This is a genomic window from Faecalibacterium sp. OF04-11AC, from assembly GCF_003460645.1.
GTDB lineage: Bacteria > Bacillota > Clostridia > Oscillospirales > Ruminococcaceae > Faecalibacterium > Faecalibacterium prausnitzii_I.
Genome location: NZ_QTVP01000007.1, coordinates 57,349 through 111,600, shown reverse-complemented (window position 1 = coordinate 111,600; position 54,252 = coordinate 57,349). Strand labels below are relative to the sequence as shown.

The 54,252-nt window shown below is 53.7% G+C and carries 63 protein-coding genes, 4 tRNA genes and 3 pseudogenes (2 of these 70 cut by a window edge); 40 read left to right on the top strand and 30 right to left on the bottom strand.

The features are described 5' to 3' along the window. Both DXA70_RS05555 and DXA70_RS05550 read left to right on the top strand, forming a co-directional pair. A protein-coding gene (locus DXA70_RS05555) for a serine hydrolase (RefSeq protein ID WP_128117837.1) crosses the window boundary here: on the top strand, positions 1–670 show its 3' portion. Its footprint begins 182 nt before the window's first position; only the last 670 of its 852 coding nucleotides appear in the window; the start codon falls outside the window, past its left edge; it ends in the stop codon at positions 668–670. Positions 671–778: 108 nt separating this feature from the next. Beyond that, positions 779–1,552 carry a TSUP family transporter gene (locus DXA70_RS05550; protein WP_112115774.1) on the top strand — a complete coding sequence of 258 codons (774 nt, stop codon included), beginning with the start codon at positions 779–781 and terminating at the stop codon, positions 1,550–1,552. 65 nt (positions 1,553–1,617) lie between these two features. Here the strand turns inward: DXA70_RS05550 and DXA70_RS05545 are convergent, their stop codons facing one another. Then, on the bottom strand, positions 1,618–2,475 hold the full coding sequence (locus DXA70_RS05545) for a DegV family protein (RefSeq protein ID WP_128117836.1): 858 nt from the start codon (positions 2,473–2,475) through the stop codon (positions 1,618–1,620). A 192-nt stretch (positions 2,476–2,667) separates the two neighbouring features. On the opposite strand from DXA70_RS05545, the gene DXA70_RS05540 reads away from it, so the two are divergent. From DXA70_RS05540 to DXA70_RS05480, 13 genes and pseudogenes are all read left to right on the top strand, one after another. Continuing rightward, entirely contained in the window at positions 2,668–3,102 is a 435-nt protein-coding gene (locus DXA70_RS05540; RefSeq protein WP_112115776.1) for a CPBP family intramembrane glutamic endopeptidase, read from the top strand. After that, positions 3,099–3,602, top strand: coding sequence for a nucleoside deaminase (locus DXA70_RS05535; RefSeq protein WP_022256124.1), 504 nt, complete (start codon positions 3,099–3,101; stop codon positions 3,600–3,602). Before DXA70_RS05540 ends, DXA70_RS05535 begins: the two co-directional genes overlap by 4 nt. Before the next feature lie 244 nt (positions 3,603–3,846). Further along, complete coding sequence (fabG, locus tag DXA70_RS05530; protein ID WP_347475414.1) at positions 3,847–4,893, top strand: 3-oxoacyl-ACP reductase FabG; 1,047 nt, start codon at positions 3,847–3,849, stop codon at positions 4,891–4,893. 73 nt (positions 4,894–4,966) lie between these two features. Next, a complete protein-coding gene (locus tag DXA70_RS05525; RefSeq protein ID WP_128117835.1) occupies positions 4,967–6,349 on the top strand; it encodes a sigma-70 family RNA polymerase sigma factor in 1,383 nt (460 codons plus the stop codon). Between the two features lie 135 nt (positions 6,350–6,484). Beyond that, a tRNA-Thr gene (locus DXA70_RS05520) sits at positions 6,485–6,560 on the top strand. 3 nt (positions 6,561–6,563) lie between these two features. Beyond that, positions 6,564–6,639 (top strand) — tRNA-Trp (locus DXA70_RS05515). A 292-nt stretch (positions 6,640–6,931) separates the two neighbouring features. Beyond that, positions 6,932–7,008: transfer RNA gene (locus DXA70_RS05510), tRNA-Asp, on the top strand. Between the two features lie 3 nt (positions 7,009–7,011). Beyond that, positions 7,012–7,087: transfer RNA gene (locus tag DXA70_RS05505), tRNA-Thr, on the top strand. Positions 7,088–7,230: 143 nt separating this feature from the next. Further along, positions 7,231–8,889, top strand: coding sequence for a glutamine--tRNA ligase/YqeY domain fusion protein (locus tag DXA70_RS05500; RefSeq protein ID WP_128117834.1), 1,659 nt, complete (start codon positions 7,231–7,233; stop codon positions 8,887–8,889). A 48-nt stretch (positions 8,890–8,937) separates the two neighbouring features. After that, the gene (locus tag DXA70_RS05495; RefSeq protein WP_128117833.1) at positions 8,938–9,333 is read left to right on the top strand and encodes an FMN-binding protein; all 396 of its coding nucleotides are present in this window, start codon (positions 8,938–8,940) and stop codon (positions 9,331–9,333) included. 65 nt (positions 9,334–9,398) lie between these two features. Next, positions 9,399–10,496 (top strand): leucine-rich repeat protein, encoded by a 1,098-nt coding sequence (locus tag DXA70_RS05490; RefSeq protein ID WP_128117832.1) that lies wholly within the window; start codon positions 9,399–9,401, stop codon positions 10,494–10,496. After that, entirely contained in the window at positions 10,486–11,922 is a 1,437-nt protein-coding gene (locus tag DXA70_RS05485) for a VWA-like domain-containing protein (protein ID WP_243001124.1), read from the top strand. The genes DXA70_RS05490 and DXA70_RS05485 overlap by 11 nt, the downstream gene beginning before the upstream one ends. Positions 11,923–11,946: 24 nt before the next feature. Then, positions 11,947–13,483, top strand: a pseudogene (locus tag DXA70_RS05480) (AAA family ATPase). Between the two features lie 106 nt (positions 13,484–13,589). Here the strand turns inward: DXA70_RS05480 and DXA70_RS05475 are convergent. The 3 genes from DXA70_RS05475 to DXA70_RS13750 all read right to left on the bottom strand — a co-directional run bounded on the left by DXA70_RS05475 (position 13,590) and on the right by DXA70_RS13750 (position 14,229). Then, positions 13,590–13,754 (bottom strand): hypothetical protein, encoded by a 165-nt coding sequence (locus tag DXA70_RS05475; RefSeq protein ID WP_158565136.1) that lies wholly within the window; start codon positions 13,752–13,754, stop codon positions 13,590–13,592. Positions 13,755–13,905: 151 nt separating this feature from the next. Then, positions 13,906–14,022 carry an integrase DNA-binding domain-containing protein gene (locus DXA70_RS05470; RefSeq protein WP_243001122.1) on the bottom strand — a complete coding sequence of 39 codons (117 nt, stop codon included), beginning with the start codon at positions 14,020–14,022 and terminating at the stop codon, positions 13,906–13,908. Positions 14,023–14,058: 36 nt separating this feature from the next. Next, positions 14,059–14,229, bottom strand: a complete 171-nt coding sequence (locus DXA70_RS13750) for a hypothetical protein (protein WP_165852560.1) — start codon at positions 14,227–14,229, stop codon at positions 14,059–14,061. A 221-nt stretch (positions 14,230–14,450) separates the two neighbouring features. Here DXA70_RS13750 and DXA70_RS05465 point away from each other — a divergent pair, with 221 nt between their 5' ends. After that, positions 14,451–15,332 (top strand): Abi family protein, encoded by an 882-nt coding sequence (locus tag DXA70_RS05465; protein ID WP_128117831.1) that lies wholly within the window; start codon positions 14,451–14,453, stop codon positions 15,330–15,332. Positions 15,333–15,427: 95 nt separating this feature from the next. Here the strand turns inward: DXA70_RS05465 and DXA70_RS05460 are convergent, their stop codons facing one another. Further along, complete coding sequence (locus tag DXA70_RS05460) at positions 15,428–15,637, bottom strand: DUF6462 family protein (RefSeq protein WP_128117830.1); 210 nt, start codon at positions 15,635–15,637, stop codon at positions 15,428–15,430. A gap of 20 nt (positions 15,638–15,657) precedes the next feature. On the opposite strand from DXA70_RS05460, the gene DXA70_RS05455 reads away from it, so the two are divergent. Further along, positions 15,658–16,023 (top strand): YjdF family protein, encoded by a 366-nt coding sequence (locus DXA70_RS05455; protein WP_128117829.1) that lies wholly within the window; start codon positions 15,658–15,660, stop codon positions 16,021–16,023. 297 nt (positions 16,024–16,320) lie between these two features. Here the strand turns inward: DXA70_RS05455 and DXA70_RS05450 are convergent, their stop codons facing one another. Both DXA70_RS05450 and DXA70_RS05445 read right to left on the bottom strand, forming a co-directional pair. Then, complete coding sequence (locus DXA70_RS05450; protein WP_128117828.1) at positions 16,321–18,423, bottom strand: hypothetical protein; 2,103 nt, start codon at positions 18,421–18,423, stop codon at positions 16,321–16,323. Continuing rightward, positions 18,420–18,842: a response regulator gene (locus DXA70_RS05445; protein ID WP_128117827.1), complete on the bottom strand. Its 423-nt coding sequence runs from the start codon at positions 18,840–18,842 to the stop codon at positions 18,420–18,422. Before DXA70_RS05445 ends, DXA70_RS05450 begins: the two co-directional genes overlap by 4 nt. A 177-nt stretch (positions 18,843–19,019) precedes the next feature. Between DXA70_RS05445 and DXA70_RS05440 the strand changes: the two genes are divergently transcribed. Together DXA70_RS05440 and DXA70_RS05435 are read left to right on the top strand one after the other, a co-directional pair. After that, the gene (locus DXA70_RS05440; protein WP_347553497.1) at positions 19,020–19,775 is read left to right on the top strand and encodes a LytTR family DNA-binding domain-containing protein; all 756 of its coding nucleotides are present in this window, start codon (positions 19,020–19,022) and stop codon (positions 19,773–19,775) included. Then, positions 19,772–21,091 carry a sensor histidine kinase gene (locus DXA70_RS05435; RefSeq protein ID WP_128117826.1) on the top strand — a complete coding sequence of 440 codons (1,320 nt, stop codon included), beginning with the start codon at positions 19,772–19,774 and terminating at the stop codon, positions 21,089–21,091. The genes DXA70_RS05440 and DXA70_RS05435 overlap by 4 nt, the downstream gene beginning before the upstream one ends. Here the strand turns inward: DXA70_RS05435 and DXA70_RS05430 are convergent, their stop codons facing one another. Then, positions 21,092–21,436 carry a hypothetical protein gene (locus DXA70_RS05430; RefSeq protein ID WP_243001121.1) on the bottom strand — a complete coding sequence of 115 codons (345 nt, stop codon included), beginning with the start codon at positions 21,434–21,436 and terminating at the stop codon, positions 21,092–21,094. A 147-nt stretch (positions 21,437–21,583) separates the two neighbouring features. Between DXA70_RS05430 and DXA70_RS05425 the strand changes: the two are divergent. Then, a pseudogene (locus tag DXA70_RS05425) lies at positions 21,584–21,736 on the top strand (DNA cytosine methyltransferase); the annotation flags it as partial. A gap of 319 nt (positions 21,737–22,055) precedes the next feature. Here DXA70_RS05425 and DXA70_RS05420 read toward each other — a convergent pair. Together DXA70_RS05420 and DXA70_RS05415 are read right to left on the bottom strand one after the other, a co-directional pair. Next, the gene (locus DXA70_RS05420; protein WP_128117825.1) at positions 22,056–23,183 is read right to left on the bottom strand and encodes a hypothetical protein; all 1,128 of its coding nucleotides are present in this window, start codon (positions 23,181–23,183) and stop codon (positions 22,056–22,058) included. 29 nt (positions 23,184–23,212) lie between these two features. Next, positions 23,213–24,433, bottom strand: a complete 1,221-nt coding sequence (locus tag DXA70_RS05415; protein ID WP_128117824.1) for a mandelate racemase/muconate lactonizing enzyme family protein — start codon at positions 24,431–24,433, stop codon at positions 23,213–23,215. Between the two features lie 341 nt (positions 24,434–24,774). On the opposite strand from DXA70_RS05415, the gene DXA70_RS05410 reads away from it, so the two are divergent. Beyond that, positions 24,775–25,524 carry a GntR family transcriptional regulator gene (locus tag DXA70_RS05410; RefSeq protein ID WP_128117823.1) on the top strand — a complete coding sequence of 250 codons (750 nt, stop codon included), beginning with the start codon at positions 24,775–24,777 and terminating at the stop codon, positions 25,522–25,524. A gap of 23 nt (positions 25,525–25,547) precedes the next feature. On the opposite strand, the gene DXA70_RS13585 is transcribed toward DXA70_RS05410, so the two are convergent. The 4 genes from DXA70_RS13585 to DXA70_RS15340 all read right to left on the bottom strand — a co-directional run bounded on the left by DXA70_RS13585 (position 25,548) and on the right by DXA70_RS15340 (position 28,529). Beyond that, positions 25,548–25,814 carry a hypothetical protein gene (locus tag DXA70_RS13585; protein ID WP_158565135.1) on the bottom strand — a complete coding sequence of 89 codons (267 nt, stop codon included), beginning with the start codon at positions 25,812–25,814 and terminating at the stop codon, positions 25,548–25,550. Positions 25,815–26,360: 546 nt separating this feature from the next. Continuing rightward, entirely contained in the window at positions 26,361–26,753 is a 393-nt protein-coding gene (locus DXA70_RS05400; protein WP_243001119.1) for a hypothetical protein, read from the bottom strand. A gap of 512 nt (positions 26,754–27,265) precedes the next feature. After that, positions 27,266–28,183: a Sir2 silent information regulator family NAD-dependent deacetylase gene (locus DXA70_RS05395; RefSeq protein ID WP_128117822.1), complete on the bottom strand. Its 918-nt coding sequence runs from the start codon at positions 28,181–28,183 to the stop codon at positions 27,266–27,268. Continuing rightward, positions 28,128–28,529, bottom strand: a complete 402-nt coding sequence (locus tag DXA70_RS15340; protein WP_347553496.1) for a macro domain-containing protein — start codon at positions 28,527–28,529, stop codon at positions 28,128–28,130. The genes DXA70_RS05395 and DXA70_RS15340 overlap by 56 nt, the downstream gene beginning before the upstream one ends. A 35-nt stretch (positions 28,530–28,564) precedes the next feature. Between DXA70_RS15340 and DXA70_RS15335 the strand changes: the two genes are divergently transcribed. Then, entirely contained in the window at positions 28,565–28,999 is a 435-nt protein-coding gene (locus tag DXA70_RS15335) for a hypothetical protein (protein WP_347553495.1), read from the top strand. On the opposite strand, the gene DXA70_RS05385 is transcribed toward DXA70_RS15335, so the two are convergent. Together DXA70_RS05385 and DXA70_RS05380 are read right to left on the bottom strand one after the other, a co-directional pair. After that, positions 28,987–29,382: a pyridoxamine 5'-phosphate oxidase family protein gene (locus tag DXA70_RS05385; protein WP_128117821.1), complete on the bottom strand. Its 396-nt coding sequence runs from the start codon at positions 29,380–29,382 to the stop codon at positions 28,987–28,989. The genes DXA70_RS15335 and DXA70_RS05385 overlap by 13 nt on opposite strands. Positions 29,383–29,489: 107 nt before the next feature. After that, positions 29,490–30,404 carry a nuclear transport factor 2 family protein gene (locus tag DXA70_RS05380; RefSeq protein ID WP_128117820.1) on the bottom strand — a complete coding sequence of 305 codons (915 nt, stop codon included), beginning with the start codon at positions 30,402–30,404 and terminating at the stop codon, positions 29,490–29,492. 249 nt (positions 30,405–30,653) lie between these two features. Between DXA70_RS05380 and DXA70_RS05375 the strand changes: the two genes are divergently transcribed. Continuing rightward, positions 30,654–30,998 carry a helix-turn-helix domain-containing protein gene (locus tag DXA70_RS05375; protein WP_128117819.1) on the top strand — a complete coding sequence of 115 codons (345 nt, stop codon included), beginning with the start codon at positions 30,654–30,656 and terminating at the stop codon, positions 30,996–30,998. A gap of 98 nt (positions 30,999–31,096) precedes the next feature. Here the strand turns inward: DXA70_RS05375 and DXA70_RS05370 are convergent, their stop codons facing one another. The 9 genes from DXA70_RS05370 to DXA70_RS05330 all read right to left on the bottom strand — a co-directional run bounded on the left by DXA70_RS05370 (position 31,097) and on the right by DXA70_RS05330 (position 37,542). Beyond that, a complete protein-coding gene (locus DXA70_RS05370; protein WP_128117818.1) occupies positions 31,097–31,345 on the bottom strand; it encodes a DUF6061 family protein in 249 nt (82 codons plus the stop codon). 586 nt (positions 31,346–31,931) lie between these two features. Then, the gene (locus tag DXA70_RS05365; protein ID WP_128117817.1) at positions 31,932–33,158 is read right to left on the bottom strand and encodes a tyrosine-type recombinase/integrase; all 1,227 of its coding nucleotides are present in this window, start codon (positions 33,156–33,158) and stop codon (positions 31,932–31,934) included. A 186-nt stretch (positions 33,159–33,344) separates the two neighbouring features. Continuing rightward, positions 33,345–33,563 (bottom strand): DUF6462 family protein, encoded by a 219-nt coding sequence (locus DXA70_RS05360; RefSeq protein ID WP_117949737.1) that lies wholly within the window; start codon positions 33,561–33,563, stop codon positions 33,345–33,347. 65 nt (positions 33,564–33,628) lie between these two features. After that, positions 33,629–33,988 carry a type II toxin-antitoxin system PemK/MazF family toxin gene (locus tag DXA70_RS05355; RefSeq protein ID WP_055190238.1) on the bottom strand — a complete coding sequence of 120 codons (360 nt, stop codon included), beginning with the start codon at positions 33,986–33,988 and terminating at the stop codon, positions 33,629–33,631. A gap of 103 nt (positions 33,989–34,091) precedes the next feature. After that, a complete protein-coding gene (locus DXA70_RS05350; protein WP_055190039.1) occupies positions 34,092–34,862 on the bottom strand; it encodes a DUF6551 family protein in 771 nt (256 codons plus the stop codon). Continuing rightward, a complete protein-coding gene (locus DXA70_RS05345) occupies positions 34,855–35,883 on the bottom strand; it encodes a hypothetical protein (protein WP_128117816.1) in 1,029 nt (342 codons plus the stop codon). Before DXA70_RS05345 ends, DXA70_RS05350 begins: the two co-directional genes overlap by 8 nt. Further along, positions 35,861–36,106, bottom strand: coding sequence for a hypothetical protein (locus tag DXA70_RS05340; RefSeq protein ID WP_117949741.1), 246 nt, complete (start codon positions 36,104–36,106; stop codon positions 35,861–35,863). Before DXA70_RS05340 ends, DXA70_RS05345 begins: the two co-directional genes overlap by 23 nt. A 551-nt stretch (positions 36,107–36,657) precedes the next feature. Next, entirely contained in the window at positions 36,658–36,963 is a 306-nt protein-coding gene (locus DXA70_RS05335) for a helix-turn-helix transcriptional regulator (RefSeq protein ID WP_117949743.1), read from the bottom strand. A gap of 258 nt (positions 36,964–37,221) precedes the next feature. Next, positions 37,222–37,542: a helix-turn-helix transcriptional regulator gene (locus DXA70_RS05330; RefSeq protein WP_158565134.1), complete on the bottom strand. Its 321-nt coding sequence runs from the start codon at positions 37,540–37,542 to the stop codon at positions 37,222–37,224. A gap of 272 nt (positions 37,543–37,814) precedes the next feature. Between DXA70_RS05330 and DXA70_RS05325 the strand changes: the two genes are divergently transcribed. Together DXA70_RS05325 and DXA70_RS05320 are read left to right on the top strand one after the other, a co-directional pair. After that, a complete protein-coding gene (locus DXA70_RS05325; RefSeq protein WP_117949747.1) occupies positions 37,815–38,150 on the top strand; it encodes a hypothetical protein in 336 nt (111 codons plus the stop codon). Positions 38,151–38,198: 48 nt separating this feature from the next. Then, positions 38,199–38,357 carry a hypothetical protein gene (locus DXA70_RS05320; RefSeq protein WP_243001117.1) on the top strand — a complete coding sequence of 53 codons (159 nt, stop codon included), beginning with the start codon at positions 38,199–38,201 and terminating at the stop codon, positions 38,355–38,357. A 40-nt stretch (positions 38,358–38,397) separates the two neighbouring features. Here the strand turns inward: DXA70_RS05320 and DXA70_RS05315 are convergent, their stop codons facing one another. The 5 genes from DXA70_RS05315 to DXA70_RS05290 all read right to left on the bottom strand — a co-directional run bounded on the left by DXA70_RS05315 (position 38,398) and on the right by DXA70_RS05290 (position 41,365). Further along, entirely contained in the window at positions 38,398–38,895 is a 498-nt protein-coding gene (locus tag DXA70_RS05315) for a YolD-like family protein (RefSeq protein ID WP_117949751.1), read from the bottom strand. Further along, positions 38,873–40,381: a DNA methylase gene (locus tag DXA70_RS05310; protein WP_117949753.1), complete on the bottom strand. Its 1,509-nt coding sequence runs from the start codon at positions 40,379–40,381 to the stop codon at positions 38,873–38,875. Before DXA70_RS05310 ends, DXA70_RS05315 begins: the two co-directional genes overlap by 23 nt. A 13-nt stretch (positions 40,382–40,394) precedes the next feature. After that, a complete protein-coding gene (locus DXA70_RS05305; protein WP_117949755.1) occupies positions 40,395–40,682 on the bottom strand; it encodes a hypothetical protein in 288 nt (95 codons plus the stop codon). Between the two features lie 163 nt (positions 40,683–40,845). Then, complete coding sequence (locus DXA70_RS14195; protein ID WP_243001115.1) at positions 40,846–40,959, bottom strand: type I restriction enzyme endonuclease domain-containing protein; 114 nt, start codon at positions 40,957–40,959, stop codon at positions 40,846–40,848. 199 nt (positions 40,960–41,158) lie between these two features. Beyond that, positions 41,159–41,365 (bottom strand): DUF6219 family protein, encoded by a 207-nt coding sequence (locus DXA70_RS05290; RefSeq protein WP_117949757.1) that lies wholly within the window; start codon positions 41,363–41,365, stop codon positions 41,159–41,161. A 177-nt stretch (positions 41,366–41,542) separates the two neighbouring features. Between DXA70_RS05290 and DXA70_RS15330 the strand changes: the two genes are divergently transcribed. The 15 genes and pseudogenes from DXA70_RS15330 to DXA70_RS05220 all read left to right on the top strand — a co-directional run. Further along, positions 41,543–41,935 (top strand): DUF134 domain-containing protein, encoded by a 393-nt coding sequence (locus DXA70_RS15330; RefSeq protein WP_347553494.1) that lies wholly within the window; start codon positions 41,543–41,545, stop codon positions 41,933–41,935. An 84-nt stretch (positions 41,936–42,019) separates the two neighbouring features. Next, a complete protein-coding gene (locus DXA70_RS15325; protein ID WP_347553493.1) occupies positions 42,020–42,421 on the top strand; it encodes a NifB/NifX family molybdenum-iron cluster-binding protein in 402 nt (133 codons plus the stop codon). After that, positions 42,351–43,079, top strand: a complete 729-nt coding sequence (locus tag DXA70_RS05280) for a Crp/Fnr family transcriptional regulator (RefSeq protein ID WP_227622987.1) — start codon at positions 42,351–42,353, stop codon at positions 43,077–43,079. The genes DXA70_RS15325 and DXA70_RS05280 overlap by 71 nt, the downstream gene beginning before the upstream one ends. Positions 43,080–43,158: 79 nt before the next feature. Further along, positions 43,159–43,701: a rubrerythrin gene (rbr, locus tag DXA70_RS05275; protein ID WP_112146309.1), complete on the top strand. Its 543-nt coding sequence runs from the start codon at positions 43,159–43,161 to the stop codon at positions 43,699–43,701. A gap of 21 nt (positions 43,702–43,722) precedes the next feature. Beyond that, positions 43,723–44,097 carry a desulfoferrodoxin family protein gene (locus DXA70_RS05270; RefSeq protein ID WP_128117814.1) on the top strand — a complete coding sequence of 125 codons (375 nt, stop codon included), beginning with the start codon at positions 43,723–43,725 and terminating at the stop codon, positions 44,095–44,097. 81 nt (positions 44,098–44,178) lie between these two features. After that, on the top strand, positions 44,179–44,418 hold the full coding sequence (locus DXA70_RS05265) for a ferredoxin-thioredoxin reductase catalytic domain-containing protein (RefSeq protein WP_347553500.1): 240 nt from the start codon (positions 44,179–44,181) through the stop codon (positions 44,416–44,418). A gap of 18 nt (positions 44,419–44,436) precedes the next feature. Continuing rightward, positions 44,437–44,640: a 4Fe-4S binding protein gene (locus tag DXA70_RS05260; RefSeq protein WP_128117812.1), complete on the top strand. Its 204-nt coding sequence runs from the start codon at positions 44,437–44,439 to the stop codon at positions 44,638–44,640. Beyond that, positions 44,637–45,212, top strand: coding sequence for a 4Fe-4S binding protein (locus DXA70_RS05255; protein WP_128117811.1), 576 nt, complete (start codon positions 44,637–44,639; stop codon positions 45,210–45,212). The genes DXA70_RS05260 and DXA70_RS05255 overlap by 4 nt, the downstream gene beginning before the upstream one ends. A 28-nt stretch (positions 45,213–45,240) precedes the next feature. Next, a complete protein-coding gene (gene trxA, locus DXA70_RS05250; RefSeq protein WP_097771463.1) occupies positions 45,241–45,561 on the top strand; it encodes a thioredoxin in 321 nt (106 codons plus the stop codon). Then, positions 45,558–47,252 carry an FAD-dependent oxidoreductase gene (locus DXA70_RS05245; RefSeq protein WP_128117810.1) on the top strand — a complete coding sequence of 565 codons (1,695 nt, stop codon included), beginning with the start codon at positions 45,558–45,560 and terminating at the stop codon, positions 47,250–47,252. Before trxA ends, DXA70_RS05245 begins: the two co-directional genes overlap by 4 nt. Next, positions 47,249–47,920: a GTP pyrophosphokinase family protein gene (locus tag DXA70_RS05240; RefSeq protein ID WP_097782393.1), complete on the top strand. Its 672-nt coding sequence runs from the start codon at positions 47,249–47,251 to the stop codon at positions 47,918–47,920. Before DXA70_RS05245 ends, DXA70_RS05240 begins: the two co-directional genes overlap by 4 nt. Before the next feature lie 342 nt (positions 47,921–48,262). Beyond that, the gene (locus DXA70_RS05235; RefSeq protein WP_128117809.1) at positions 48,263–48,694 is read left to right on the top strand and encodes an Rrf2 family transcriptional regulator; all 432 of its coding nucleotides are present in this window, start codon (positions 48,263–48,265) and stop codon (positions 48,692–48,694) included. A 22-nt stretch (positions 48,695–48,716) separates the two neighbouring features. Further along, positions 48,717–50,651 (top strand): acyl-CoA dehydrogenase family protein, encoded by a 1,935-nt coding sequence (locus DXA70_RS05230; RefSeq protein ID WP_128117808.1) that lies wholly within the window; start codon positions 48,717–48,719, stop codon positions 50,649–50,651. Between the two features lies 1 nt (position 50,652). Then, positions 50,653–51,864 (top strand): FprA family A-type flavoprotein, encoded by a 1,212-nt coding sequence (locus DXA70_RS05225; RefSeq protein ID WP_005946385.1) that lies wholly within the window; start codon positions 50,653–50,655, stop codon positions 51,862–51,864. A gap of 165 nt (positions 51,865–52,029) precedes the next feature. Beyond that, positions 52,030–54,252: pseudogene (locus DXA70_RS05220) on the top strand (ribonucleoside-diphosphate reductase subunit alpha) (it continues 293 nt past the right edge of the window).

The following is a 54,252-nucleotide window of genomic DNA, read 5'->3' as shown; positions in this document are numbered from 1 at the left end:
CCGGGGCAAGGCCAGCCTGACCGAGGAGATCGAGTATCGACCGGAGCACTTTGTGGACGGCTCCGGAATGCTGCGGGCTCTGGGCGTGGGAGCAAAGCTCAAGGTGAAAGACACGGCCACCATGATGATCATTTGCTCGGATAACATCGCCACCAACATGGTCATTGATTATCTGGGGCTGGAGACCATCAACGCCTGCATCAAAGAGCTGGGCTTTGCCCACACCGTGCTCCACAACCCCCTCCACTTTGACCGCTATGAGAAGCTGGGCACCACCACGCCCCGGGATTACGCCTCCCTGTTTGCGCAGGTGGCCAAGGGCACCCTCGTCAGCGCCGAGGCCAGCGCCGAGATGCTGGCCATCTTCCGCCAGCAGCACTACAACACCATGCTCACCCACGATTTCCCCCAGTTCTACCTGGACTGCGAGGAGACCGGCGAGCCGGAGCGGATCTGGGTGGCCAGCAAGAGCGGCAGCATGAACGCCTGCCGCAACGACGGCGGCATCATCCATACCCCCTACGGCGAATACGTCATCGTGCTGATGAACAAAGACTTCCATGATATCATCGAGTACGACGGCCACCCGGCCATGGTATATGGTGCAAGGGTCTCCCGGATGATCTTTGACCAGATCCTGGCCTGTGAGGGCAAGCTGTATCGGAATTGAAAAGAAAACCTCTCACCGCTCCAACCCGCTGACAGCGGGGACGTCGCGGAGCTCCCCTATCAGGGGAGTTGGATAGAGAATATTGGATAATAAAAAGGAATTATAACAATGGGTATTACAATTTCCCCGGTCATGATGGTGTTTCTTGTCTTTATGACCGGATTTGCAGGGTTTGTGGATTCCGCGGCGGGCGGCGGCGGGCTCATCAGCCTGCCGGCCTATCTGTTTGCAGGGCTGCCGCCGCACTACACCTATGCCACCAATAAGTTCAGTGCTGCCTGCGGCACCACCTTTGCCACGGCCAGCTTCTTCAAAAATGGTGCCATGAACGTCAAGGTGGGCATTCTGGCGGCCATCGGCAGCTTTGCGGGCAGCGCGCTGGGGGCGCACATCGTCCTGCTGCTCAGCGATGAGGTGTTGAAGACCACCATGTTCATCATCCTGCCCATTGCGGCGGTCATCATCCTGTGGCAGCGCAACCTCCCGGACGAAAACCGGGATGACGGTACCATGAACCTGAAAAAAGCGGCGCTGGCGCTGGGCATCGGGCTTGGCATCGGTCTGTACGATGGTCTGGTGGGGCCCGGCACGGGCACCTTTGCCATCATCGCCTTTTCCAGCCTGATGAAGTTTGATCTGCGCACCGCCAACGGCAACGGCAAGGTGCTCAACCTGGCCAGCAACTATGCCAGCCTCTTTACTTACCTCATGAGCGGGCTGGTGGTCTTTTCCATCGGCATCCCCTGTGCCATCAGCGGCATCGCGGGCAACCTGCTGGGCTCCCACTTCGCCCTCCGCAAGGGGGCAAAGTTCATCCGCCCCATGATGCTGGTGGTGCTGGTGCTCCTGCTGGGCAAGCTCATTTCGGATGCGGTGTTGTAAAACAAGAAGTGTAGACGCAAAAAAGCGAGGAGTCAGGCTCCTCGCTTTTTTCATGGATCCTATTTTTATTCGATGACCAGTGCTTCATCAAAGAACGCCAGGCCGAACGCGCCGGGGCCGGCGTGGGTGCCAATGACGCAGCCGATCTGGCGGGTCAGGGCCTCGGGACGGTGCAGATTATCCTGCAGGTAGGCCTGGATGGGGGCCACCTCACGGGGGGCGACGGTGTAGCCTGCCAGCGCGGGCAGCGTGGGGTGGATGCCGCCCAGCTCTTCGATCTTTTTGAAGAGGGCAACATAGGCGCCGGGCAGGCCCCGGGCCTTGCCAGCCAGAGCCACTTTGCCCTCTTTGATGGTGATGAGGGGCTTGATGCCCAGCATCCCGCCTGCTACGGCAGCAGCGGCGGGCAGACGCCCGCCCTTGCGCAGATATTTCAGGTCGTCGATGGCGGCCACCAGATGCAGGTGCTCCTTGGCGTGCTCCAGCGAGGCTGCGATCTGCACGGCCGTCTTGCCAGCGTCCCGCAGCTGGACGGCCAGCCGCACCAGCAGGCCCTCGCCCAGGCAGACATTGGTGCTGTCCACAAACAGTACGTTGTCCACGTTGGCCAGGTCTGCCGCAAGCTTAGCGCACTGGCAAGTGCCGGAAAGCTCATGGGAAAGAAAGATGCCAATGACCTCATCGCCTGCGGCCGCTGCCTCGGCGAAGAAGCACTCAAACAGCTCCGGGCTGGGCTGGCTGGTGGTGGGTAGCTTCTTGCAGGCGGCCAGCTGTGCATAATATTCAGAGGGGGTCTTGTCAAGGCCGTCCCGGAAGACGGTGCCGTCCTCCAGCGTGACGTTGAGGGGGATGACTGTCACGCCCAGCTGCGCGGCCTCTGCGGGCAGGATATCGGACGCGGAATCGGTGAGAATGCGGATCATAAAATACCTCCATGGGCGGAAGCCGCCCGGAACGGTTGTAAAACAACAGAAATAAGTAAAAAGTCGGTAAAATTATAGCAGAACACCAACCGGAAAGTCAATCTTTTGAAGCAAATTTCTTCGTGCAGGCGCAAAACTGCTTGCACCCAAGGGGCGGGTGTGGTACAATGTCCGCCGACAGGAGGCAGCGCCATGAACAAGATCGAAAAAGGCCCGGCGTTCTGGAAAGCGTTCGGGCAGGCGGCGGCCCTCTGGGCTGCGGTGGCCGTGGCCGGCAGTCTGCTGCTGCCCGGCGGAAGCATGACTCTGCCGGAGGAGCCGGAGAAGATGGGCTGGACGGTTCTGCGGGTCTGTGCCGTGCTGCCGCTGGGAGAGGAATTGATTTTCCGGGGCGGGGTACAGCGGCTGCTCCGCCCGCTGGGGCCCGGCGTGGCGCTGGCGGGGCAGGCGGTGCTGTTTGCCGCTGCTCATGGCAGCGCGGAGGCGAAAATTTACGCTTTTGCCATGGGGCTGGTGTTTGGCTGGGCCGTGGAGCACACCGGGCGGCTCTGGCCCGGCATGGGGCTCCACTGCCTCAACAACTGCATCGTGCTGGCCGGATGTCTGGCAGAGAGGGGACTGGGATGACCGATTACGAACTGATGGGTGCAGCCCTGGCCGAAGCCGAAAAGGCCGCGGCGCTGGGCGAGGTGCCGGTGGGAGCCGTCATCGCAAAGGACGGCGAGATCATTGCCGCCGCCCACAACACCCGGGAGACCGAGAAAAACGCCCTCCACCACGCGGAGCTGCTGGCCATTGACGCGGCCTGCAAAAAGCTGGGTGGCTGGCGGCTGTGGCAGTGTGAGCTGTTCGTCACGCTGGAGCCCTGCCCCATGTGCAGCGGGGCCATCCTCAACAGCCGGGTCAAACGGGTGGTGTACGGCGCGGCCGACACCAAGGCGGGCTGCTGCGGCTCGGTGACAGACCTGTTTGCCCTGCCGTTCAACCACCACCCGGTGGTGGAGCGGGGCCTCCGGGCCGAGGAAGCGCAGGCTCTTTTGCAGGCGTTTTTCCTCCGTCTGCGGGAGCAGCGGGCTGCAAGGCCGAAGTGGAAACCGCCGGTACAGGGACAAAACAAGTCCAAATGATGAAAAAAGTGGGAACTGCGTGAAAAAGCACGGGTTCCCACTTTCTTTTTTCGGCAATTTGTGCTATATTATTCAATGGTAACTTGTCGAAACCACGCGCAGGAGCCAGCGGGCGCACCGCAGGACCGGACATGACCGGAAGAAGAAAGCAGAGTGCAGCTCCGCTGGGCGCAGGGCCGACCACCACCCCCTGCAAGGCTGGAAAATGCCTTACAGAGAAACAAGCGACAGGAGGGTTTGACTCTTGTACGACGACGAATTTGAACTGACATTTGACATGGCGGAGGACAACGCCGAGACGGTGAAACTGCCCGGCAAGCCTCTGCAGCCTGCCCCGGAAGCCCCTGAGGCCCCGGAACCGGCTGGAAAGGCGAAAGAGCCGGAAGTCCCGGATTTCCCGGACGACGAACCCACCATCGTCATCCCGGCCCGGAAGCCGCGGGAGATGCCCAAACAGGAGCGGGAACCTGTGCGGGCAGAGCCTGTGCCGGAGCTGGCCCCGGCGGAAGTGAAAGCGCCGGAGGAGCCTGCGGCGGCCCCGGAAGCACCTGTGCCGGCTATCCGGACAAACGGGCGGACGGTGCTGATCTCCGGCGGAGACCGGGGCATCGGTGCGGCCACCGCCAAAGCCTTTTATGAGGCAGGCTACCGGGTGGCGGTGTTCTACCACAAAAATGCGGAGGCCGCTGCGGCGCTGGAAAAAGCCCTGCCGGGCTGCACCATCGTTCAGTGCGATGTGGCCAGCCGGGCCAGCTGTGAGCTGGCGTTCCATGCGGTGGAGCAGGCGCTGGGCCGGGTGGATGTGCTGGTGAGCAACGCGGGCATTGCCCAGCAGAAGCTTTTTACCGACATCACGCCGGAAGAGTGGCAGCACATGCTGGATGTCAACCTGACCGGCGCGTTCAACCTGTGCCAGCTGGTGCTCCCCGGGATGATCCGCCGCAAGGCGGGCCGCATCCTGACGGTGAGCAGCATGTGGGGCCAGACGGGCGGCAGCTGCGAGGTACATTACTCAGCCGCCAAAGCGGGCCTCATCGGCCTGACCAAGGCACTGGCCAAGGAAGAGGGCCCCAGCGGCATCACCGTCAACTGTGTGGCCCCGGGTGTCATCGACACCGATATGATGGCGGCATTTACCGCCGAAGATAAGGCCGCTCTGGCTGAGGAGACCCCTGTGGGCCGCCTGGGCAGCGCGGACGAAGTGGCAAAACTGCTGCTCTACCTTGCCGGAGAGGACGCCGGATACATCACCGGACAAGTGTTTGGTGTCAACGGCGGGCTGGTGATCTGATGCAGTTTTGTCCGCGGATTTTAAGAGCAACACCCCGGACGGGGTTTCCCCAAAGCGAAAAGGAGAGAGCGAAATGGGCATGACTTTAAAGGAACTGTTGACCAAAGGTGAGGGCACCCTGTCGGCACAGGAGGCCAAAGATTTGGCTGCACAGTGCAGAATGGACGTGGAAACGCTCTACACCCTCCTGGAGGAGCGCGGCATCAAGATCCTGGACAACGAGGTCGAGGCGGATACCAGCCTGGACGTGGACAGCATCATTGCCGAGGTGGAAAACGCCGAGAACAACAGCGATGACATGGGCATCAGCGAGGAAGAGGAGGAGAGCGCGGAGGAGAACCCGGCTGACCTCAAAGCTGCCATGGATGAGCTGCTGGACGACCCTGTGAAGAACTACCTCAAGCAGATCGGCCAGATCCCGCTGCTGAGCGCGGAACAGGAAGTGGAACTGAGCCGCCGCATCCATTCCGGTGCCGAGGCTGCCCACATCCTGCAGGCTGACCGCCAGAAGTACGGCGCGCCGGAATACATCAAGAAGAACAGTGCCCGCTTCTCCTTTGAGGAGGACGAGAACAGCCGCAGCTACACCGAGGACCTGGACGAAGAGGGCAACGAGAAATCCAGCGAGGACGCTGAGGAAAAGGCCGCTGAAGAAGAGGCCATGGAGGCGGTGGAGAACGGCCCCCTGACCGAGGAAAAGCGTCAGGAGCTGCTCAAGACCCGCCGCGACGGTTTGAACGCCCGCCGCAGCCTGAGCGAGGCCAACCTCCGTCTGGTGGTCTCCATTGCCAAAAAGCATGTCGGCCATAACCTGGCGTTCCTGGACCTGATCCAGGAGGGCAACATCGGCCTCATCAAGGCCGCTGAGAAGTTTGACTGCGACCGCGGTTTCCGCTTCTCCACCTACGCCACCTGGTGGATCCGTCAGGCCATCACCCGCGCCATTGCGGACCAGGCCCGCACCATCCGCATCCCGGTGCACATGGTCGAGACCATCAACCGGATGCGTCAGGCCACCAACCAGCTGGTCTACCAGAATGGCCACGAGCCCACCCCGGAAGAGCTGGCAAAGGCCATGGACATGAGCGTGGAGCGCGTGCGCGAGATCCAGCGGATGGCTCAGGAGCCCGCCAGCCTGGAGAGCCCTGTGGGTGAGGAAGAGGATTCCTCCCTGGGCGATTTCGTCGCTGACGAGAACGCCGAGGCTCCCGGCAAGGCAGCTGACCGTGCGATGGTGGCCCAGCAGATCAACCAGGCCCTCAAGAGCCTGACCCCCCGTGAGGAGAAAGTCATCCGCCTGCGCTTCGGCCTGGACGATGGCCGTCCCCGCACGCTGGAAGAGGTTGGCCGCGACTTTGGTGTCACCCGTGAGCGTGTCCGCCAGATCGAGGCAAAGGCCATCCGCAAGCTGCACAGCCGCAAGTGCCTGGCCCTGCTGAACGGCCTCATTGAGTAAGAATCCCGAGCAAACCCATCCAAAGGAGCTGCCGCGGCACTGCGGCGGCTCCTTTTTTGCAAAAAACAAAACTTTTTTGCCAAAACCTCTTGCAATTCACGGCGCCTTATGTTAAAATAATCGAGCTGTGAGTGTGCTGCTATAGCTCAGTTGGTAGAGCGCATCCTTGGTAAGGATGAGGTCTCCAGTTCGAATCTGGATAGCAGCTCCACATAGGGGTATAGCTCAGCTGGTAGAGCAGCGGTCTCCAAAACCGCGTGCCGTGAGTTCGAAACTTACTACCCCTGCCATAACGCCTGGAACTCTTTTGGGAGCTCCGGGCGTTTTGTTTTGCAGGAGGGCGCTCGGGGAGCTTTGCCACGCAAGTGAGGGGCATTCCATCCCCCTCCCAACTGCCTGCGGCAGTCGGGCCCCGCCCTCCGGACACTTGCTTTGGCAAACTCCCGCTCGTGCCAGCCGGAAGAGAACGACTCTGGCAAAATAATTTGTCTTTTTCTGAAAATACTGCTTGACAACGCACGGCTTCTCCGGTATAATAGTCAACGTTCCCGCGGTCAAAACGCCGCGAACTTGAGCGATCATGGCCCGGTAGCTCAGTTGGTTAGAGCACCAGCCTGTCACGCTGGGGGTCGTCGGTTCGAGCCCGATCCGGGTCGCCATTTGCTGCTATAGCTCAGTTGGTAGAGCGCATCCTTGGTAAGGATGAGGTCTCCAGTTCGAATCTGGATAGCAGCTCCAGAGCAAAACCACCTGAATCCGTTGAGATTTGGGTGGTTTTTTTGTTTTTGCCTTGAAGCAGAGCCCAAAATGGTGTATCATAATGGGTATTAGAAAAAGTGTAACATTCGGGCAGCTATGCCCTGATAAGGGGGAAGGCCACCATGGCAGATAAAAACTTTTTGACGGATATCATCGACGCGGACCTTGCGGAGGGCAAGGTCAAGGAGATCCACACCCGTTTCCCGCCGGAGCCCAACGGCTACCTGCACATCGGCAGCGCCAAGGCCATCTACATCAACTGGTCCATCGCCAACCAGTACGGCGGTAAATTCAACCTCCGCCTGGACGATACCAACCCCGCCCGTGAGGGAGAGGAGTATGTCAACAGCATCATCGAGGATCTGCACTGGCTGGGTGCCGACCCCAACGGCGGCATCTTCTACGGCAGCGACTACTTTGACAAATGCTACGAGTACGCCGAGAAGCTCATCAAAGAGGGCAAGGCCTATGTGGACGACCTGAGCCGTGATGAGATGCGTGAGTACCGCGGCTCCGATGCCGGCAAGCCCTCCCGCCCCTCTCCGTGGCGGGACCGCGCCCCGGAAGAAAACCTGGACCTGTTCCGCCGGATGCGTGCAGGCGAGTTCAAAGAGGGCGAGAAGACCCTGCGTGCCAAGATCGACCTGGCCAGCCCCAACATGAACATGCGTGACCCGGCCATCTACCGCATCAAGTACGCCGAGCATCACCGCCAGGGCAGCAAGTGGTGCATCTACCCGATGTACGATTTCGCCCACCCCATCCAGGACGCCATCGAGGGCATCACCCACAGCATGTGCAGCCTGGAGTTTGAGAACCACCGCCCGCTGTACAACTGGGTCATCGAAAATATTTTTGGCACCGAATTCCCCAAGCAGCGTGAATTTGCCCGCCTGAATATGACCAATACGGTTATGAGCAAGCGCTACCTGCGTGAGCTGGTGGAGATGGGCATTGTGGACGGCTGGGATGACCCCCGGATGCCCACCCTGTGCGGCCTGCGCCGCCGCGGCTACACCGCAAGCTCCATCTTTACGTTCGTGCGGGAGGCCGGTATCTCCAAGTCCGATAACCTCATCGACATGCGCCAGCTGGAGGCCTGCATCCGCAGCGAGCTGGACCTGACCGCGCAGCGCCGCATTGCCGTGCTGGAGCCCGTCAAGCTCATCGTGGACAACTACCCCGCCGACAAGACCGAGTATTTCGATGTGGCCAACAACCCCAACCGTGAGGCCAACGATACCACCACCCGCAAGGTGGCCTTTACCAAGGAGCTGTGGATCGAGAACGAGGACTTCGCCGAGGTACCGCCTCCGAAGTTCAAGCGCCTGACCGTGGGTGGTGAGGTCCGCCTGATGGGTGCCTATCTCGTCAAGTGCACCGGCGTGGACAAGAATGCTGACGGCAGCATTGCCGCCATCCACTGCACCGCCGATCTCGAGACGGGCAACGGAAACCCTGCCGATGGCCGCAAGGTCAAGGGCACCATCCACTGGGTGAGCGCGGCCCACTGCGTGGAGGCCGAGGTACGCCTGTACGATAAGCTCTTCACCGAGGCCAACATGAACGCCATCCCCGAGGGCAGCGATTACAAGGACTACCTCAACCCCGAGAGCGTGGTGGCACGCAAGGGCTGCAAGCTGGAAGAGGCTCTGGCCGGCGCAAAGCCGGGCGAGAAGTTCCAGTTCGTCCGCACCGGCTTCTTCACCCCGGACAGCAAGAACCCCGGCGTCTACAACCGTGTTGTCACCCTGCGTGACAGCTTCAAACCTGCCAAGTAAGCAGCGCGGCCGGACGCAAAATTTCTCCAAAGGAGCAATTTCGATACGATGAAAAAGCATATGACCCGGAACGTGATCCTTATGGCGATCCTGGATGTGGCCCTTGGCATCGTCCTGTCGCTGTATATCGCCAGTACGGGCACTGTTCCCGCAGCCGACAACGCGGATACCTATGCCGATGGTGCCTACAGCGCCTCCGCACAGGGCTACAAAAGCGAAGTAACCGTGATGATCAACATTACGGGCGGCAAAGTGACCAACGTGCAGATCGACGCGGGCGACGAGACACCCGAAGTGGGCGGCAAGGCGGCGGAAAGCCTTGCCCGCAGCCTGCTGGATGCCGGCGGCACGGCAGGTGTGGACACGGTCTCGGGTGCTACCATGACCAGCAACGCGGTGCTGGCCGCTATGGATGCCTGCCTTGCACAGGCCGTGCAGGAATAACGCTTTGATTTGGACTGCTGCACGGCGAGACTGTGCGGCAGTTTTTTGTTGTGAGAGAGTTTTTTATGTTTCTGGATGTTCTGCCTTTCAAAAACGATACGGCCCGCCTCGTCCGCGTGTATGGGGATGAGCCCTGCATCACCCTGCCGGAGGCTCTGCCCGCCCCGGAGGGGGGCACGCTGACCATCACTGAGCTGGGGGATTACTGCTTCTCCGAGAAGCCCCGCGGTCTGCCTGCGCCGGAAGAGCTCTGCCGCTATGCGGTGGAGCCGGACGGCACCGCGCGTCTCCTGCGGGCCTTTGGACGCGATCTGACGGGCGCTTCTCATGCCCGGTATGATCTGGACTTCGGGGACGGAGAAGCCTCTACTGCCGCCCGGAGCGGGGAAGAAGCCCTCCATCCCCTTTGCGGCAGCTTTCTGGAGGAGCTGGTCCTGCCCGGGAGCCTGCGGGTCATCGGGAGCTGTGCCTTTTACAACTGCCGCCGCCTGCGCCGCCTTTCGGCCGGGGCGGGGGAGCTGACCATGGGCAGCGATGTCTTCCTCAACTGCTTTGCACTGGAAACGCTGGTCATCCGGGCCCGGCCGGAGCAGGACACCGGCCTGTTTGCGCTGGTGGCCTGCATTACCGAGGCGGTGCAGGCGCTATTCTGGCCAGAGGGAGAGGTCCGGCCCCTCGCGGGCCTGTGGTACCCCGCCTACTGGGAAGACATTGAGGAGACTCCCGCGCACATTCTGCTCCACACGTTTTCGGGGCAGGGGTATCATTACAGACAGTGCTTTTTGGATGGGAAATTCCTCCCGGTCGAATACGACGCCATCTTCCCGCAGGGGCACGACGCGGATGACGCCAACATTATGGCCATGCTCTGCTTTGACCGTCTGCGCTGGCCCTGGAGCCTGAGCAGTGCCGCTGCCGAGCATTACCGGGCTTTTCTGGCGGCCAACACGGGCCGGGTGCTTGCCCGGCTACTGAAAGCGCAGGACATGGACGGCCTGCGGGCCCTGCTGGCGCTGGGTGTGTTTGATAAAGACGCCTTTGCCGCGGGTGCGGCGTTGGCGGCCAAGGCCGACAACGCTTCTGCTGCCGCTCTGCTGGCCGACGCCGAGCACAAAAAGTTTGCGGCCCGGCCCAACAAAAAGAGGTACGATTTTGATTTCTGAAAAGGAAAAATTCTTCGACCCGCGTAAGCCGTTCGAGTCCAAACGGCCCGAGACCCATGAGGAGTGGCAGGCGCGGATGGGCGGCGAGGTGCTGGCCGTGGTGCGCAGCGGGCTGTATCTGGACTTCCGATTTCTGGATATGGCCCTCTCGGCCCTGAGCCCAACCCCGGACGAGCGGTGCGGGGTGCTGGCCACCGATGGCCGCATCCTCTGCTATCAGCCCAGCGCCCTGCTGCGGCTGTACAAGGAAAACCCGAAATACCTCAACCGCCTGTACTTACACACGGTGTTCCACTGCATCTTCCGCCACCTGTGGACCAAAGGGCGGCGGGACAAGCGCCTGTGGCACCTGGCCTGTGACATCGCGGTGGAAAATGTCATCGACGGGCTGGGCCGCAAAAGCGTCCGGCGCCCGCTAAGCTATGTCCGTCAGCACGCCTATGAGGAGATCAAAGCCGGGCAGAAAGTGGTGGCGGCTGCCCCCACCTACCGCTGGCTGCTGGGCCAGACGCCTGGCGTGCTCCGCCAGCTGGAGCGGGAGTTCTACACCGACGACCACCGCCTCTGGCCCAAGGACGCCCCGGAGCAGCCCCAGCAGATGCCCACGCCCCTGCCCCAGAAGACCTGGCAGAAGATCGGGGAGCGGATGCAGACCGAGCTGGAGCTGCGGGATAAAGAGGCGGGCGAGGGGGCCGACGCGCTCAAGGAGCAGGTCAAGGCCGCCAACCGCAGCCGCCGCAGCTACAAAGATTTCCTGCGCCGGTTCTGCATCACCCGGGAGGAAGTGCACCTTGACCCGGATGAATTTGATCTGAACTTTTATACCTACGGCCTTTCGGTCTACGGCAACATGCCTCTCATTGAGCCGCTGGAGACCCGGGAAAGTAAGAAAATCGAGGAGCTGGCCCTCGTCATTGACACCAGCTATTCCACCTCCGGCGAGCTGGTGCGGGCGTTCCTGGCCGAGACCTACACCCTGCTGAAAGGGCGGGAAAATTTCTTCCACCGGATGAACCTGCACCTGATCCAGGCGGACAACACCGTCCAGCAGGACCTGCTCATCCGCAATGAAGACGAGCTCATCCATGCCATGAACCATTTCCAGCTGCGGGGCGGCGGCGGAACGGATTTTCGCCCGGCGTTCGAGTATGTTGATCGCCTGTGTGCCGAAAAGCAGTTCACCAACCTGCGGGGCCTGCTCTACTTTACGGACGGAATGGGCACCTACCCGGCCCGCCGCCCGCCGTATGAAGCCGCGTTCCTTTTTCTGGGGGAGCGGTTCGACGATGCCAATGTACCGCCCTGGGCCATGAAAGTGGTGCTGGACGAGGAAGAGTTTGCGGGCCCGGCGGCCCGGTCGGCTTCGGCGCTGGCCGAGGCCATGAGCGAGGAGGACGACCTCTACCGCGACCTCAATAATTCGTGAATCACAATGCGTGAGGAGTTTGCTATGAACATCAAACGTGCCAAAGAAGAAATTGAGCATACCGTCAAGGCATACCTGGCCAAGGATGCTCTGGGCGAGTACGCCATCCCGGCCATCCGCCAGCGGCCCATCCTGCTGATGGGCCTCCGGGTATTGGCAAAACGCAGGTCATGGAGCAGGTGGCCCGGGAGTGCGGTGTGGCGCTGGTGGCCTACACCATCACCCACCACACCCGCCAGAGCGCCGTGGGCCTGCCCTTTATCCGCCAGCGCCATTATGGCGACAAGGATGTCTCGGTGACGGAATACACCATGAGCGAGATCATCGCCAGCGTGTACGCCAAGATGGAGGCCACCGGCCTTTCTGAGGGCATCCTCTTCATTGATGAGATCAACTGTGTGTCCGAGACGCTGGCCCCCACCATGCTGCAGTTCTTGCAGTGCAAGACTTTTGGCAACCAGGCGGTGCCGGCAGGCTGGGTCATCGTGGCGGCAGGCAACCCGCCGGAGTACAACAAATCCGTCCGGGATTTCGATATCGTCACCCTGGACCGTGTCCGCCGGATGGACATTCAGCCCGACCTCTCGGTCTGGAAAGATTACGCCCGCGGGGCCCGCATCCACAGCGCCATCCTGAGCTATCTGGAGCTGCACCCGCAGAACTTCTACCAAATCAACGCCGATGTGGACGGCACCCAGTTTGTCACCGCCCGCGGCTGGGAGGACCTTTCCAACCTGCTGGACACCTACGAGACGCTGGGCCTGAAAGCAGACGAAGACCTCATCCGGGAGTACATCCAGCACCAGAAGATCGCCGAGGACTTCTCGGCCTACCTTGACCTCTACTACAAGTACCGCGACGATTACGGTGTGGAAGACATTCTGGCCGGGCAGGTCAAGCCTGCTGTCTACGCGCGGCTCCTCAACGCGCCCTTTGATGAGCGTCTGAGTCTGGTCAGCCTGATCCTGGCGGGCCTTGATACCCGCTTTACGGCCTCCCGCCAGCAGGACGCCGTGGCAGATGCCTGCTATGCGTTCCTGCGGCAGGCCAAGCAGGGCTTTGCCACGGTGCCGGAGGATATCCCGGACGGCCCGGCGGTCTATTTCAGCCAGATGGTGGCCGATTACGACGCCGAGACCCAGAAGCAGCGGGCCGCCGGCCTGCTGAGCCGGGACGCGCTGAACACCCGCCTGCGGGTGTATGCCGTTCTCCGTGCCTGGGAGCGGAGCTCCGCCGTGCCAAGGCCGTGAGCACGCAGCCCGCGTTTGACCTGCTCCGCACCCAGTTCCAGAGCCTTGCCGAGGAGCGGGAGAATGCCCAGAACACGGCTTCCGCCGCGCTGGAAGCCGCCTTTGATTTCATGGAGCAGGCCTTTGCCGAGAGCCAGGAGATGGTGGTGTTCGTCACCGAGCTGACCCTCTCGCCCGCGGCCCATGCGTTCATTACCGAGAACGGCTGTGAGAGGTACTTCCAGTACAACAAGGACCTGCTGCTGGACCACCGCAAAGCGGCCCTCCAGCAGGAGCTGGCGGCGGAAGAGCGGCGCCACGGCGGCATCTGAGCCGTTTCAAAATGTAAGAGAAAACGCCAAAAGGCGGCATCCTCCCGTGCAGAGGATGCCGCCTTTTTTGGAGAAGAAGATTGAAAATGTCGCTTGAAAAAAGAACTCAGACCAGCCCGGTGACCTGGGGCAGGACCATGGACACTGCCGGGATGTAGGTGACCAGCAGCAGGCCCAAGATGATGGCTGCATAGTACATGAGCATGTAGGGCATCACCTTGGCCAGCGTGGTGCGGCCAACCTTGATGCCCACGAACAGGGCGTTGCCCACCGGGGGCGTTTTGTTTCATCAAAAGAAAAAGCCTGAATCTTCTTGGTTCATCAAGAAGTTTCAAGCTTTGTTGTGCTTTGCCCCAACGTATTCGCGCATTATCTCGAAGATCTCACAGCGCAGGGGGGCTGAACGAATATGTAAAAATATGTTATTTGCGCCGCCCCAGCGGGTCTGTGTAGGAATACACATACCGCTTATCGGAGCTGCGCTGCATCTCGCCTTTTCGCAGGGTACGCCCCCGCAGGTCTTTTCGTGTCGTTGCCATATCAATTCTCCTTCCCGAAAGAAGAAGGGCTTGATACTATTTAAGGTCGGACAAAACTTTGTCCAGCCCCTGCAAGACAACTTCTGTTACAGTCAGTTGATGTTGTTCGGCATAATTGCAGATACGTTCATACAGGGCATCCTCCACCCGAATGCTCAAGGTTTTCTTTTTTGCATTTTCGGATTTTGGTCGTCCCATCTTTGCCATAGCTGCTCTCATACCTCCACAGCACCAGTATACTTTCCGTGTGACAGGAAGTCAAGCTGCAAAAAGCCTTTCTTGAAAATTTTTACGAAAAATCGAAAGTTCACACTCTGCTCATTGACATTTCGTCCTTGATTTGCTATTATAATGGTAACAACTCCCCCAGGCCTCTGCGCATAGCGTATGCACACTTGGGGGCGTTTTGCTTATAAAGGAGATTTTTCATGGCAGACAAGGACTTCAAAACGATAGACGAACAAATCGAGATTCTTCGTTCACGAGGCCTTACCATCGAGGATGAATCCGAAGCAAAGGATTTTCTGCTGCGGAACAATTATTACCGTGTCAGCGGCTATTCTCTGACGCTCCGCAAGAACGATGTTTTTGCGAAGTCTGCCACGTTCCAAAATATCGAGGACATTTACAATTTCGACCACGAGTTCCGTCATATCATCCTGCACCATATCGAAACCATTGAGGTACAGATAAAGTCCATCTATGCCTATGAATTTACAAAAGTGTATGGGCCGTTGGGCTATCTGGATACCGCAAATTTCTCCAATCAGGCAAAACATGAAGAAATCATCGACAAAGCCAACCAGCAGAAGCGTCAGCGGCTGGCTCACGAAGCCTACTTAAAGCACTTCATCAACGACCTGCACCAAGAGATTCCGCTCTGGGCCTACGTTGATTTGCTGACGATCTCCGACATTTCTTTCCTGTATTCCATTTCCGAACGTCCGCTCAAAGAAACAATTGCCCATCGGTTCGGGCTTACTATGAATCGCGGCCCAGAAATTCTGGGGCAGTATATGCACAGCATGACGATTATCCGCAATCTTTGCGCACACGGGAGCCGCATTTACAATCGTCTCTTTGAACAAAAGCCTTCCCTCAACAAAAAAGAACAGGCGTTGCTGATCCGCCGGGAAGATGGCACAATGGATAATGCCCATTTCTTCGGGTTCTTCCTCATCATGAGAAGGCTTCTGCCTGCTGAGAACTTTGCGGAAATGAAGGAAGCCGTCATTGCATTGACGGAAAAATATCCGTTTGTGCGAATGGATTATTACGGCTTCCGGGATGACTGGAAAGAAAAGCTCTAATTTTGCATAGAATAAAGGTGACTTCTCCCACGAGCTGCTATGCAGCGCAACACTGTGGGCGGTCTGGAGCCGGGGGATTTTCCTCCGGCCTATTTTTATGCAATGCGGAAGGTTTCCAGATACCGCTCGAAAATCTCGCAGTTGACCAACGCCACCTTGTCGATTTTATAAACGGCTTTAGCTTCCTTCGCTAACTCCTGAAATTTTGTCAGACCAAGACTGTATTTTTCAGCCCCTTCCTGATAGCGGACAAACTTTTTCGCGTTCATTTTTGTTCTTTCAACGTCCTTTCGGGCGTGACCCATAAGCAAAACCTCCATTCTGGATCGGAGTATTTGAACGTGTTGAGAGAAGAAAGCTTTCAGTGTGTAAAGTCGTGTTTGGTGCAGAACCAAAGGACTATGAAGTCTGGGAGTATCTGCTCAAGAATTACAGTCGGCTGCGCTTCAGTCCATCTGTTGAGACAGTTGTAAAGAAAGAGTTTGTGAACCCAAAGCGATTGCAACGGCAAATCCGAAAGGAAACAGTTGCCACAGGAATCGGTACAAAGTCACAGCAGGCGTTGCAAATGCAGCGAGAAGAAAATAAGCTGGTGCGAAAAGCACTTAGCCGTAAACAACGCGAAGCAGAAAAGCAGCGTCAGTTTGACCTGAAACAGCAGAAGCGAAAGGAAAAGCATCGGGGCAGATAATGCCCCTTTGCTTTGGCTTAACAGTGATAAGAAACTAATTCAAACTTATTGCTGTTAGCCGATGGATTCAGGTGTGCCAAAGCATTGCAGGGCTGGAAGTATTCAGCTTCGGCAAAAGATATGTAAAACAGAGAAGCACCCGTATCAGCATTTATGCTGGCACGGGCGCAAATTATTTAAGGCATGCTTTACACCCCTGTTTCTTTCATTATATCAGAAACGGGGAGGTGACTTTGTGTTTTTTTGACAGGCTGAAGAAAGCTCCGGCGCTTTTGGCACCGGAGCCTTCCTTGAGTCTTACTTCGCTAGTACAACGGAAATTTTGATCTCCTTTTCCGTCTCGCTCAGGTCAAGAGCGCCGCCATCGGCGACGGTCACGTGCAGCTCATAGAGCGTACCGGCGGTAAGTTCCGTTACAGCCTTGCCGTCCTCGTCTGTGATCGACCACAGTGCAGGATCGACCTTTGCCAGCTTGCCGTCCACGCCATAGGCGTAGAGGGTCAGACCGGAGGTGCTTCCGGACAGGTCGTTCATGCGGAAGGCGATGGTGGTGTTGGGGTGGACGTTGCGGACGGTCACAGTGTTGCGCCAGCTTGCAACGGTGCCTTCGCCGCCGTCCTGCGCAAACTGTTCCTGCGAGAGGACATTTCTTGCTGCCTGATCAAGATCGACCTTGCGGTAGGGCATTTCGGGCAGATAAACGAAACGGTCCTGCAAACGAAGCAGTTCCAGATAGCCTGTCGGGCAGTAGAGCGCATTGCCGCTGTTGCCGGCATACATTCCAATGGCCATGTTGTTATAGCCGTACTTGTTGGAAACATCCATCGTGAAAACAGTCTCGCCGGTTTCAAAATCCAGAATGATGTACTGCCACATCCCGGTGGTCACATCCTGCACATAGCCGTAGATATAGCCCGTTGCGGTGGAGAGCTTGAAAATCGAGGTGTCGCTCAAGTCATTGCGGCACCAGACGCTTTTCATCTCATAGCCGGAATCGGTTTTGATGGTATCGACACGTTCGACGCCGGGCGCGATCATGCAGTTGCCCTTCGTCAGCCAGTTCATGTCATAGATGTTGGCGTAGCTCTGGATGGAGGAGTCGTTGTTGGGGTCCGCCAGACCTGCGTTGCCCGCGCCAAACCAGTTGCAGACGATGGTGCTGACGGTGCCATTGCCGTCGTCATAGACGATGGCAGAGTTCTCAACGGCTACCTGATAGCCCTCGGGCAGGTCATCCAGCACCGGGGCGCTTGCCACGACCTCGCCGGTCTTCATATCGAGCGCAAGAAGGTTCACGGGGTCCTGATTGTCGGTGAACAGCACAAGGTTCGGCGTCAGGGTGGGAGAGCAGCCGCCGCCCCAGGCAAGACCGCCGCCGGTGGTCTTATCGCCTTCGCCGCTCACCTTTGCACCCGCGCTCTCATAGGGCGTGCACCACACAACGTCTACGCCTTCTTCTGCACGCAGAAGATAGCAGTTCTGGTTGGTGAGGATCACCGCACCGTCCTTGGAGGCGGCGATGCCGTTCTCGGCACCCTCGCCGGGGGTCAGCTCGTAGACAAAGACAGCCTTTGAAAGGTCTGTCTGCTCGCCATTCAGGATCGCATCAATGGCAGAACGGGCAATATAGCCGATGACGCCTTGCTGCTGGCGCTGCGGATAAATGCGGAAGCCGCCCGTTGCAAACCAGAGGTTTCCGTCATAATCAAAGACCACGGACAAAAGATTCTGGGTCAGCTCCTTGCCAAGTGCAGCCTCGGCGGCAGCCTTGATGTCGATGTCCAGCACCTTTTCAAATTCGGGCAGCACGTTGCCGCTTTCGTCTGTTGCGCGGAGCATCAGCACATGATTGTTGCTCGTGGGGCAGACGATGCGGTTGGACGCGTCCATGAAAGTATAGGAGCTCTGGATAACGTAACCGCCGCCGTCATGCTTCTTTGGCGAGAAATAGCCGAGCGTTTTTGTTTCTTCGGCGTTCAGGTCGCGGATGGCGATGCCGCCCAGCAGCGGCACAACGGCATGGCCGTAGCTGTCAAAATAGATAGCGGGAGAAGCATTTGCATTCGTTGTCTCATAGGAAACGTTGATCTCAGGATAGATCGCAAGCGGCAGGATCTCATCCGTTGAATCTGTGTTGTAGCCGTCGTGATGAATGTTTGCATCGCTCTTGGCCATGTAGGGGTTTTCCTCCACCTGCTTGGGGTTCAAGGCCTTCACAGGCAGTGCCGCAGAGGTCGTCTCCGCAGCAGAGGGCTGCACCACGGCGGACGGTGCAGAGGGCTGAGAAGCGGCGACACTGTCTGCGGGCGTCTGCGTACCGCCGCAGGCGGCCATGGAAAGGCACAATGCTGCGGTCAGCGACAAGCTCAACGCAGAGTGGATGATCTTTCTCTTTTTCATAAGTCGTTCTCCTTGTTGTGTTCGTTGCGGTCAGGTCGGCGCTGCTCTGCCGGATTTTTTTGATCCAGCCAGATGCAAAAACCCTGCCGCAAAGCGGCTTCGGTCACTGGCTCCAGCAGAAAGTAGTCTGCGCGCAGCCGGAAGGCGTGGAGCGAAAAATTCAGGTCACTGCACCAGATAACGCGTGTTTGGGGACAAAGCGCGCGCAGATGCTCTACTGCATTCAATCCATCCACCCCCGGCAGGGCGATCAAGGCATTGGTCAGCGGCTCGTTGTGTGCGGCTTCAAAAAAGCTTTCCTGATCGTGGTAACAGTCCATTTGGGGAAATAAACAATGCTCGGCGCAGAACTGCAAGATCTGCTCTGCCCAAAAAGCTTCCTGCGCCCTGCTGTTTGTCAGCACGGCGATTCGATACACAGCGACCCTCCTTCCTTCTGCCGTTGTTGAGGTTCTCTGTCTCTAGTATACGGGCGGATACGGCTGTTTCAAGCTGTTTGGCACGAAAGCCCGGTTTCCGTCACGAAATCCCGTTTTCTGCTGCGACAGAACCGGGCAACTGTGCTATAATCAGGATGAAAGAGTTTATAAAGGAGGTTGGAAGCTATAACAATAGCTTCTTGGTACAGCATGAGATTTGCGATCGTCGATGACCTCGATGCGGAGCGCGCGCAACTGAAGGAGCGCCTGGTGCGGCAGCTGCGCGCGCGCGGCACAGAGGCGGAGCTTCTGGAATTTGACAGCGGAGAGGCTTTTCTGGCGGCAGAAAACGAGCAGCGTTTTACCGCCGCATTTTTGGATATTTATATGGATGGTTTAAGCGGCATGGACGCGGCAAAGGAACTTCGGAAAACAGACGCAGACTGTCTTCTGGTTTTTACCACCACCTCGACAGACCATGCACTCGAGGGGTTTCAGGTACGGGCATTTCATTATTTGGTCAAGCCCTTTTCAGAGGCCGAGTTGTCCGGTCTGTTGGATGAAATGCTCGCAAAACTCCCCCGCCCGGAGCCGGTTTTGACGGTGAAGGTGGATGGCAGCGACATCCATTTGTGCTATCGTGATATCATATCCGCCGAGCATTTCGCCCACATCATCAATATCCGCACCACTGCCGGCAAAACGCTTGCCATGCGCCAGAGTTTCAAGGCGTTCACAGAGCCGCTCAAAAAGGACCCGCGCTTTTTTGTTTGTGGCCGCGGTACGATCATCAATATGGAGAATGCTGCCGATTTTCAGGATGCCGCCTTCTGTATGACGGACGGCAGCCAGGTCTATGTCAGTCACGAGCTTTTGAAAGCCGCCCGACAGGCGTTTATGGAATTTCTGCTGCAAAGGGGGCGTGTGGGTTGAAGGATGTTCTGCGCCCGATCCTGGAGCTTACCGTTGTGTTTCCCGGCCTGCTGCTCGCGTATTTTCCGGTTCGCTCCTATCTGAAGCAGTCTTCCGCAAAGCTTGCGGTATGGGAGGTGCCGCTGCTGTTCGGGCTTTGCCTTGGCGGCGGGTTGTTTTGCTATCATTTCGGTCTCTCGACCGCGTTCCCCTTGCTGCTCATAACGATTGTGACAATTTTCCTGTATCTCAAAACGCTGCGGCTCTCTCTCTGGAAATCCGGGACCATCGCGCTGGCGGTCTGCGCGGTATTTGCGTGCCTGAATAGCTTGTCCCGCGCCGTTGGTACGGTAATCACGATCCGGCTGCAGCTGCCGCCGGACAAGCCGTGGTTCTGTTTTAGCGCCTGCATTTTTTATAACGTGATCTGCTGGCTGACCGCTGCCGCCGCCTATTATCCTTCTACCCACTCAGTGCGCGCAATGGTGGAGGATGACAATTTTGCGCAGACGTGGTATGTGTTCTGGGTACTGCCGCTGGTGTTCATCCTGCTGAACCTTTTTATAACCCCGCGCTACCAGATGACGCTCCGGACAGGGCGGGTCTTGCGGGTCTACATCGTTATGAGCATCGCGCTTTTATTTTTGATGTTCGTGTTCAATGCGATCTTTCTGCTGATGGCAACCAGCCTTAACCGGAATGCAAGATTGCAGCAGGAAAACCAGTTTCTTTCCATGCAGCAGCAGCGCTATCAAAGCCTGAAAGCCGCCATTGAAGAAGCCCGGCAGGCGCGGCACGATATGCGCCACCAGCTGAATCAGATCTCCGCACTGGCCGAGGCAGGAGATCTGGATAACCTGAAGGCTTACCTTGCAAAAACGGTCTCCCGGATCCCGGATCTGGATATGAATTTCTGCGAAAACCGTGCAGCGGACAGTGTTGTCGGCCATTATTGCGCCCTTGCAAAGCGTGAGGGTGTTCCCTTTTGTGCCAAACTCGACTTACCACAGGTGCTTCCTGTGGACGAGATCGATCTGTGTCTGGTGCTGTCGAATCTTCTGGAAAACGCATTCGAAGCCAGCCTTCGCACCGCTCCCGCCCGGCGGAAGATCGAGGTCACCGCGTATGTCCATGCCGAGCGGCTTCTTTTGGTCGAAGTGGAAAACGCATTTGACGGTGAAGTCAACGAAAAAAGCGGGCTCTTCCGCTCGTCCAAGCGAAAGGAAAACGGGATCGGCATCCAGTCTGTCCAGCATATTGCAGAAAAGACCGGCGGGGCAAGCACGTTTACCTATCAGAACGGTCTGTTCTGCGCAAAGGTCATGCTTCGTGGATAATTATGTCCAGCCTTTCCAAAACGGCACGACTACAAATTTCAGCAGTCTCGCTTCCGGAAATCCCTGTATGTACCGGATCGCCGTTTTTGCAAAGATGTTGGACGTTGTCGTGTTCCAATCTGCCAGTTTTACTATCTCGGCTGTGCCGTTCTCAAAGTCAAACCGCAGCTCGCCCCATTCGCCGTCGTTGTCCGCCTGATACAGGTAGACAGCGGCGGCTATTTTTTGTTCCTTTTGCGGCACTCGGTCTGTTTCAGCGTCACGGTATGGATCACACCGCTTTCCAGCAGCTTCAGCCGTACTGCGTGCCACGAGCTGTTTTTCGTTCAACAGCGGAACGGACACTGTACGCCCATCAACGTGGAGGGCGCACTCTACGAAAACATGGCAGGCATACAAATGCTATTTTGCTTTGCAAAATGCTTGTTGAGCTGTGCCCAAACCCCATTTGTTTTGCATCGTGCCGATGCAGGCTGCGCATTTGTTCCAAACACTTTTACGAAGGAGGCGTTTTTTGAGAAAACAGGACTTGAAACAGTCACCATCATTTTCGGCGGCTTTCCCTGCCAGCCCTTCTCCACCGCCGGAAAGCGGCGGGGCTTTGCGGATGAACACTACCTGTGGCCGGAGATGTGCCGCGTTATGTGGGCGACAATATGATGCTGCACTGCGGAGACCCGATCTTCTAGAAATCTCTAAATCCAGCGGAAGTTTGATTTGATAATACAGCGAAAATGAGGTATAATCCCTCTGTATTATTTTGTTTAGTCGCATAAACTGATTATACCACGAACGCCGAGCTTTTCGAAGCTCGGCGTTTTGTGTTGGATATATAAAATGAGCTGCCGCACGTTAGTGCGACAGCCCCTTTTTTCTTGGATGTGTTTTGAGACAGCCTCGACGGAGTGGACTTCCTGTCACAAATTTGATGATTGCTATAGGTCTAGAATTGGAAAATGAAAAGTCAGGGATCGATCCGTTTGCGAAGCAGGAAGTGAATCAGGAAAGGAATGATAATCACCGGGATGGCCATGTAGCCAAGCAGGCCGTACCCTTTGTTTACCAGAGGCAGCAGGCCAAATTGTGCAACACCGAAGCCCACAACGCAGAGGATCAAAGTAACGATTACCACTTTTTTTGTCGGTTTTCCATCTGGGTCAAAGTCTTTATCCAAGGCACTGCAAACACGAATGGTACCTGCTGAAACCATGTTCACTGCGGTGGAAACACTGCCCAGAATAATCAAAATAGATATGATCGGGGTCAGGATGCTGCCACCAACTCCATTTTGTACCAAAACCAGAATCGGTAAAGAAGATTCCGCATACTCAGGTAAATCTACAATTGCCAGCAGCCCCAGAACAGAGATGAAGATCATAGCACTGTTTACCAGAAAACCGATAACAAACGTAAACGCCGAATCTTTCTTATCCTCCAGAACACTTGCGTGCTGTGACAAAATTGCGACCGGAGGGGTGGACTGAGAAGTAGCGTACAGAAACATGCTGAAAAGAGCAGGACCGATCGGCGCCGGTTTCGCGGAAAGCGCTCCAATGTTGGATCGGACGCTATCCCACTGCGCGAGAATATTAGGGATGAACACTACCAAAAGCCCCACAACGATCATCACAGAGAGTGCGGTTGCGGTCTTTCTGACGATTGCCGTGCCATAAATGGATACTACAAAAATGAAGACGCCGATAATCAATGTGCAAAGCATATAGGGAATACCCAGCAGAGTGGATAAGGTTGAACCACCTGTTGCGTATGCCACAGCGGGGACCACCAGCAGAACAACGATGTAAATGATCTCATAGAGATTAGAAAACACAGGTGCGAACTTCCCGTAAATTCCATCGCAGAAATCACGGTAATTGTAGGTGTTATGCTTTTTGCAATAATAGACTGTATAGCCATTGTAAAAAGCATTAATAGCCTGTGCGATAATGCAGGTAATCAAGCACCAAATGCCGTAATTGATAAAGTAGCTTTTCAGCTGAGCGCCAGATGCAAAACCACCGCCGAACTGCGTGGTAAACCACACAAATGTGATCCCTAGCGCGGCAGAGAGCCGGTTGTTTTTCTTTTCCATGTCATCGCCAATGCCTTTCCTTTATAAAATTACTCGATGGTAAATTTCTCGCAGTGCGTCAGGGCATATTCAGAATACTCGTTGCCGTTGCCGGGCAGGTTGGGGACTTCAAACTTGCCGTCAACCGGCTGATAGTCAAACTTGCACAGCCGGCGGTTATAGTCATAGCGGTTGAAAACATGGTGCTCATGAATGACAAAGTTGGGGATCACAGATTCAATTTGAACCGCAGGGGCCGTGCACAGGGGGCTGGAGCAGACATGGACCTGAACGCCAATGTCATAGGTATGAGCCATGTCGCAAATCTTCTTCAGCTCGGTGATGCCTCCGCAGGTGCCAATGTCAGGCTGGATCATCTGTAGCGTCTGATCCTCGAAGTAAGGCGCGTACTGCCAACGAGTATAGATGCGCTCGCCGCTGGCAATGGGGATATTCAACTTGTCGTGAACCAACTTCGCGGTTTTGGGATTGGGGGTATTGGGCTCCTCAAAGCAGAAGATATTATACTTTTCCATGCGGCGGCCCAGCTGAATCGCGGACTGGCTGTCAAGGAAGGAGTGATTCTCCATAATGATATCCACTTTGGGCCCGATGGCCTCGCGGACGGCAGCGACGCGCTCTTCAACCAGATCCACATAATAGGGCTTCATCAATCCGGTGCGCTGCTCCTCGCTGAAGGTCGATCCATCTTTATCGAAGGTAAAGAAGTCAACCTTGATGGCGTCATAACCCTCCGCGACAGCTTTCTTTGCATTCTCGACATACGCTTCGGTGGAGTAAGCAGGAATGATGTGGTCATCCCAACCGAACTGAAGCTGACTGGCATAGGTGCGCAGATGATCACGACGCTTGCCCCCCAGCAAAACGTGCAAAGGCGCGTTCAGGGCCTTACCACGGATATCCCAAAGGGCCATATCCAGTGCGGACAGGCCCGCAAAGAACACCGGGCCACCGTTCTGACCCCAGAAGGTCTGTTTATAGATGCGTTCCCAGACGACCTCGTTCTTCATGGGATCCATGCCGATGATCAGGTTGCCCAGATCCCGGATCATGCCGAACGCGCCGTGGCAGCCGGCGCCATAGGCCATCGCAGCCTCTCCGTCACCATAAATGCCTTCATCCGTGTAGACACGGCAGCCAACGGGGTTCCACGCGGGATTATCCCAGCTCACAGGAGCGCCGGTTTTTCCGCGGGCATTACTGCTTTCAATGGGGTGGAAGAGCATAACGTCAATTTTTGTGATTTTCATTTGCTTTTTTCTCCTTTTCATTTTATAATGTGTTTGGTTGATAGCCACGCCGGTTGGATTGAGCGATTGGGTTATCGGATAATCCAATTATAGTAGTCCCAATATTGCTTGTCAATGTACGAAACTATCAAACATTCCACGGGCGTTTTGTGCAATATTAACAGAGGCATAGGCATCTTTATAAATAGAGCTTGTAGAACAGGACGATGACTTGAAACGAAAGAGCCTGTTTAAAATTGCCCGGCACGTCCACCGGTGGAATTTTTTCGCTTCACTGATTTTCCTCACCTTACACAAAGGGTGCTTTGTCAAATATTATTTAAGAAACAGGAGTATCTACAATGGTGCCTTTAGAAGAAAAGACCATCATTCAACGCACATCTGTAAATGATCAGCTCGTTCAATATATGCAGGACGCGATTTTGGGCGGTAAATGGAAACTGAATGAAAAAATTCCCTCTGAGGCAGATCTGGCCGAGTATTTTAAAGTCAGCAAGTTGACTGTCCGCGTTGCCCTCCAGCAGTTGATTGGCATGGGAATACTGGAGAAGCGTGTTGGTGATGGCACCTATGTTCGAAAATTTAATTTTAATGATTACATTCAAAAGGGCGTTAATTACTATATGCATCCCGAGTTGTTGGATCAGGTCTGTGATTTCCGTCGAGGAGTTGAATTGAAATGTTGTGAGCTTGCTATTCAAAATGCTTCAGAGGTTGAGTTTGCGAGCCTTCAGGAATTTAGCTCTAATTTTACAAAACTCGTTCTCAGTCTTCCCCACGACAGTGATATGAATCTTCCGGAAGACTTATTCAATCAGATCGCCGATGCTGATATGATGTTTCATCGCCAAATCTGTGTAATGTCACATAATGAACTATTATTAAACGCATTTGATATGGCAAGAGTTCCCATTAGAGAGTATCTTAAAATTGTATTCAAACAGCGTATTCAAGCCAGGATGTATACTCAAAAAGATATTACCCAAATCAGAGATGTTCATCTGGATATATATCAGGCTTTGTTTCATCATGATTATGAAACCTGTGCTCGTTGCTATATTGAAATGATTGATCGAAAAATCGAACTATAAGCAGCTCTGCCTATGACGGAGGATCATTCCATAACGGCTTTGATGGCGCAATCATACCCCAAGGTTTTGTCGCTTACTTTGTCTCTGGTGGCGATATGCGCGCCATCCTTTCCACCTTTTTCATCGTGCTTGCGATGATCTGTGAACGCCGCCCGCGAGCTCATAATTCGACGGTTTTCTCTGTCATTGCCTTGAAAAACAAGTCCGAGGATGCGGGCAGCGTTCAGTATACCGAATCTTGGCGTTACACTCATTTTGCCTTTCGATGAACTCCGAATAGCGGCTCTCATAGAACTGCCATTCCACATCCGAGAAAGTCGCCCCCAGATCGTCCGGGTCTTGTGGGTCGAGAGCCGAACGGAAACCGTGGAAGCAGTCCCAGTAGATGTTGCCTTTGGCTCGTTCCGGGTCGATGTGCTCACTGTTGGCAAGGTTGAAACTCCGGTCATTGTGCTTGGGGTTATAGGTGCCGTGGGTCCCGGCTCGTCCGTTGTGTCGTGTCAGTTTCAGATAGACATCCCTCCGTTTCGACTTCTTGGCGTGGGAGAACGCAGCAGCGGAGCTGCTGGATCTGCCGCCGTTTTGCGCCAGATAATACCCAGTAGGATATGACGCAGAGCATCATATCACTGGGCAAGGCGTTCCCCCTTGACCCCCTTCAACGGGCCATTTTGGCCCGCTGATTCCGTTACGGATAGAATCAGGTTGTCATCTCGGCAACCTGATTTTCAACAGACCTTGCAGCGTTACGGAAAACGATGTGCTCATTTTGACCACTTGGTTTTCCGTAACAGGTCGATGAATTTCCGTTCCCGCATTCGGGAGGAGATTGAGTTTCATTTGGCAGATGCGTTACGCTTAACCAAGTGCTCATTTTGAGCACTTGCAGCATCCGTAACACGTTTTCGATAGTCTTTTTGCCGACAGGCATTGCTGCAATAACGGGCACCTGCGCGTTTGGGCGTGAATTTTTCGCCGCAGCACTGGCAGACTAAATCTTGACGGCGTATTTGGCGGTATTCCCGCTGCCGCCGATTGTTGGCCTGATTGCCGCACCAGTAGCTGTGACAGTATTTCTTGGTGTAGATGGTGGTGTAGAACACCCGACCGCAGCCGCCGCAGATAAGTTTGCGGATAGCGTATCCTCCGGTGGTAAAACCCGTTTCCTCATACGATTCTTTCAAATAATCCTGATTGTTCTGCTCCCATTCTTCGTTTGTCACATACATGGAGAGGACCCTCCTTTCACTGGCGTTACAGAAAATCAATGTGGTCAATTTGACCACGTTGTTTTCTGGTAACTGAAGAATCAACGTTTAGCCGTTCTCTCTGCATGGATTTCCTGCCCCCTTCCGGCGGCGTTTTCCGGCTTTCCCACTTGGGGGTCATCGCCGGGTATCCCATGCAGACGGTCATGCGGTTGTCAAGGTTCGGTGCCAGATTTGGCAATAAAAAATCGCCACACAACAACCTGAACCTGACCATCCCTTCCGGGGTGGCCTTGGTTCGGGTTCGTTATATAGCGATAAGAAAGTCAAAAACTTGCTCCGGCTCCTTCGGGAGCCGAGCTGGAACTCTAAGTAAATATGTTATATTAAATTGTTGGAATAGATTACCACAAAAAACGAGCTTTGTCAATAAAAAAATCCGAGAATACGTTGCTTTCGGCAGAATGCAAGAAAATGTATCAAAAACTTTGGCAAAAAGAGAGAGGGCTGGACGGTGCCAGTCCTCTTATGGGTCACAATTGCGCTATAATAGCGCCAATATCTGCATGAATGCAGACAGACTGCCGCTCGATCTCCGGCGGGCAAATGGCCTGCCCCTGATTGATGCAGACGTAGAATGCGTTTGGATTTTTAGCGGTCATCCGCCAGAACGGATACTTGATGATGACCGGAGTATTGTAGCCAACACCAAATTCCAGAAAGAGGATACGCTGTCCCTCGTGGCGGCGCAGAAATTCGCTGTACCAATCGGCAGCAGTGTGCCAACCCACGTCCTCCACAAAGGTATCGTCTGCACGAAGGTTCATGCGCATGGGTCTGCCGCAGTGCGGGCAGTGGGGAACAAGCTCGGACGGGATATAAGTTTTCAGGATGGTATTCTCCGGTACGGTCAGCTGACCATCCGGTGCAATGATATACCCCTGCGCTTCCACCATCTGCCGGATAAGCTTGTCGTTGTCATACGTTTCCTGACAGCATGGTTCACTGCACTGGAACAGACCGTAATCACCCTGTGTATAGAACAACCGTTTTTTGTCGAACCCTGCTTTCTGGAAGCAGTGGTCTACGTTGGTGGTCAGCACAAAGTAGTCCTTGTCTTTCACAAGGGAAAACAAGTCTTGATACACCGGCTTGGGCGCATCCTGATAGCGATTGATGTAAATATAGCGGCTCCAGTATGCCCAGTATTCCTCCATGGAGGGGTAGGGGTAAAAGCCGCCGGAGTACATATCCGTAAAGCCGTACTTGCTGGCAAAATCGGAGAAATATTCCCGGAACCGCTCCCCGCTGTAAACAAAACCTGCCGAGGCAGAAAGCCCTGCACCTGCACCGATGACCACTGCATCGGCATGGCTCAGAACCTGCCGCAGCGTATCAATCGGTCCGGAGCAATCGTTCGTAGATTTTTTTGTCCATATCTTTGAAAACATTGAAGATCACCTTCTTCACACTGGTTTGCTTTTTGAGAAATTCTTTGACGGTCTGCACCGCAAGCTCTGCTGCAAGCTGGTTTGGAAAGTGAAACTCTCCCGTGGAAATGCAGCAGAACGCCACGCTTTCCAGCCCGTTCTCTGCCGCCAGCTCCAGACAGGAGCGGTAGCACGAGGACAGCAGTTCCTTGTCTGCTTTTGTCACTTGCCCGTTGATGATCGGGCCAACCGTGTGCAGCACATAGCGGCAGGGCAGATCAAATGCGGTCGTGATCTTTGCCTGTCCGGTGGGTTCCGGGTGTCCCTGCCTGTCCATGATCTCCGCACAGGCAAGACGCAGCTGCACCCCGGCATAGGTGTGGATGGCGTTGTCGATACAGCGTGGTTCGGGCAGTAGCAGCCGGTCATGCCGCTGTTGGCGGCGTTGACGATGGCATCACATTTCAGGGTGGTAATGTCCCCCTGCCAGAGGTACAGCCCCGGCTGCAGGAGCGTCAGGTCAGCCGCATCGGTGATGCCTTTTGCGGCAGTTTCCTCTTGCAGGTACGCATCCTGTATTTGCAGAAAGTCTGTGCCGATACGCCGTGGTTCACGGATATTCAGCAAGCCCCGCAGAAGCTGTCGCTGGCTGTCTGCGTCTGCCGGTATCCGCAGTCCCTGATACTCCGGGTTTTCTTTCAAAAGCATCCGAATGAGCTCATTCGCCGCTCACTCTGGTTCATGGTGTTCGCCTGCCTTTCAAAACCTTTCTATAAAACGCAGCAGTCTACCCGTTCAGAAGACTGCTGCGCTGTTTTTTCAGATCAGAACTCGTAGGGAGGGTTGCCGGAGAAGTCTGCAATGATGCCGTGGGCATCCTCCAGATAGAACACCTCAAAGATGGGGTTGGTGGCCTCGCCGTACTGGCTCTTCACGATGGGGTTTGCGATGCACATCTCCTTGGCGGTCATGTTGTTTTCAAACACAGCCTTGCCATGCAGACGGAGCCATGCGTACTCCGGGCTGGAAACGGAGATCTCGATGTTGGGGTTTGCCTGCAGGTCCTTGTAAACATCCTTCTGGTTGTTGGTGCAGAACCACAGCTTGCCGTCCAGCTCGCCAGCAAACATGAAGGGACGGCACTTGGCCTTGCCGTCACGGCCTACGGTGGCCAGATACTGCACCGGGTTTGCGTTCAGAAATTCTACGACTTTATTCATGAGATGTACCTCCATACATGGTTTTTCTTGACAGCTTTATTGTAATGCGCTTTGTGCGGTTTGAGAAGTACGCACAAGATTGTGGCATCGTTACCTGCCGGTAACCATCAGAACTTGCCGTTCTGATTTTGCCAAGTGGACTGGTCTGCGATGGTCTCCATCACATCCCAATGCTCGGCAATCTTGCCGTTCTCCACACGCCACAGGTCATAGTAAGCGGTGGGAACATCGCCATAGGTGCCCTCGCTGACAGCCAGCACATAGTTGCCCTCGGCCAGCACTTGATGGGTGGTGGTGTAGACCATCTGGATGTTCTGCTTTGCAAGGGCACCCAGAGCGTCCGTCAGACCGGAAACGCCATCCGCAATGTTGGAGCTGTGCTGAATGTAGTTGTCACCGTCAAAGTAATCGGCCATCTTGTCGAGGTTGTGTCCCTGCATGACATCGTACAGGAAGTTGTTCACCAGTTCCCAGTTCTCCTCGGTCTTGTCCAGATCGGTCACCTCCATGGTGCCATCCGTCTGGGTATGACCGGAAGGATTGGCGGCGGTCAGAGAAGCGAGGTTGTCCCAGTGCTCGGCGATCTTGCCGTTTTCATCAAAGCGGAAGATGTCGAAAGCCACCTGCTCACCAGCACCGGCAAAATTGTAGATGGTCTGAAGGAAAACCTTGTCGCCATCCTCAAATACACGGATGTTCTGCACCGTGGTCTTGACCGGAGCCGAAGCCAGATACTCCACCGAGCCAACGAAAGCGTCAGCACCCGTGCCATAAGCCAGATTGTGCTGGATGTAACCGTCTGCCAGTAGGCTGCGGGCGGTCTTGGTGTCGCCCGTTGCAAAGGTGTTGATGAGAGCCAGTGCCTTTTCGGTCTGGCTCTGCTCGGCCTGCTGGGACTGGCAGAACAGATTCTTCCAGCTGAATTCCTTCAGGAAGTCCAGCGGGGAGGCTGCACTGGCCGAACCAGCCAGAATCGTGGCAGCGAGGGTGAGAGAGGCGGCACTTGCAATCAACTTTTTCATAATGGGTTCTCCTTTAGATATTGCGATGAGGTGTTGATTTCTTTGGAACTTTCGTCCCTGTGATTGCATGATACCACGCCTGTGTCGATTGTGGAAGTACGCACAATATTGTGGTGTAGTTACCGGAAAGATACCATTGCGATGCTGCTTGCTTTTTTTGCGGTTGAAAGCTATAATGATGCCATAAAGCGGTTTGTGGTATCCGTGCATTTGGCACGATGATCACTTGAAATTCCCTTGGAGGTAATTATGGAAAAGGAAATCCTCAAAGAACTCCCGGCCTGTCCGGTAGAGACCACCCTGACCCTCATCAGCGATAAATGGAAGGTGCTGATCCTCCGGGATTTGATGCCGGGCACAAAGCGTTTTGGAGAACTGAAAAAGTCCATCGGTCATGTGACCCAGAAGGTTTTGACCGCTCAGCTGCGGCAGATGGAGGAAAGCGGGTTGCTGACCCGGAAGGTCTACGCTGAAGTGCCATCCCGGGTGGAATATACTCTGACGGAATTGGGATATAGTTTGAAACCGGTTCTGGATGCCATGTGGGCATGGGGCGAAGGGTATAAAAGCAGGCTGGAAGGGAAGGCGGAATAAGCGTATTTGCTTGCGCAGTTGTGATATGCATAAAACAGAAACAACTGCTGACCCGTATCAAAAGCAATACGGATCAGCAGTTGTTTGGTTCATTAGACTTAATCTTTTGGTCTGCCATGCTCACATCCCAGTGACAGATAGTGCTCAATCTCCCCACTCAGCACAAGCTGTGTGTATTCCAGAGGTTTGTTGTACCGCAGCCAGTCCAGCTCTGACCGCTGTGCCGGGGTGTTGCCGTACTCGTCCTCGATGGCGCTGCAGTCGATGGCAACAGCAGAGCCGTTTGCGAACCGGGCTTCTACCCGGTTGGTGTCCATATTGTAGCGGCAGGAAAGCAGTTTGTTCATAAGATATCCTCCATGTTTTTCACATTTGCTTCTCTTTCGGTGAAAAGTTCCGGCTGTCCGTTTGCAAATACATAAATCCACTTTCTGATGCAGCCCTTTATAGTTCTACATCCATCCACCACACGCCCGATTCTTACACCAAAACTAGAACAACGCTCTTTTTGCTCTGCACAAAATCATACATCGTTTGGCGTAAAATTGGCGTATGACGTGAAAATCGCTGGAAATTATCGCAAACAAAAAGCCTGAAACTTCTCGTAGCATCAAGAAGTTTCAGGCTTTATTGGTTGCAAATTGGAAATTTACTGCTCAATCGGCTTCATCGTGGGGATGTGGCAAGAACTGGCTCTGTTATCGTCCGTCAGACTCCAACAACGTCCACGAAGTAAACCCTCTTTTCAATGAACCCTCCAACAAGCTCCAACAGCGTCCACGAAAGTTGTGTACAGTTTTGGTCACAGCCCTTTTTTGACGGAGCCTGACGGAAACCGCGATAACCGCTGTTGTTCTCTGTTAATCCATTATAAACGAGATGTGCTTCTTTGTCCAGCAGAGAGGAACATTTCTGTTATTTTGAATCTATGCCTTACCGCACAAGCAATGCGCTTTGCAGAGAGGTCATGGATTCTTTCTTTTTCTCTTGGGTTGCTTCTGCGTATACATCCATTGTGGTGGAAATATCCGCATGACCCATGATTTCCTGAATGACCTTCAGGTTGGTTTCGTTCTCGCAGAATCGAGTGCAGAATGTGTGCCGCAGGATATGGCAGCTAAACTTTGGCAGAAGAACCGGGTCACGATTTTCTTCCTTCGCCTTGGATTCTTCTTCCTTATTATAGTCTGCACAAATCGAGCGGATAGTGCGGTTGATGGCATTGGGGAGATAAACCTTTCCTTCGCCAGTGCAGAAAACAAAGCCGGAGTACCCATCAATTTCATCGGTGCAGAAACCAATGACCTTTTGATACTGGTATTCTTCCAGAAAGGCATCGAACACTTCATCAATCATTGGAATAATGCGGATGCCAGCTTTCGTTTTGGGCGAGTTTACATGGTTGGTGCAAGTGCCATCTTCCTGCACACGATAAACAAGATTGTGGTTGATGCTGATCGTGCGGTTCTTGAAATCAACATCCTGCCACCGCAGACCTAACACCTCGCCAATGCGACAGCCAGTACCAAGCATTACGGTAAACAACGGGAACCATCCGCGATACTCTTCGCTATTGGCGATGTAATTGGTAAACGCACGCTGTTCGGCAACAGTCAGAGCATGACGCTTTGTCTTTTCCCAGCAGTGGCTCTTCTTAATTTCAGCCATAACGCCCTCCGTGGGATTCAAGCGCAGCAGTCCATCGCGGACAGCCATTGTAAAGGTTGGATGCAAAAGTGTATGTATGATTTCCATACTGTTGGGCTTGAATCCTTTTTCTAAAATCAGTGAGTAATAGAATTTCTTAATATCGCTGTACTTGATTTTGCTGATACGAAGTTTTCCAAAACCATCCCGAACATAATGGTTATACATATATTTATAGTTCGTCATGGTGGACTGCTTCAGATCATACTTTTGAGAAATGTATTCGTCAAACAGTTCGTTCAGCGTGATACGCTCGGCACGATCAGGGTCAAGGCCATCCTCGATTGCTCTGCGGATTTTTACTTCCTTTTTTCTAAGTTCGCTCAACTCCTTTGCATATACCGATCTGTGTTCGCCACGGAGCGTAGTGTAGCGGAACACATAACGGCCATCCTTTCGCTGCGATTCACCCTTCTTCAGGGAGTAACCACGAGAATCTTTTCTTGTTGCCATTCTTCTCACCTCGTAAAATTCGATTTAAGGAGAACAGTCATATCCTGATGACGGTCTATGTAGTACGTTACGTCCGTCCTGCTTTAAGGATACACAAGTTGCTCCTGTCCTGCAACGATGCCGCAAAAGTAATTTTATTGAGTGGTTCTCCAATATGTAATACTCCGAAGAGCGGAGTATGCTGTTTCACATTCTAAAGGTATCCAAATATTCTTCAAAGATTTCCAGATTCACAAGGACAACGCGCCGGATTTTGTAAATCGCACCGGCTTCTTTAGCAAGTTCCTCAAATGTATGCAGTCCCATTGAGTACAGCTCGGCACCTTCTTGATAGCGGACGAATTTTTTCTTGCCAGCCTTTACCATAGGCTCCAGCTCTCTGACTTCGGTTCGTGCAAATGCCATATATCTACCTCTTTTCAGTTTCTGTTCTTTTCATCTCCAATTCGTACTTATCGAAAGCGGCTATCCTATTTGTTTATTCCAAGACTTTTCAGAAGAGCTTCCTCAATTTGCTTCATTTCCCATTCGCTTGTCAGCCCCATGAAATTGTTGATACGTTCTTTATCTATCGTGAAAATCTGTTCCAACAGCACGACAGATGGTCGGCTGAAAGCGGGGTTTTTGTCAATAAGAACGTGCGTTGGCTGATTAGGCTTTTTGGAAATACGTGAGGTCACAGCAGCTACAATTACAGTCGGAGCGAACTTGTTTCCAACATCATTTTGAATAATGATGACAGGACGCTTTCCACCTTGCTCTGAGCCGTAATGTGGATCAAGGTCAGCAAAATAAATCTCGCCACGTCGAAAGCCAAAATTCTTAGTCACATAAACGATAGCGGTCAACCCCCTTTTCGCTATGTAGGCAAAGACCGTTCTCCCGGACGGTCTTTGCAGTGAGAAAGGAAAACTGCCATGAGCATGAAGCGTTTTACTGTTTAATGGGAAGGCTCTTGGTACGGCTGGAGCCGTTGTAGGCTTTCAGTATCTGATGCATATACTTTTGATAGTTCGGTCCGCTCATGGCCTGACCGCTGCGATAGATTGTCACGGGGCTTGTACGCTTGAGCTGACGAATTAACCGCACCGGGTCGTATTCGTGATCGTACAGAGCGATGAAACGGACAACGCCTTGCAGTACCTCGGATCGAAGCGAATCAATGTCGCCTTCCCATGCTTCGGCCAGAACACGGAGAGCCTCCGTATAAATGCGTTCGCCATGCTGCCGATACTCACCAAAGGCCGTAGCGATGCAAGCGATTTTCCATTTTGCATGGCTCTGATTGAAGCTCAGGCCAAATCCAGCACGCTGGGTAGCACTCTGAAATGCGATGGCTTCCGGGTCGCCGCCATGAATTTTGGCGCGCAGCTTTGCACCTGCCGTAAGCGGTGCCGAGATACCCGTCTGCTGTGCAAACAGCAGGGCTTCTTCCTGTTCGGTCAAGCCAGAGTACACCTTGCAGACGATGTTGAGATCAGAATTGTTGTTCAGCAGCTTGCGGGCAGCGATGGTGTGCTGACCATCAAAGACATAGTAGTGACCGTCACGATAACTGACCTTGGGTGCGTTGGCAATGCGCTCGTCAAATTCAGCAGCGATGCGCTTGACGCGGCTGGCGTTGAGATGCCGCTGGTAGTAGCTACGAGGAACTTCCAGAAACTTACTGTTGATGACCATTTCGTGATGAACGAGTTTAATCATAGGCAAATTCTCCTTCCAGTTTAACGATATACTCTTTTGCTTTCTGCAAAAGTTCAACGACCTTTTGACGAATGTTCGGATTTTTAAGGAACTCTGGATAATGTTCAAAGCAGACGTCCAGACGATAGATCATTGCATCCGCTGCCGATTCCACCTCACTGAGCATTCCTTCTGCATCGGCCACCTGCTCAACGGATTCCATCTTATTAGACAAGACACGGATGGTTTGCAGTTCGGTCAATGCTTTTTGAGGTTTAGGCGGCTCCTCTATGACAGCAGGTATCGTTTCTACACTGCATGATAGTCCTTCCACAGCATCGGGCTGTTTCTTTTTCACTTTTTTCTTTTTTGTAGTGGATGAAGATTTATTGGTGAACTTCTTTGGTTCCTTTGGCATACAGATTTTCTCGACAAGTGCAGAGCGTTCTTCAGGAGGGGTTCGGGCAAGCGACATAATGTCTTTGGCCGTGCCTTTTACTGTACCTGACAGAATTTTCTGACGGCTTCCGGGTGAGATTTTCTCCGCTTCGTCTACGCAGTTTGCAAACTTTTCAGCACGAATGACCGTAATTCTGTTGACCCCATTTTCTTTTGCAATTCGATCACATGTTTTTTCTCCGCTGATCAAGTTATCATTATGATAACTTGATTTTGCATCTGCACTTTTGCGATCACCGCCATGGGCGACTTTTTCGGCTTCATACTGCTTTCCTAATAGATAATTTTTCTGTTCCGGCGAGAGGTTGCGCCGCCCAAGCTGGTTTTTACAAATCCAGATGATTACTTCAAAGCGATCTGCAAATTCCTTCTCATGGACGGTATACGGAATGTCAGGATGCTTCTGGAGAATAGCGTATCGGTTATGACCGTCAACAATCAGCCTATTCCAGACGATGATAGGATTGATAACCTTGCCATCATTGACGATGTTTTTCTCAAGTTGTTCCAGCTCCTCAAAAGTGAGTGGTGGAATCTTGCCCTGAAACTCCGGGTCAACTTTAAGCGCAGTCAATTTCATCATCGAACCGTCCTTTCTTAAAATAAGTGGCTTTAGGGCTGGTAGGCTGAATGTAATAGTCATAGCCAAAATTGGTCTGGCAGTAGGTGCAAGGTTCTCTGGTGAGCTGGTAGGGGTCTGCACGGCGGACGCGGATACCGCGCGCATTGCGGAATGCATTCAGGCAGCGGGGGCAGAGGGTGGTCAGGGTCGATTCATCTGGCTTGCGAGAAAAATTACGGCTCATAATCATTACCTCCGTATCGTTGGTGTGAATATTCGGTATGTAAAAAGCCCACCGCCTTGATTCAAAAGAATTCCGGTAGTGGGCTTTGGAGTCTTAGTTAAGTGTTCCACCCTATTTGTCCTCAACGCCCGGTGGATTTGGAATACACCTCGGTAAGCGGGGATTTGCACCAGCCGCTTTCATTGGCCTCTCGGCCACCCCGCCTTCTTTATGGCCGGGCCGCGAATTACGGAAGTCTCATTATTCTGTCCAAGGGAATGATATTCAGTTTTCAAGGTACGGCTTACAACTCCGGGCTTTTCCCTCGTTTTGGGGTGGTGCCCTTGCTGTGACCATAGTGTACCTGAAAACTGAACGCTTTTTTAGGACGTAACTGGTCCGGTTTTCCACTCAAAAACCGGACCTACTATGTCCGGTTTTGAGAAAAATAAATCGTTGATACGATAAAATTAAATTTACGACTCTCAAAAAGCGAAAAATGAATTTTTTCATAGAAAAAGCCCTCCCGGACGGAGACTATTACAAGTCATCCGTCCGGGAGGGCAATCGCATTACAAGTCCCTCGCTATTTCATCTAAGTTACGAGCAATGCGATGTAATTTAGCATAAAGCTGTCTCTTCAGTTGTTCTTCACGCTCCGATGGAGCCTTTCCCAATAACAAATAATCAAGTGAAGTATTGAAAGTTGCCACCATTTCAACATAAAGGTCAATTGATGGCGTTTCTTCCCCTCGCTCTATTCTACGGATATGGCGGTCGCTAGTGTTTAACTCGATAGCAAACTGCTCCTGTGTCATTCCATTTGCTTTACGCAATTGCTGAATTCGCTTGCCTGTGGCATAAGAATCAAAGTACATATGCCAGCCCTCCGACCACAGAGCAGCGCAGCCAATCGCCACACCACAGGGCCGGAGAACAAGCAGACATTCGGCGGCGGCATACTTGACCGCCGGGACTAGGTTTGTACTCAATCAATCTCTTTTTCATGTTTCTTCGTCCTTTCGTTGTCGATTATGGCAATGTGGGCGGAGCATGAGAAATACATTGTGTATCTCCCACGATAGTAAAAGGGATCACTCCCTATTGCTATTTATGATACGAAAACCAAATCCTGCTTACAGCATGGTATCAATCAACTGTACGATTAAATCACGCTGTTCAGGCCGTAAAGCAGACCATTTTTCAAGCATGGTGGCCTGCTCATGTGTAAGTACGATAGGTTCACGCTCAGCAGATTCAACCACTGAGAAAAATTCAGATACTGAAACGTTGAACGCATCACAAAGTTTTTCAAGGGTCGGCAAGGTAGGCATGATGTTTTTGCGATACCATGATGATATGGTGGTTGGTTTGATTCCAGCTTCGCTAGCCAAATCATAGATAGACCAGTTCCGCGCTTCACGATAGGACGTAATCGTATCCAATACGTTCTTCACCAGCCATTCACCTAGCCCTTCTTTTTGCAACTTGCGCTCATTATACATTAGTCAACAAAAAATTATAATCCTTTTAATCGTACTCAATGTACGACTTTCGGGCTTTAATGAAGGTGATGGTAGAAAGGAGAAAACACATCGTTCGGATCGTATCCCAAAAATTTCATGGATCACGTATCATTTGGGGGTTGAAATGAATAAATGTGTTGCAATTCAAAATATTTGGAATATACTTATATTAGCTTAATTCCAACAAAATGGGAGGTATAAATATGGCGAGAACTAAAGGGAGCAAGAATACTGTGCATTCCAAAAAGGCTGCTGTTGACTATGCTGCAATTGTTGAAGAAAAAGCAGCCGCCAAGAAACAAATTGAATCAGAAATCGAAGGACTGTCCGAAAATATTGGCACACTAAAGGAACAGCTAAAGCGGAAAAAAGCTGAATTAAAAACCGCAAGTAAAGAACTGGCAAAAGCCGAAACAAAAAAAGCAGCAGAAGAAGCAAAGGCAGCAGAAGAAGCTAAAAAAGCAGCAGCTGAAGATGTTCTAAAGAGACTGCTTGCAAGTGGTGTAACTGCTGAAGAAATCATTGCCAAACTTCAATGATGGTCTATGGGAGCTAGCAAACGAATCTGCCCGAACTGTGGGCGCAAAATGAAGCAGCAGTTCATCGGTCTGTTCCATTGCAAATGCGGCACAAGCTGGCGGCGCGATATTGGCTTCTTTGAACGCACCCCGGATATGGTGTTTGCGCTGGAACGGAAAGAGGTTGGAAGTAAGGTCAAGCAGCTTCCAGTGATACGCAATAAGTAAGCAAGGCCACCAGTCGGAAACGGCTGGTGCCTTGTTGCATTCATTCCTCGGAAATCCCAAGGTATTTATCAATTTCCACGATGCCATCACCTTTGATGTCCAGTAGATTTTCAAAAGCAATCACAGCACCATTGAGCTGCATAGTACGGAAAACCGGGTCAATGGCATCTACCTTTCCCGTTACGGTGACATAATTGCCAACCGCAGGAGTTTCCGGGTAAGCGGTATCTTCATTAAAATATTGTATTGTAATAGTCATGCCTTTTGTGACCTGCATCAGCTTATCCGATAGGTCCGCCATTTCTTCTTCTGTAAGAATTTTCTTGGTGACCCGTTCTGATCGCTGCTTTTCCTCTGCAAGCTGGTCATCATAGCCACGCAGGGCTGCAAACGGAGAAAAGATTTTGGCCCGGTTCTGAAGCGTCATTCGAGGGTGCTTGCGCAAGGATTCTTCGTTTTGAGGACGCTCCATATCAATAATGTCGGCATACTTTCGGGCCGTTTCCATCCCAACTTTACTTGTTTTGTAGTTTTCCATCGTGACCTCCTGCCCGGTGTCCGCCGATCTGTTCATTTCGCTGGCGCATTGTAGCACCATCCGTATAGCTGCTGGCCTTTAAGACTGCATTTTTTCCGTACTTTGTTTTGATACCAAGCATGGCCTGCTGGAGCTTCTTCTCCTTTTCCTGCTTCTTTGTGTCCGTGAAGAAGTCTACCTGATATATGCCCTCGTCTGGCGAAACTTTATTGGCGTTGAGCGTAAGGCGGCGCACAGTCAGTACAGGATCAGAAATACGCTCGAACAGCTTTACGCTTTCGGTAATGATGGTGCTTCCAAGGTTGGTAGGAACATCAAAACGGATTGTGCCATGTGCGGCCTTTGGTATCGTCCTGCCGTAGCGGTCAGTCTGGGTCTGACCGCGATAGCCGCCGTTATCTACATTTTCCCGGTCATATCCGACTTCCAGCGTCAGCGATTCTGTGACCAGCTTTTTCTCCGTCAGCCGGAACATCAGCGTTTCGGCCATTTCTCGGACAATGAGTTTGGCTTTATCGTTTGGATAGGGGCAGGATAGCACCTGTCCCTCGGAAATGCTGTTGGTGCTGGGCTTGTAACTTTTTATCTGCGCCATGCCACAAGGTTCATAACCCCATGCGTGGTCGATAAGCAGTTCTGCATCCACACCGAAAATCTCATAAAGCCTGTCCTCACCATGAACCGAAAACCGGGCAAGATCGCCCATCGTGTAGATACCATGCGCTTCCAGCTTTTTTACCGTTCCGGGGCCTGTCATCCAAAAATCTGTTAAAGGCCGATGATTCCACAGCAGATAGCGATATGATTGCTCATCCAGCTCTGCGATGCGAACACCGTCCTTATCTGCCGGAATATGTTTTGCCACAATATCCATTGCCAGCTTTGCAAGATATAAGTTGGTGCCGATTCCAGCGGTGGCTGTAATACCCGTAATGTACAGCACCTCCCGCACCATCGTCATGGCCAGTTCGTGTGCGGTCATTTTATAAAGCTGAAGATACCCGGTGGCATCGATAAAGACTTCATCAATGGAATACGGGTAAATGTCCTGCGGAGACACATATTTAAGATAAACTTTGTAAATTTGGGTGGAAACGTCCAGATAACGCTGCATCCGGGGCGGCGCAATTATGTAGCTCAAGCCCAGCGATGGGTCAGCATTCAGCGCATTTGCATCAAAGGACAAACTCGCAAAATGATATTTACCGTCCTCACCATGCACGGCCTTTTGGTGCCGGATAGCGTTTTGCAGTCGCTGCGCATTGACTTCTTTGACACGCTGCACGGCTTCAAAAAGCCTTGCACGTCCGGGTATCTTATAGGTTTTCAGTGAGGGTGATACTGCAAGGCAGATTGTTTTCTCCGTCCGGGATGCGTCAGCCACCACCAGATTAGTGATCAGAGGATCAAGATGGCGGTCAACGCATTCCACGGACGCATAGAAACTTTTGAGATCGATCGCCAGATAAGTGCGCTTTGCAGCCATCTTCTACACTCCTTTATTTGGATTCCACCTCCACGAACCATCTTCCAAACCGGGATGGAAATCGTGGGTCGCTGCGTTCAAAGAACAAATACTTTTCTTGACCTTTTACCATTACAGTATAGCAATCGCCGGGTAGATCGGCAATGGTATTTGCAGGGCGAAAATCTCGTACCTGTTCGATGGGATAGGTTCGCCCATCACCCCATGTAATTTGTCGGGGCTGCATATAACCTGTTGCATCAAAATCAGAAGTGACCTTAACATACACTTTTTCTGTTTTGCGATGGCAGTTTCGATTCATTCTTCACAGCTCCTTTGCAAAGTCCACAACTATTTATCTTATTATAATAAATCTTTACGCTGTTTTCAAGAGAAAGCACAACAATTGATAGCGATGAAAAAAAATACAGCTATATTTCAGTGTGAAGCCTGAATATAGCTGTATTTTTTTCTTTATGGATGATTTAATTGTTCTCCTCAAAGTTCTCGACCTGCTCCATGACCTTTTTGAAAACTTCGGGGCTGTACTGTGGAGGATAGCCGTTTTTTACAAGGCAGATCTTGATCTCCAGCTTCAACTGATTGCGGACGTTCTGATTGTTCAGCCAGTCAGCAAACTAAGATTTGGTGTCGATAATCTCTTTGACCTTTTGCGCCAGAGCCTTGCACTTGTCGTTGATGACAGCACACCGTCAACCTCTTTATCGGTTCCGTATTCAAAATCATACTGGTCCCGCAGGGCAAGGAGAATAAAGATAAAGAAAGGAATTTTTTTGTTTAACTATTCTCACTATTATTTGATTTAGTGATTTTTTTCTTCTTTGGAGAAACCAGTTTGTTACCGGAATAAATGGACATGCCCATACAAATCAATGAAGAATAGGCAAAGTATTTATGCGCAGTCATAGATTTTTTGATTCCAGAATAAATGCATCCCAACATACAGAAAAGTGCGCCTAAGGCCCAGTATTTATGTGATTTCATGATTTGATGCCTCCTTTGATTTAACTGATTCAATTATAACGTTTTTTTACGAAAATGCAAGCATTACCGGGAACGCTTTCATGTGGATGCTGTGACTGCCACTACGGTCATGATCGGTGGGCATTACGAACAAGGCTCACATGTAGCATTCGACTCCGAATATCAGCCGGCACACATATGAGGACGGAAAATGTAGCAGCTTTTGAAAAAAATTGCTTTTTTCTGCTCAAAGTGCTACAATCGGAATATACCGAATACAAAGGGAAGAAAGCTCCCATGCCAAGACCGCCACGGTGCCGTCAAATTTGTGGCGTATCACAGGTCGATACATTCTGTCCCAACGGGTGCGAGAATACCGAGCCGATCTTGCTGACGCTGGACGAATACGAGGTCATTCGGCTGGTTGACTTGGAGCAGCAAACCCACGAGCAGTGTGCCGCGCAGATGGACATTTCACGCTCTACCGTGCAGGAGATTTACGAAGGCGCACGGCGCAAGATCGCAGCGTGTCTTGTCCACGGGAAACCGCTGCACATCACCGGGGGAAACTACCGCATTTGCGGAGGATAGGAGGCAGCTCACTGCGGCCGTTGCTGCCGGATGCAGAGAACCAACATGGAAAAATTAGGCAAAACTTGCAAAGGAGATTCCATTATGAAAATTGCAGTTACCTATGAAAACGGTCAAATCTTTCAGCATTTCGGTCACACCGAGCAGTTCAAGCTTTATGAAGCTGTGGACGGCAAAATCACTCATGCGAAAGTCGTTGACACCAACGGCAGCGGGCACGGCGCACTGGCAGGCTTCCTGATGCAGAACGGCGTGGACACTTTGATTTGCGGAGGCATCGGCGGCGGTGCGCAGGCAGCTCTGGCCGAAGCGGGCATCAAGCTCTACGGCGGTGTCAGCGGGGACGCTGATGCCGCGGTGAGCGCATTGCTCAACGGAAATCTGGGCTACGATCCCAATGTTCACTGTGACCACCATGACCATGAGCACGGCGAGGCTGGTCACTCCTGCGGTGACCACGGCTGCGGCAAGCATAGCTGCCATTGATATGGAACGCACACTGACACAACTTCCGTTCTGGTCATCCTTGACCGAACGCGAAATGGACACACTACGCCGAAGTGCCTTTGTCCGTCATTATAAAAAGGGTGCGTTCGTTCACAGCAGCGACAATGAATGTCTCGGAATGCTGTTTATTCTTTCCGGCGAGATTCGCACCTATCTTCTCTCTGATGAGGGGCGGGAGGTAACGCTGTTCCGCCTGTATCCGGGCGAACTATGCGTGCTTTCCGCCTCCTGCGTGATCAGTCAGATCACCTTTGATACGCAAATGACTGCCGGAATGGATACGGACGTTCTGATTATCCCTGCAAATGTCATTGCTGCACTCAAGGAGAAAAATCTCCATGTCCGCTGTTTTCTCTATGAACTGGCAACGAAACGGTTTTCTGATGTGATGTGGGCGATGCAGCAGATCATGTTCAAGGGGCTGGATCAGCGGCTGGCAGAATTTCTCTTTGCCGAAGCGGAACGTACCGGCTCCGACACGATACGTATGACCCATGAGCAGATCGCCCAGCACATCAGCTCGGCACGGGAGGCAGTGGCACGGATGCTCAAAAGCTTCTCGGAGGACGGACTGGTGGAGCTGAAGCGTGGTGCAATCACGCTGCGGGATAAGAACAGATTAAATCGTCTAAAATAAAAAGGAATGTGACTTCGTCACGGAATAAAATCATAGATTTGCTACAATAAAAGCAGAAAAGCAGGAAGGAGTATCCACCATGAGAGAAACGAAATACGCAGGAACTCAAACCGAAAAAAACCTGATGGCTGCCTTTGCCGGTGAGTCCGAGGCACGCAACAAGTACACCTATTTTGCATCCAAGGCCAAGAAGGAAGGTTTTGAGCAGATCGCGGCACTGTTCCTCAAAACCGCTGATAATGAGAAGGAACACGCCAAGCTGTGGTTCAAGGAACTGAACGGTATTGGCGACACCGCAGAAAACCTTCTCTCCGCCGCTGAGGGTGAGAACTACGAGTGGACGGATATGTACGATGGCTTTGCCAAAACTGCCGATGAGGAAGGCTTTCATGAGCTGGCCCAGCGTTTCCGCCTGGTAGCCGCCATTGAAAAGCACCATGAGGAGCGCTACCGTGCCCTGTTGCACAATGTGGAGATGGCAGAGGTCTTTGCCAAGAGTGAGGTCAAGGTATGGGAGTGCCGCAACTGCGGTCACATTGTGATCGGTGAGAAAGCTCCGGAGGTTTGCCCTGCTTGCAATCATCCCCAGAGCTATTTTGAAATTCACGCAGAAAACTATTAAAGAAAGAAAAGGAGAATTATCATGGATCAGAAGTTTTACATTTGCAAGCATTGTGGCAACATCATTGCCAAAGTTAAGGACGTAGGCGTCCCTGTCGTCTGCTGCGGCGAGCCGATGAGCGAGATCGTTCCCGGCACCACCGACGCCGCCGTGGAGAAGCACGTTCCTGTCTGGACGGTGGAAAACGGCATCGTCCATGTCAAGGTCGGCTCCGTAGAGCACCCCATGCTGCCGGAGCACTACATCGAATGGGTATCTCTCCAGACCAAGCAGGGCAATCAGCGTAAGGAACTGCATCCCGGCGAAAAGCCGGAGGTCTGCTTCGCTCTCTGCGAGGGCGATGAGGTCGAGGCGGTCTACGCCTACTGCAACCTCCACAGTCTGTGGAAAGCGTAATTCACCTTCTTAAAATCCGGTGCTCAAAAAGCACCGGATTTTTTTTATCAATGTAACCTCGTCACAGAAAAGGACTTTGTCCTGCGGTATGATAAAGCCACAATCAAGAAAGAGCTGGCGAACATGAAAATCAATCTCAATCCCGATCAGGAGATTGTCAGCACCATCAGAAAAGGACTCAAGCGCACCGGCGGGTACTGCCCCTGCCGCAGGGAGCGCACAGAGGCAACCAAATGTATGTGCCAGGAGTTCAAGAATCCAATTGCAGATCCGCGCTTCGAGGGGGTCTGCCACTGTATGCTCTATTACAAATCCTTGTAGGATTAAGGGAGGAAAGCTATGCTGTCAAAGAAACTGGCTGCCATAGATAAGACGCGGTGTGTCGCCTGTGGTGTGTGTGAAAATACCTGTCCACTGGGGGCCGTCAAGGTGCGCCGTGGCTGCTACGCCGCCGTGGAGGCGGAACGCTGCGTAGGCTGCGGCAAGTGCGCAAAGCTCTGTCCCGTCGGATGCATTGAGGTGAAAGTGAGGGCTAACGCATGAAAGCAAAGCATTGGTACGATTACCTGTGGGTATATGCCATCATCTATTTTGCACTGGGCTTTTTCAATATCCTGTTCGCGTGGCTGGGTATGATCGATTTTCTTCTGCCGCTGCTTTTAGCCATCTTTGGCGGGAACAAATTCTTTTGCAACCGCCTCTGCGGACGGGGTCAACTGTTCAGCAAGCTGGGGACAGACCTTAAATGCTCCCGCTGCAAGCCCACGCCCCGCTGGATGTCCTCCAAGTGGTTCCGTTATGCCTTTTTGCTCTTTTTCCTGACGATGTTCGGCAACATGGTGTTCCAGACCTATCTGGTCGCTGCTGGTGCTACGTCCCTGCGGGAGGCCATTAAGCTGTTCTGGACATTCCGTGTGCCATGGGGCTGGACTTATACAGCCGGTACAGTCGCTGATTGGATGGCGCAGTTCAGCTTTGGCTTTTATAGCCTCATGCTGACCTCTCTGCTGCTGGGTCTGATCGTTATGGTGCTCTACAAGCCCCGCACATGGTGTGCGTTTTGTCCGATGGGAACCATGACGCAGGGTATTTGCAAGCTGAAAAACAAAGAATAAACAAAGATAACAGAACGGAGCCTTTCTCATGGCTGAACTGAAAATTACTGCTGCGAATTTTGAAAATGAGGTACTGCATTCCGACAAGCCCGTCCTGCTGGATTTCTATGCGGACTGGTGCGGACCGTGCAAAATGCTCTCTCCCGTACTGCATGAGCTTGCCGAAGAAAAAAGCGGTACGCTCAAGGTGGGCAAGGTCAATGTGGACGAGCAGATGGAGCTGGCGATGCGTTTTCAGGTATCCAGCATCCCGATGCTGGCCGTATTCAAGGATGGAAAGGCCATTACCAAATTGGTCGGCTATCGGCCTAAGTCGGAGATTGCCGCAATGGTGGAGGGCGCAAGATGAAAGTTGTGATCGTAGGCGGTGTGGCGGGCGGTGCTTCTGCCGCTGCCCGCATCCGCCGTTTGGATGAACACGCCCAGATCATCATGATCGAGCGCAGCGGCTATGTGTCCTATGCCAACTGCGGTCTGCCGTATTATGTGGGCGGTGTGATCAAGGAGCAAGAAGAACTGACACTGCAAACTCCGGAGAGCTTCTGGGACCGCTTTCGCATTGATGTGCGGGTACGGCAGGAAGTAACTGTGATCAATCCCACAGAGAAAACCGTCACCGTTCACGTATTGGATAGTGGAAAGGTCTACACAGAAACCTATGACAAACTGCTCCTCTCACCCGGCGCAAAGCCGACGGTTCCTGCGCTTTCCGGCGTCAGCAGTGAGCGTGTTTTCACGCTGCGCACCGTGGAGGATACCCTCCGCATTAGGCACTTTGTAGAGGATCAGAAGCCGAAAAGCGCTGTTTTGGCTGGCGGCGGCTTTATCGGTCTGGAAATGGCGGAAAACCTTACAGAAATGGGCGTTTCTGTCACCATCGTTCAGCGACCTAATCAGCTATTAGCACCACTGGATGCGGACATGGCGAGCTTTGTCCATGCGGAAATGCGCAGACACGGCGTGACTCTGCGGTTGGGTGAAACCGTCACCGGATTTCGACAGGACGGAGATTCCGTGCTGACCCTGCTGGAGGGTAGTGAGCCGCTGCATTCGGATATGGTTTTGCTGGCCATCGGTGTTACCCCGGATACGCATTTAGCAAAAGATGTCGGTCTTGAGCTTGGTATTCGTGGCAGCATCGCTGTCAACGAACGGATGGAAACCTCCGTGCCGGACATCTATGCTGTGGGCGATGCCGTAGAGGTCACCCATTTTGTAACCGGGCAGAAAGCGTTGATTTCGCTGGCGGGACCCGCCAACAAGCAGGGACGCATTGCCGCTGACAATATCTGTGGCGGCAATAGCCACTTTCACGGCTCTCAGGGCTCGTCTGTTCTGAAACTGTTCGGCTTGACAGCGGCCTCCACGGGGATCAATGAAAAAGCGGCGCAGGCAGCAGGAATCGCTTACGACAAAGTCGTGCTTTTCCCGGCATCCCACGCTGCCTATTACCCCGGCGCACAGTCTATGGCAATGAAGGTACTGTATGAAAAGGAAAGCCTGCGGCTGCTGGGTGCGCAGATCGTTGGCGGCGGGGGCGTGGACAAGCGTATTGATGTACTGGCAACGGCCATTCGCGCAAAAATGAAAGCTTTGGAACTGACGGAACTTGACCTTTCCTATGCGCCGCCCTATTCCTCTGCCAAGGATCCGGTCAATATGGCCGGTTTTATGATCGAGGATTTGGAGAGCGGGAAAGTACGGCAGTTCCATTGGAATGAGGTTGAGGACTTGCCTTGCGATGGCAATGCGACACTGCTGGATGTCCGTACAGAAGGCGAATATCGGCGTGGGCACTTGAATGGATTCCGCAATATTCCACTGGACGATCTGCGGGAGCATTTGGACGAGTTAGACCGGGGTAAGCCTGTTTATGTGAATTGCCAGACAGGGCTTCGCAGTTATCTGGCCTGCCGACTTTTGACGCAGTACGGTTTCACCTGTTCCCATCTCTCCGGCGGATACAGTTTTTATCAGGTCGTAACACAGGAGCGGCAGACAGCGCGGAGCGTCTATCCCTGCGGAATGGAGAAGCTATGAGTGAGAATTTATTTGGCTTGACGGTTGCGGCAGATAAAGGCTTAGATGATCTGCAGTGCCAGCGCCTTTTAAGCGAAAATCGCAGGTATCAGGAAGTCATGCTGCAATACCGATGTGCGCTGAAAGCACTGGAAAGCAGGTTGGAAATTCTAAACGAAGAGTTTTCATTGCAGCATGATCGCAATCCGATAGAAAGTATGAAAAGTCGCTTGAAGTCGCCGTCCAGCATTATGAATAAGATGCAGAAGCGCGGACTTTCTCTGGATTTTCCGACCATGCAGGCAAATATCATGGATATTGCCGGTGTGCGGGTGATCTGCTCTTTCGAGGAGGATGTGTTCTTTTTGGCAAAGTGCTTAAAAGATCAGTCTGACATTGAAATCATCACGGAGAAAGATTATATTTCACACCCTAAGCCAAATGGCTATCGCAGTCTGCACCTGACGATCCGGCTGCCGGTATTCTTTGCGGAAAAAGAGATCCATGTGCCAGTGGAGATACAACTCCGTACAATCGCTATGGACTTCTGGGCAAGCCTTGAGCATACCATCCGCTACAAGAAAAACTTGCCGATAAATGCTGAAGTCGAAACTGAATTGAAAGAGTGCGCCGATTCCAGCAGAGAATGGGACAGAAAAATGGAACATCTACTGCACATCTTAACATAGTGCGCTGGATATAAAATGAAAAGCACGCACTTTGGTGCTTGCCTTGGACTTGCCAGGGACCGCCTCATCCGCCTTGGATGGGCGACCCCTGCGAGCCCCAACCAATTTCTCCGCTTTCTGGTTTTCAGGCATAGTCTTTTCTGCTTTCGGCGGACTGCCACGGCACAGCTTTTTCGGCTTCTATAATTGTAAGGAACATGGCTTTTCGCTGAATGGAAAGCGAAGCTGACCCGGGCTGGGGCGGTCTGTATGAAAGCAATATTTTTTTTGAAATAATCTTGACAAAATTTATCAAGATTGATATGATAGTATTAACAAGCAAGCGAAAAGAGGATGTGGAGCATGATCATCACCAAAGAGACGGACTACGCGCTGCGCATTTTGCGGGTGCTGCTGGACGGGGAGAAGCATTCGGTGGCCGAGATGTCGGAAACGGAATTGATTCCCAATCAGTTTGCCTACCAGATTCTGCGCAAGCTCTCCGCCGGCAATTTGGTGCGGGTGAGCCGCGGCGCTCTCGGCGGCTGCGAGCTGTCCTGCGATCTGGACGCGACCTCCCTCTACGATCTCATGGGGGTCGTGGGGGAGCGGGGCATCCTGTGCGCCTGCATGGAGCCGGGATATGAATGCCGCTGGCATGACAAGCATGGGCGGTGCGCCATCCACTGTCAGCTGGCGGCCTTGCAGCAAAAGCAGGACGAGGCGTTCCGTGCCGTGAGCCTGCGCAGGCTGCTGACCGGCGGATTCGATCCCCAAGATACAAGTGAGCTGTAAAATTTTAAGAGGAGGTACCCGTATGCTGTTTCAAACCACGGCGGCGCACGAAGAGCTGCGCGCGAAGATCCGGAGTTTTGCGGAGGAGGAGATCAAGCCCCTCGCATTTTTAATGGATCAGAACAACGAGTTTCCCGATGAGGCTGTCAAGAAGCTGGGCAAGCTGGGCTGGATGGGCATTCCCTACCCCAAGGAGTACGGCGGTGCCGGTCTTGATGCCCTGAGCTACGCCATCGCGGTGGAGGAGCTGGCCCGTGTGGACGGTGGCACGGGCGTAATCCTCTCCGCCCACGTCTCCCTCGGCTCGTGGCCCATTTTCGCCTATGGCACCGAGGAGCAGAAGAAGAAATATCTGGTTCCGCTGGCCAAGGGCGAGAAGATCGGCGCCTTCGGCCTTACGGAGACCAACGCCGGATCTGACGCCGGCGGCACGGAGACCACGGCGCTGGATAAGGGGGACTACTACCTCCTCAACGGCGGCAAGATCTTCATTACCAACGCCCCTAAGGCGGACACCTATGTGGTTTTCGCCGTCACCACGCCGGACATCGGCACCCGGGGCATCTCCGCTTTCATCGTGGAGAAGGGCTGGAAGGGCTTTGAGTTCGGCGACCACTATGACAAGATGGGTATTCGCTCCTCTTCCACGGCGGAGCTGATCTTCAACAACGTGAAGGTTCCCAAGGAAAACCTATTGGGCAAGGAGGGCGAGGGCTTCAAGATTGCCATGTCCACACTGGACGGCGGACGCATCGGCATCGCCGCGCAGGCGCTGGGCATCGCCCAGGGCGCGTTTGAGCACGCGTTGAGCTATTCCAAGGAGCGCGTCCAGTTCGGCAAGCCCATCGCGGCCCAGCAGAGCATCGCCTTCAAGCTGGCGGATATGGCAACCAAGCTGCGCTGCGCCCGGTTCCTCATCTACTCCGCGGCGGAGCTGAAGGAGCAGCACGCGCCTTACGGCATGGAGTCCGCCATGGCGAAGATGTACGCCTCGGACATCGCGCTGGAGGTCACCAACGATGCCTTGCAGATCCACGGCGGCAGCGGCTACCTCAAGGGCATGGAGGTGGAACGGGCCTACCGCGACGCCAAGATCACCACCCTCTACGAGGGCACTAATGAGATCCAGCGGGTGGTCATCGCCTCTCATCTGTTGGGCAAGCTGGGCAAGAGCTCCGGCGGCGAGAGCCGTTCGGCGGCCAAGAAACCCGCGCCCATCACCGGCATTCGCAAAAAGACCATCTTCCGGGAGGGGGATGCTGCCCAGCAGGTGGCCGACCTTGTGGCGGCGCTGAAGAAGGATGGTCACGACTTCTCCGTGGGCATCCCTATGGATACGCCCATCCCGCAGGCGGAGCGGGTGGTCTCCGCGGGCAAGGGCATCGGGGAGAAAAAGAACATGAAACTGGTAGAGTCGCTGGCCAAGGCCGCCGGCGCGGCCATCGGTTCTTCCCGCCCTGTGGCGGAGACTCTCAAATATCTGCCGCTGAACCGCTATGTGGGTATGTCCGGTCAGAAGTTCACCGGCAATCTGTACATCGCCTGCGGCATCTCCGGCGCATCCCAGCACCTTAAGGGCATCAAGGACGCCTCCACCATCGTGGCCATCAATAAGAACGGTAACGCGCCTATCTTCAAGAACTGCGACTACGGCATCGTGGGCGATGTGGAGGAGATCCTGCCCCTGCTCACTGCCGCGCTGGATAGCGGCGAAAAGCTGCCCGCGCCGCCCATGGTAAAGATGAAGCGGCCCACGCCGCCGAAGCCCGCCCCCATCGGCGACCGCTACGTCTGCAGCGGCTGCGGCTACGAGTATGTGCCGGAGTTGGGCGACGAGGACGGCGAGATCGCGCCCGGTACGCTCTTTGAGCAGCTTCCCGCCGAGTGGGTGTGTCCCGAGTGCGCGGAGACGAAGGATCAATTTGTAAAGCTTGAGGCCGTGAAGGAGGCAAGATAAGATGTATTGCGTGCGTAAAGTAACGAACGACCTCTACTGGGTGGGCGCCAACGATCATCGCCTGGCCCTGTTTGAAAACTGCTTTCCCATTCCCCGGGGCGTAAGCTACAACGCCTACTGCCTGCTGGATGAAAAGACGGTGCTCTTTGACACGGTGGACTGGTCTGCCTGCCGCCAGCTTTTGGAAAATCTGGCGTATGTGCTGGATGGCCGCGAGCTGGACTACCTGCTGGTCAACCATCTGGAGCCGGATCACGCCGCCTGCATCGAGGAGATCCTGCTGCGCCATCCCAAGGTGAAATTGATCTCCAACGAGAAGGCATTCATGCTCATGCGGCAGTTCGGCTTCCATGTGGACGGACATGAGTGCATCGAGGTGAAGGAGGGCGACACCTTCTCCTTCGGCAAGCACACCGTCACCTTTGTGGGCGCGCCTATGGTTCACTGGCCGGAGGCCATGGTGACCCTCGACGTCACCGACGGCGTCCTCTTTTCCGCCGACGCCTTCGGCACCTTTGGCGCGCTGGACGGCAAGCTGTTCGCCGACGAGGTGGACTTCGAGCGGGACTGGCTGGACGACGCCCGTCGCTACCTTACCAACATCGTGGGCAAGTACGGCCCCCACATCCAGCTCCTGCTGAAAAAGGCCGGCGGCGTTTTGGATCAGATCAAGTACATCTGCCCGCTCCACGGCCCCGTGTGGCGCAAGGATCTGGGCTGGTTCATTGAAAAGTACGACACATGGAGCCGCTATGCCCCTGAGACCCAGGGCGTGCTCATCGTCTACGCCTCTATGTACGGCAACACGGAGAACGCGGCGCAGGCGCTGGCGACGTCGCTCTGCGATAAGGGCATGAGCAAGGTGGCGATGTACGATGTGTCCTCCACTCATGTCTCCCAGCTGATCTCCGAGGCGTTTAAGTACAGTCACATTGTCCTGGCCTCTGTGACCTACAACCTCGGCATCTACCCTGCCATGCATGACTTCCTCATGGATATGAAGGCACTGAATCTGCAAAACCGCACCTTTGCCATCATTGAAAACGGCTCATGGGCGGTGAAGTCCGGTGACCTCATGCAGAAATTCGTCAACAATGAGCTTAAGAACATGACGGTGCTCAACGAGCGGCTCAGCCTCGCCTCGTCCATGGGCACGGACAAGCGCACTGAGCTGGAAGCACTGGCGGACGCCATTCTGGAATCTATGAAGTAACTGGCAGGAAAGCCAAAACCAAGACAACAGACAACAAACAGCCCCACCGCGTCGGCGGCAGAAAAACCGGCTTTCAAAAACAGAGCGGGCAAGCGTGATACTGCGCTTGCCCGCTCTTTGCCCAAAAGGACATGAGAAGTGACCGGAGAAGATGAGAGGATCGAAATGGAGATCAGAAAACGAAACGGGGAGTCTGTTCCCTTTCAACAGGAGAAAATTTTCAACGCCATGAAAAAGGCGTTTGACGGACAGGGCAAGGAGATCGGGAGCAGAGAGATGGATGAGATCCTCGCCACCGTTCTCAACAATCTCTCCGTCACAGTGCCGCTCACCGTAGAACGTGTGCAGGACGAGGTGGAGCGAACGCTCATGGAGCGCGGACACTATGAGGTGGCCAAGGCGTACATCCTCTACCGCGAAAAGCGGTCTGCGCTGCGCCGTGTCCGGCATACCATCGCGCGGACGGTGGGGGATGACTCGCTTGACGAGGTGCTGCGCCGCATCCAGATGGATTTTACCGAGGAAGTCTACTCCCTCGCGGCGCTTCAAATGAAGTTTGAGAGTTTCTGTCGCCTGGGCATGACGGAGGATGAGCGGGCTGAGGCACTGACCAAGGCGGCGGTAGAGCTGACTACGGCAGAGGCACCCAAGTGGGAGTTCATCGCGGCGCGGCTTCTGAACCACTCCTTTCGCTGTCGCAACGCACAGGAATGGGAGGGGCGCGGCGTCTGCGACCTCTATGGCAAGCTTCGCTATCTGACGGATAAGGGACTCTACGGTGACTATATCCTTGCCCACTATACCCACGAGGAGATTGCCATGGCGGAGGACTTTCTCTGCCCGGAACGGGACGAGCTGTTCACCTACTCCGGCCTTGACCTGCTGCTCAAACGCTATGTGATCCAGTCACGCAGCCGCGTGCCGCTGGAAACACCGCAGGAGATGTTTTTGGGTATCGCGCTGCATCTTGCTATGAACGAAGGCTCTGACCGCATGGGGTGGGTAAAACGCTTTTACGATATGCTCAGCCGTATGGAGGTCACGATGGCGACACCTACCATGTCCAACGCACGAAAGCCCTACCATCAGCTTTCAAGCTGCTTTGTGGACACTGTGCCGGACAGTCTGGACGGTATCTACCGCTCGCTGGACAACTTCGCAAAGGTCTCTAAATTCGGCGGTGGAATGGGGATGTACTTCGGTAAGGTGCGCGCTGCAGGCAGCACCATCCGCGGCTTTCAAGGGGCGGCGGGCGGTGTTATCCGCTGGATCCGGCTGGTCAACGACACCGCCGTGGCGGTGGATCAGTTGGGGATGCGGCAGGGCGCTGTGGCGGTTTACTTAGACGCATGGCACCGGGATCTGCCGGAATTCCTTCAACTGCGCACCAACAACGGCGACGACCGCATGAAGGCACATGATGTGTTTCCCGCCGTGTGCTATCCGGATCTCTTCTGGCGACTGGCGGAGGAGAACATAGACGCGCCGTGGCATCTCATGTGTCCGCATGAGATCCTCACGGTCAAGGGCTACGCACTGGAGGATTACTGGGGTACAGAATGGGAGAAGCGGTATCTGACTGCGTCAATGACCCGCGCATCGAAAAGCGCAGCGTCACCGTCAAGGACATCGTGCGGCTGGTGCTTCGCTCGGCAGTGGAGACCGGCACGCCCTTCGCTTTCAATCGAGACAGTGTAAATCATATGAACCCAAACGGCCACACGGGAATGATCTATTGCTCCAATCTCTGTACGGAGATCGCGCAGAACATGGCACCCATCGAGCACATCAGCACTGAGGTGCACACGGAGAACGGCGACACAATAGTGGTGACGGCCACACGCCCAGGTGAGTTTGTGGTCTGCAATCTGGCGAGTCTGTCTCTCGGTAATCTGCCGGTGGAGGACGAGGCCTATATGGAACGCACGGTGGAAACGGCCATCCGCGCACTGGATAATGTGATCGACCTCAACTTCTACCCGTTGGAATACGCGCGGCTTACCAATCAGAAGTACCGCAGCATCGGCCTGGGCGTCAGCGGCTACCACCACATGCTGGCAAAGCGCGGCATCCACTGGGAGAGCGATGAGCACCTTGCCTTCACCGACGCAGTGTTCGAGCTCATCAACTACGCCGCTGTCAAGGCGGACACAGCTCTGGCACGGGAAAAGGGTCGTTACGCGCTCTTTGAGGGCAGCGACTGGCAGACGGGCGCGTATTTTGAAAAGCGGGGTTATACCTCCGAAAAGTGGCGGGCGCTTGCGAAAACGGTGGCGGTGCAGGGAATGCGCAACGCCTATCTGCTGGCGGTCGCACCGACCTCCAGCACATCTATCCTCTCCGGCACGTCGGCGGGCATAGATCCAATTATGAAGAAATTCTTTTTAG

Excerpts from the sequence above, each read along its gene's own strand:
- DXA70_RS05465 (WP_128117831.1), top strand. The coding sequence starts at position 14,451 with ATGGCAGACAAGGACTTCAAAACGATAGACGAACAAATCGAGATTCTT.
- DXA70_RS05320 (WP_243001117.1), top strand. The coding sequence starts at position 38,199 with ATGAAGCAGCAGTTCATCGGTCTGTTCCATTGCAAATGCGGCACAAGC.
- DXA70_RS05290 (WP_117949757.1), bottom strand. The coding sequence starts at position 41,365 with ATGAAATCACATAAATACTGGGCCTTAGGCGCACTTTTCTGTATGTTG.
- DXA70_RS05370 (WP_128117818.1), bottom strand. The coding sequence starts at position 31,345 with ATGAACAAACTGCTTTCCTGCCGCTACAATATGGACACCAACCGGGTA.
- DXA70_RS05540 (WP_112115776.1), top strand. The coding sequence starts at position 2,668 with ATGAACAAGATCGAAAAAGGCCCGGCGTTCTGGAAAGCGTTCGGGCAG.
- DXA70_RS05310 (WP_117949753.1), bottom strand. The coding sequence starts at position 40,381 with ATGGCTGCAAAGCGCACTTATCTGGCGATCGATCTCAAAAGTTTCTAT.
- DXA70_RS05410 (WP_128117823.1), top strand. The coding sequence starts at position 24,775 with ATGGTGCCTTTAGAAGAAAAGACCATCATTCAACGCACATCTGTAAAT.
- DXA70_RS13750 (WP_165852560.1), bottom strand. The coding sequence starts at position 14,229 with ATGGCAAAGATGGGACGACCAAAATCCGAAAATGCAAAAAAGAAAACC.
- DXA70_RS05315 (WP_117949751.1), bottom strand. The coding sequence starts at position 38,895 with ATGGAAAACTACAAAACAAGTAAAGTTGGGATGGAAACGGCCCGAAAG.
- DXA70_RS05525 (WP_128117835.1), top strand. The coding sequence starts at position 4,967 with ATGGGCATGACTTTAAAGGAACTGTTGACCAAAGGTGAGGGCACCCTG.
- DXA70_RS05235 (WP_128117809.1), top strand. The coding sequence starts at position 48,263 with ATGATCATCACCAAAGAGACGGACTACGCGCTGCGCATTTTGCGGGTG.
- DXA70_RS05400 (WP_243001119.1), bottom strand. The coding sequence starts at position 26,753 with ATGTATGTGACAAACGAAGAATGGGAGCAGAACAATCAGGATTATTTG.
- rbr (WP_112146309.1), top strand. The coding sequence starts at position 43,159 with ATGAGAGAAACGAAATACGCAGGAACTCAAACCGAAAAAAACCTGATG.
- DXA70_RS05395 (WP_128117822.1), bottom strand. The coding sequence starts at position 28,183 with ATGTTTTCAAAGATATGGACAAAAAAATCTACGAACGATTGCTCCGGA.
- DXA70_RS05225 (WP_005946385.1), top strand. The coding sequence starts at position 50,653 with ATGTATTGCGTGCGTAAAGTAACGAACGACCTCTACTGGGTGGGCGCC.
- DXA70_RS05420 (WP_128117825.1), bottom strand. The coding sequence starts at position 23,183 with ATGGAAAAGAAAAACAACCGGCTCTCTGCCGCGCTAGGGATCACATTT.
- DXA70_RS05245 (WP_128117810.1), top strand. The coding sequence starts at position 45,558 with ATGAAAGTTGTGATCGTAGGCGGTGTGGCGGGCGGTGCTTCTGCCGCT.
- DXA70_RS05545 (WP_128117836.1), bottom strand. The coding sequence starts at position 2,475 with ATGATCCGCATTCTCACCGATTCCGCGTCCGATATCCTGCCCGCAGAG.
- DXA70_RS05255 (WP_128117811.1), top strand. The coding sequence starts at position 44,637 with ATGAAAGCAAAGCATTGGTACGATTACCTGTGGGTATATGCCATCATC.
- DXA70_RS05280 (WP_227622987.1), top strand. The coding sequence starts at position 42,351 with ATGACCATGAGCACGGCGAGGCTGGTCACTCCTGCGGTGACCACGGCT.
- DXA70_RS05415 (WP_128117824.1), bottom strand. The coding sequence starts at position 24,433 with ATGAAAATCACAAAAATTGACGTTATGCTCTTCCACCCCATTGAAAGC.
- DXA70_RS05380 (WP_128117820.1), bottom strand. The coding sequence starts at position 30,404 with ATGAAAAAGTTGATTGCAAGTGCCGCCTCTCTCACCCTCGCTGCCACG.
- DXA70_RS05325 (WP_117949747.1), top strand. The coding sequence starts at position 37,815 with ATGGCGAGAACTAAAGGGAGCAAGAATACTGTGCATTCCAAAAAGGCT.
- DXA70_RS05495 (WP_128117833.1), top strand. The coding sequence starts at position 8,938 with ATGAAAAAGCATATGACCCGGAACGTGATCCTTATGGCGATCCTGGAT.
- DXA70_RS05360 (WP_117949737.1), bottom strand. The coding sequence starts at position 33,563 with ATGGCATTTGCACGAACCGAAGTCAGAGAGCTGGAGCCTATGGTAAAG.
- DXA70_RS05375 (WP_128117819.1), top strand. The coding sequence starts at position 30,654 with ATGGAAAAGGAAATCCTCAAAGAACTCCCGGCCTGTCCGGTAGAGACC.
- DXA70_RS05500 (WP_128117834.1), top strand. The coding sequence starts at position 7,231 with ATGGCAGATAAAAACTTTTTGACGGATATCATCGACGCGGACCTTGCG.
- DXA70_RS05365 (WP_128117817.1), bottom strand. The coding sequence starts at position 33,158 with ATGGCAACAAGAAAAGATTCTCGTGGTTACTCCCTGAAGAAGGGTGAA.
- DXA70_RS13585 (WP_158565135.1), bottom strand. The coding sequence starts at position 25,814 with ATGAGAGCCGCTATTCGGAGTTCATCGAAAGGCAAAATGAGTGTAACG.
- DXA70_RS05345 (WP_128117816.1), bottom strand. The coding sequence starts at position 35,883 with ATGATGAAATTGACTGCGCTTAAAGTTGACCCGGAGTTTCAGGGCAAG.
- DXA70_RS05305 (WP_117949755.1), bottom strand. The coding sequence starts at position 40,682 with ATGAATCGAAACTGCCATCGCAAAACAGAAAAAGTGTATGTTAAGGTC.
- DXA70_RS05350 (WP_055190039.1), bottom strand. The coding sequence starts at position 34,862 with ATGATTAAACTCGTTCATCACGAAATGGTCATCAACAGTAAGTTTCTG.
- DXA70_RS05270 (WP_128117814.1), top strand. The coding sequence starts at position 43,723 with ATGGATCAGAAGTTTTACATTTGCAAGCATTGTGGCAACATCATTGCC.
- DXA70_RS05335 (WP_117949743.1), bottom strand. The coding sequence starts at position 36,963 with ATGTACTTTGATTCTTATGCCACAGGCAAGCGAATTCAGCAATTGCGT.
- DXA70_RS05460 (WP_128117830.1), bottom strand. The coding sequence starts at position 15,637 with ATGGGTCACGCCCGAAAGGACGTTGAAAGAACAAAAATGAACGCGAAA.
- DXA70_RS15325 (WP_347553493.1), top strand. The coding sequence starts at position 42,020 with ATGAAAATTGCAGTTACCTATGAAAACGGTCAAATCTTTCAGCATTTC.
- DXA70_RS05230 (WP_128117808.1), top strand. The coding sequence starts at position 48,717 with ATGCTGTTTCAAACCACGGCGGCGCACGAAGAGCTGCGCGCGAAGATC.
- DXA70_RS15330 (WP_347553494.1), top strand. The coding sequence starts at position 41,543 with ATGAGGACGGAAAATGTAGCAGCTTTTGAAAAAAATTGCTTTTTTCTG.
- DXA70_RS05385 (WP_128117821.1), bottom strand. The coding sequence starts at position 29,382 with ATGAATAAAGTCGTAGAATTTCTGAACGCAAACCCGGTGCAGTATCTG.
- DXA70_RS05550 (WP_112115774.1), top strand. The coding sequence starts at position 779 with ATGGGTATTACAATTTCCCCGGTCATGATGGTGTTTCTTGTCTTTATG.
- DXA70_RS05535 (WP_022256124.1), top strand. The coding sequence starts at position 3,099 with ATGACCGATTACGAACTGATGGGTGCAGCCCTGGCCGAAGCCGAAAAG.
- DXA70_RS05490 (WP_128117832.1), top strand. The coding sequence starts at position 9,399 with ATGTTTCTGGATGTTCTGCCTTTCAAAAACGATACGGCCCGCCTCGTC.
- DXA70_RS05450 (WP_128117828.1), bottom strand. The coding sequence starts at position 18,423 with ATGAAAAAGAGAAAGATCATCCACTCTGCGTTGAGCTTGTCGCTGACC.
- DXA70_RS05470 (WP_243001122.1), bottom strand. The coding sequence starts at position 14,022 with ATGGCAACGACACGAAAAGACCTGCGGGGGCGTACCCTGCGAAAAGGC.
- trxA (WP_097771463.1), top strand. The coding sequence starts at position 45,241 with ATGGCTGAACTGAAAATTACTGCTGCGAATTTTGAAAATGAGGTACTG.
- DXA70_RS05240 (WP_097782393.1), top strand. The coding sequence starts at position 47,249 with ATGAGTGAGAATTTATTTGGCTTGACGGTTGCGGCAGATAAAGGCTTA.
- DXA70_RS05260 (WP_128117812.1), top strand. The coding sequence starts at position 44,437 with ATGCTGTCAAAGAAACTGGCTGCCATAGATAAGACGCGGTGTGTCGCC.
- DXA70_RS05340 (WP_117949741.1), bottom strand. The coding sequence starts at position 36,106 with ATGAGCCGTAATTTTTCTCGCAAGCCAGATGAATCGACCCTGACCACC.